We start from the raw sequence: 57,671 nt of genomic DNA on the forward strand, positions 1-57,671 counted from the left end.
ACCAGTCAGTAGATTGGCACTAGACATACTAAAGACAATTCCTAGCATTTTTATATCTATCTTGGTTTCATTTCCGTGGCTATCTTTTAATTGAGCAATCCGCCTTTCTAGTAGTTGAATACCCACTACAGATAAAGGTTCGGGTTTCGCAGGGAGTATGTAGAAATCGCTGGCTGCTAAAGCACTACGGGTTAAAAGATTATAACCGGGGGCGCAATCAAGAAGGATAAAATCGTATTCTTGCCGCACAGGTTTTAAAATGTTGTTTATCAAAACTCTTTCAAAGCGATTCCAAATCGTTTCAAAGTCTTGTTCGCCTAAAGCAGTTGCTTGTTGATGCAGCATTTCCGACACAACAAATTCATCATACAAATCGATATCTCCCGGTAATAAATCTAGTCCAGGAAGATTACAAACCTGGGAATGAATAATATCTTGAATTGTCAGCTTTGCTTCTGGTTCTGGGTTGATAACCTCATCTATGAGATATCTAAATGTTTTACTTTGTTTGCGACGCTTAGCAAAATCTAATGGTGACATCAGACTAAGCGTGGCGCTAATCTGGCTGTCCAAATCAAGAACAAGCACCCGCTTGCCATGATTTTTAGCTAAACACGTAGCTAAGTTGACAGTAAGGGTGGTTTTACCAACGCCACCTTTCATATTTGCAGTTGCAATTACATATCCCATCGATCGAGTCCTTTGTTAACGCATTCCCATCTAGGTAGCGTATACCCCTGTGGATCTATCAAATCTTCCATTAAATTTAATATTTTGACACAAAAATACTAACTGTAGGTTGGGTTATCCTGCGGGATCTTGCTACCTTCGCCAACCCAAACTACGAAACTCCTGACTCCAAGTTAATACTCAATAGTCAGCGTTCCCAATGTCCTTTTCTTTTTTACCAAAACATTGATTCTGTAAGTTCAGAACCCCCTGCTTGACGCCCTAAGAAATAGTGAATCACTGCAAATAAAATAACCATTGGTACTGAAGCAAAGTGAACAATTCTTAACGCTTGCCAACTCCCAAAACAATCTACAATCCAATGAAATTGAGCGGGTTTATACATTCCTATTCCTGTAAATATTGCTAATAGTAAAATTGGAATAATTGCTGTATATGTGAGACGATGCCAAGCATAAATGAGTCGCTTGTAATTTTGAGTTTTTTGTAATGCCTTGAGGTCGTTAGCTCCTACAAATCGATGCCGCCAGCGCCGGGTAATTAAAATATAAATTCCATACCACAATAGATTCAATGAAAAGAGCCACATTGCTGCAAAATGCCAATGTCTACCTCCTGCAAGCCAACCTCCCAAGGTAAATATTGGTGGAATGTGTAAGCCTGCACGTCCACCAAAAACAGGGTTGGCGTTGTAAATTTGTAGTCCACTGGCGAGCATGAGAAACAGACTAATGATGTTACACCAATGAAATATTTTCGCTGCGATCGCTTGGTTAGGTATTTTCCGAGGTTTGGTAGAAATGCTTGAAGTCATAGATTTTAGTTTGAAGTCGGAATTCGGGAGTGGGGAAGAAATCTTTTCCGTCTCTCTTCCCACACTATCTTACTTATTTGTATTTAAGTAATGACCGATCTACGTTCAAAAAATGAGCAATTGTAGCTAAAACTGCGACTATTAGCTTTTGTACAAACACTGGGGGGCCAACGATGATGGTGTCTGCTTTTTCGAGCAGCAAGGCAAATTACAACAGATTTGTAGGGGTTCCTTTTTTATTTACCTTGCCATCGATCGCCAGTCCATACAAAGATCGCAGAAAATGTTCAAATTCACCAGCTGGTCGAACTTCAGAAGTGAAAGTCACCCAATCATTAGATGTATTGCGGAAACTATGATGCCTACCTGGAGGAACTTGCAATACTTCTCCCGGCTGCAATACTTTAATATTTCCTTGTTCGCCAACTTCCATTTCCAGCGAACCGCTCAAAACCTCGAAGATTTCTGTCTTAGTATCGTGATAGTGTAGCGGGCTACCTTGCGATCCGGGTGGCAGTTGAAACAGGAATTTTACATACTCTCCATTGGTATCATAAGTTGAGCGAAGAATCGTCATACGATCGCCCGTTACAGGATTCTTAGTTTCTTCGTTGTTTGAGTCTGCGGTGAAAAATGCGTCAGTAAAGTGAGGGTCTAATTTTGCAGATATCATTTTCAGAAATTTCCTTGGCGTTATTCATACTCTCAAGGTATGCTGTCTGCAAAATCTTGAATTGACATCCTGCGCCAAAGAATTGACCGAAGACGCCGATTTAGAAAACTCCGCCTGAATGCTTTATGAAAGAGGCTACTTTCTCCGTCTCCATTGTTCGAGATATCGTTCAATATGCAGCAACCTACGGCGTAGATGCGAAGAAGTTGTGTGATGCTGCGGGAATTGAACTAGCGCTGATAGATCTGCCAGATCGGCAGATTACTGGAGCGCCCCTAAAAGCTTTGTGGCGTGAAGTAGTTAAAATGACAGGTGATGAAAACTTCGGCTTGCACTTAGGGGAAGCATTTAATGTAGCTGCGATCGGTATTGTCGGCTATGTACTATTAAATTGCAATACATTCAAGCAAGTTCTAGAAAAACTCTCTCGTTACACTAATTTATTCAGCCAAGGAGTTTACATTAATTTTTCAGTTTTACAAGGGCAAGTATTATGTGATTGCGAAATCGTAGACCACTTAAAAAATTATTTATTAGAAGAACCCCGACACCCCATAGAAAGTACCTTTACTGCCTTGATGGCTGCAACAAAAATGCTCGCAGGAAAGCAGCTTTATCTCCAGACAGTTTGGTTTCAACATCCACGCCCAAATGATATTTCTGAATATCAGCGGATCTTTTCCACAGATATACGTTTTTGGGCACCAACAAATCGAATAATTTTTGATGCCAACTGTTTAGATTGGCCAGTTTTATCAGCCAATCCCAGCCTGTTGTCTATTTTTGAACAACATGCAAAAGCCATGTTAGACGAGATGAGCCACGAGAAAAGCTATAGCAACCTTGTTATTCAAGCAATTTCTCAACACTTAAAAGGAGAAGTTCCTGCAATCAAAACCATTGCTCGCAATCTAGCTATCAGCGTCCGTAACTTGCAGCGAGAATTGCAAACAGAAGGTACTTCATATCAACAACTTTTGGATGCGACGCGCAAAGAATTAGCACTAAGACATTTAAAAAAAACAGATACTCCAATAAATGATGTAGCTTTTTTACTGGGCTTTTCTGAACCGAGTGCCTTTAACCGCGCCTTTAAACGATGGACAGGAAAAACCCCAAGGGCATACAGATCTGTTGACTAAGAAATTTATTGCTCTCCCCATCTCCCCATCTCCTCATCACCCCATCTCCTCATCTCCCCATCTCTCCATTCGCAACTCCCCGCTTCACTTCAAATCCCCGCAACCCTTCAGGTTCTTCGTACTCAACAGCAACCTCTTTTACTACAGCAGCAGGTGGCCCGGAGTGACACCAGCGAACCATCTCATCTACAATCTCTCGTGCCCCTTCAAAAACTGCTTCTACTCGACTATCAGGGAGATTCCGCACCCAACCAGTTAATCCTAGCTGGCTAGCTGTATCCACAGTGGCGTAGCGATAGCCTACTCCTTGGACTCGGCCAGAAATGAATACATGGGCGCGGACGATCTTTGGCAGTGCTGTGGAATTCTGCATAGACTGGTCTGTTCTTTACGATTTCCAGTCTACCTAGTTTTGTATACACAACCTGTTTTTAACTTGAATTTGCTCCCATTAATCGCGGTCTTCATCTTCATCGTCGTCTTTACGGCGATGTCTGTACTCGCGGTCTTCATCGTCATCTTTGCGGCGATATCTGTAGCCGTAGTCTTCGTCCTCTTCGTCTTCGCTGCGATATCTATACTCGCGGTCTTCATCGTCGTCTTTGCGGCGATGTCTGTACTCGCGGTCTTCATCGTCGTCTTCGCCGCGATAACTATATTGGGTGCGATCGCGATTATCCCATTCTTCATCGCGTTGTTTCTGTTTGTTACCGACTATATTCTTAAACAAATCGCCTATTCCCATAATTTTTTCCTCCTGAGGAAAGCGAATGCCCTAATCTAGGGTCACTTTTAGTAGTTTGTCTAAGGCTTGTAGCAGATAAATCTTCCAGCGGGCGGAGATAAAAATAAAATTGCCCCTATCTTTGGAAGTGTAATAGGCTAATCTTAAAGGTTTTCTTAGATTCTGATTTCTGGATTCTAAATTCTCAATTTTTATTTACTTATGTCTAATCTGCCACCACTCAATACAGATACAATTTGGGCAATTCTCAAAGATGAACTAGATGATGCTACAGTTAATCACTTGCTATGGCATTATTTGGGCTATCGCTATGATTCATCAACTGGACAATGGGATAATAGCCAAGTTGCTCCAGAATGGCAGGACGAGTACCCACAACCACCAGATTTTATTGAATCTCGCCCCGCAACAGTCAAGTTAACTCGTTCTATTCCTACTGAAAATAAGCGATCGCTCAAAGAAAAACTAGGTTTCAAAGGTTACAACATTGGTGAATTTGGCCCACGGCAAACTCGTAGGGCTACAGCAGCAAATTGGTTGTTAAGTTATCTGCAACAAAATAGCACAACAATCGATTGAAACAAACTTTATAATTCCTAATTGAGAATTCAGCAATGTCTGAATTAGAAGATTTATAACCGTATTTTTTGATTCTGACTTTTGAATTCTGAATTCTCAATTTTACTTAAATTGTTTTTCTTGAAAATTATTTTTATTTTTATTCCATTAATTTTTAATAAATTAATAATATAAAAAGCCAAATTTAAACAAAAACAGCTAAGTTCTTGAAATATATTTCTAAATTATTCCTGAAGATAGAAGCACTATTTATTCAATTCATTCTCTAGAGCGATTCGCAAATTTAATTAATCGTCAGAGAATATTTCTATCAATCCTCGGTCTTACAAACACTTCTATGGCAAAGCCAGTTGAATTTAATTTATTTGCGCCATACAACAAAGGAGCCGCATTAATAGGTTCTTTTTCTGATTGGAAAGAAATTCCAATGGAGAAAGGTGAGGATGGCTATTTCCGCACAAGTGTTGAATTAGAAGATGGCGATTATCAATATAAATTTCGAGTTCAAACAAATTCATGGTTTTTTGAACCAGAACAATGGGTTGAAGTCACAGACCCTTATGCGACTGATATAGATGAAGTGGGTGGAAAAGATAACGGTATTGTCCGTATCAAAGATGGGGAAAGAATTGTTGATACATACGTTTGGCAACATGATGATAAGCCCTTACCTGCTGACCATGAATTGGTAATTTATGAACTGCATGTTGGTGATTTTTCTGGCGGTGAAGACGATCCTTATGCACGAGGAAAATACAAACATATCGTTGAAAAATTAGATTATTTGTGTGAATTAGGAATCAACGCTATTGAGTTGATGCCAATAAAAGAATATCCTGGCGATCATAGCTGGGGTTATAATCCTCGTTATTTCTTTGCAACGGAATCTAGTTATGGTTCTACCGCTGAATTAAAAAATTTCATTGATGAGTGCCATGCTAGAGGCATTCGTGTAATTAATGATGGTATTTATAACCACTCAGAAGCATCTAGCCCGTTAACGCAAATTGACCACGATTATTGGTATCATCACTCTCCCCGCGACCCTGATAATAACTGGGGGCCTGAGTTTAATTATGAACATTACGACGAAAATTTAGATACTTATCCAGCGCGGAAATTTATTGGCGATACAATCCGTTTTTGGATTCAGGAATATCATATTGATGGTATTCGCTATGATGCAGCGCGGCAAATTGCCAACTACGATTTCATGCACTGGATAGTGCAAGAAGCCAAAAATGCTGCTGGGCCGAAGCCTTTTTATAACGTCGCCGAACACATTCCTGAAACTACCAGCATTACCAATGTCGATGGGCCGATGGATGGTTGCTGGCATGACAGTTTTTATCACTGCATTTTAGAACATATCTGCGGCGATACATTTGATTTAGAACGCCTTAAAGATGTTATTGACTGCAAACGTCAAGGCTTTATGGGCGCTACTAATGTAGTAAATTACCTCACCAACCACGACCACAATCATCTCATGGTTGAATTGGGTAACCGTGAGATTTTTGATGAAGAAGCTTTTAGGCGGATTAAATTAGGAGTTGCTATCCTAATGACTGCTATTGGCGTGCCTTTAATTTGGATGGGTGAGGAATTTGGTGAGTACAAACCCAAACAACCGGAATCAGCTAAAATCGATTGGACGCTGTTAGGGAATGATTTAAATCGTGGTTTGTTTGAATATTACAAAGGCTTAACTAATCTGCGTAAAAGTAATCATGCTCTCTACACTGAAAACATTGACTTCATCCACGAAAATCCAGAGGCAAAAGTATTAGCTTATAGCCGTTGGAATGAAGAAGGTTCTCGTGTAGTTGTGGTGGCGAATTTCTCAGAAAATTTCCTAGCTGGCTACCATATTCCTAACTTTCCTGATGCTGGTACATGGCACGAATGGACGGCGAATTATGATGTCGAAGCTGGTGACGATGGCATCATCATTGATTTGGGGCCATACGAAGCTAAAGTGTTTGTGTGGCAGTAATTAAAGATATTAGTTTTCAGGCAACATCCCAATAGCAGAAAACAGGGGCGAAATATCGCCCTTTTTATTGCTTGCAGTTAGGTAAAGATTTCTACAAGGGAAGCGTTAATACAGTATATTGCTACTTTGTGAGGTACAGATCGTTGTAGGGGCACAATATAGTGCATTGGTGTCAACTTAACGTGAAACCCTGGTGAAAACGTGATGAGCGAGTTCTACTCACTTACCATCAAGATCCGCGTTACCCCACCCCGGTTTTGCTGGCGCAAAACCTCCCCTCCCCTTGCTAAGGGGAGGGGTTGGGGGTGGGGTAAAATGCCTGTGGGATAAGCGTTTGAGCTTAAGTTGACACCAATGAATATATTGTGCCCCTACCCATGTACTTCATTTACCTGAAATACGCTGTATAGCAACACCCAAGGTGGTTAGGACATTAATAGATGATAAAACTTAGATACAAAACGAAAAGTCGGAGCGGCGGTTTCCGCCGAAGCGATTATGTTTCTCTTAAAAAACTTGCATAATTCGCCCGAACTGTCATGGTAGTAGGATGACTGACACCTAAAGTCCGTTCGCAAATTTTCAAAGCTTGCTCAAACAGTGGTTTGGCTTTCCTGTAGCGTCTTGTATGACGGTAGAGTGCTGCTAAATTATTCAGACTAATGGCGACATCGGGATGGTTTTCTCCCAAGAGACGTTTAGTCAGTTCCAAAGCTTGCTTATAAAAGGGTTCGGCTTCGCTGTAGCGTCCTGTAGATTCGTAAAGTTGTCCTAAATTGTTCAAGCTAGTAGCAACATCGGCATGTTCTTCTCCCAGCAGCCGTTTTCTCAGTTTTAAAGCTTGCTTCAGCAAGGGTTCGGCTTCGCTATAGCGTCCTGTAAAACAGTACAATGCTCCTAAATTGTTCAGGCTAGTAGCCACATGGGGATGTTCTTCTCCCACTAAGCGTTTCCAGAGTTCTAAAGCTTGCTGATACAAAGATTCGGCTTTGCCATAGCGTCCTATAGATTCGTAGACTACTGCTAAATAGCTCAAATTAGTAGCGACATCGGGATGTTCTTCTCCTAGCAAGCGTTTTCTCACTTTTAAAGCTTGCTCAAATAAAGGTCTGGCTTCGTTATAGCGTCCTGTAGATTCGTAGAGTAATGCTAAATTGTTGAGGCTAGCAGCGACATCAAGATGATTGTCTCCCAAGAGGCGTTTTGTCAGTTCTAAAGCTTGCCGATACAAGGGTTCGGCTTCAGTGTAGCGTCCTGTAGATTCGTAAAGCCCTGCTAAATTGTTGAGGCTAGCAGCGATATAAGAATGTTCTAAACCAAGATGATTTTGAGTTAGTTTTACACTCCGTTGCAACCAAGATTCTGCTTGCTGATAAAGTCCTTGACCTTGATAAAACGAAGCTAATTTAGTAAACAAAGCGATGAGGTTTTGATCGTTGAGATACTGAGATAGGTGGGTTGCAACTTCTGTAATGTGCGGAATATGTGGAGTGAAATTGACAATATCTTCAGGGTTAGGCTGTTGCGGAATTAGCTTTGCTACCTCTAACATCATTGCTGCAAATTTAGTTTTTGCTTCATCCGCTTCTTTTGAATTATCTAATTTTATTCTGAGAAGTTGCCGAATTAAGGGATTTAAAAGATAAATTACTTGACTTTTGTGTTGTAGCAAATGCAATTCCAGTAAATCGGCGATCGCTTTTTGATTGAGTTGTTGTTTTTTCTCGTCTTCTATCGTCTCCACAGATAAAGGAATGTCAGCTAAAGCACACAAACTTAAGAAACAGCCAAAGCTTTGTGCATTCTCATCTAGTTGTTCCCAACTCAATTCAAAAGCTTCAGCTACACCGTATTCGTAATGCATCAATGAGTTAGCATTGGCTACGGCTTCATGTTCCTCTCGCTTTTTCTCTAGGCGCTTTAGCAGTATTTCTAAAGACAAATCCGGTATTTTATTGAGATATCGCCCCACTAACTCTAATGCCAAAGGTGAATATCCCAAAAATTTACAAATTCTTCTAGCAACCCAAGGTTCTTGTTGCAGTCTTTCTTGAACCACTAACGATTTTAATAGTTTTATCGCCGCTAATGGTTTGAGGACATCCAATTCGCTATTATATTTTGCACTCAGGTAAGCTTGTAACTTTTCTAGTTTGCTCTGACTTTTGGAAATAGCTAATTCAGGATAATTCTGGGCAAATTTGTCATATAGCTCGCCCATCCACTTTTTAAAAGTAGAGATATCAACGTTTAATTCGCTGGCAACTTGAGCTTCTGTTTTACCTAAGTTTTCAGTCTTAAAATAGTTTACAAAAGCTACCGTCTGTTCGAGAGATAACCCAGTAGTAGCAGCTTCTTTGGCTAGAAAATTAGCCCATTGCATAATAGTTTGTTAACTTTATTTTTGATTCTACTTTGTCTCGATTTGCAAATCTTCTCTCTTTGAGGGAAATATACATTTGTATAGAAACGTTTTAAAGCAGTGACCGCCTTTAGGCATTGTCAGTTGACCTTCAGAAGGTCAATGTCGAGCCTCAGAAGGTCAAAGCATTTAGAACTTAAAACGCCTGAGATGTCTATGACGACCTACGCCTACGCGCTTCGATCGATTGCTATGAGAATCGAACCGCAAAGGAAGAGAGAAGAAGGAGCGATCGCTATTTGAAGGTAGAATTGATGGGCGATCGCTTTTAAGCTTTAAACTACAACTATTGTGTACCATCAATTTGGTGCGGTTTGGAGGAAAGGGGCGATCGCTAGCGATATGCTTCTCTTAAAAACCTTGCATAATTTCCCCGAACCGTGATTGTATTGGGATGAGCTACACCTAAAGTCTGCTCACAAATTGCCAAAGCTTGCTGATACAGGGGTTCGGCTTTGCTGTAACGCCCTGTATGAAAGTAGAGTTCTGCCACATTGTTAAAGTTCTTGGCCACATCAGGATGTTCGTCTCCCAGCAAGCGTTTGATCAATTCTAAAGCTTGCTGTAACAGTACTTCGGCTTCGCTGTAGCGTCCTGTATGAAAGTAGAGTAACGCAAGATTATTCAGGGTAGTACTGATATCGGGATGTTCTTCTCCCAGCAGGTGTTTTCTCAATTCTAAAGCTTGCTGATACAAGGGTTCGGCTTCCCTGTAGCGTCCTATAGAATTGTACAGTCCTGCGAGACTGTCCAAGCTAGTGGCGACATCGGGATGTTCTTCTCCCAGCAAGCGTTTTCTCAATTCTAAAGCTTGCTGATACAAGGGTTCGGCTTCCCTGTAACGTCCTGTATATTTGTAGAGTTCTGCGAGATTGTTCAGGCTAGTGGCAACATTAGGATGTTCATCTCCTAGCAAGCGTTTGCTCAGTTCTAAAGCTTGCTGATAAAGTGGTTCGGCTTCCCTGTAGCGTCCTGTAGATTTGTAGATTCCTGCAAGATTGTGTAGACTAACGGCGACAAAGGGATGTTCATCTCCCAGCAAGCGTTTGCTCAGTTCTAAAGCTTGCTTATACAAGGGTTCGGCCTCCCTATAGCGTCCTGTATATTCGTAGAGTCCTGCAAGATTGTGCAGACTAGCGGCGACAAGGGGATGTTCATCTCCCAGTAAGCGTTTGCTCAATTCTAAAGCTTGTTGATACAGAGGTTCGGCTTTCCTGTAGTGTCCTGTAGATTTGTAGAGTCCTGCGAGATTGTTCAGGCTAGTGACGATATGAGGATGTTCTAAACCAAGACGATTTTTAGTCACTTCTACACACAGCTGCAACCAAGGTTCTGCTTGCTGATAAAGTCCTTGACCTTTATAAAACCAGCCTAAGCGTGTGAACGGTGTGATTAAATCCTCGTCGCTAAGATACCGAAATAAATAACTTGCAAGTTCTGCAAGGTGCGGAATATATAAAGTGAGGTTGAGAATCTGTTCACGGTTAGACTGTTGAGGAATTCGTTTTGCTACCCCTACCGCTTGCGCTGCAAAGGAAGTTTTTACTTCATCTGCCTCACTTGACTCATCCAGCTTCATTTGGAAAAATTGCCGAATCAATGGATGTAACTTATAAATTCCTTTACTTTGTCGTTGTAGCAAATGCAATTTTAGTAAATCGGCTATGGCTTTTTCCCATGCTTCTTGTTGTTGATCATCTTCTATCGCCTCAACAGGTAAGGGAATGTCAGCCAAAGCAAACAAACTTAATCCACAACCCTTCTTTTGTGCATTTTCATCCAACTGTTCCCAACTCAGTGCAAAAGCTTCAGCCACACCACATTCATAACGCATCAATGGGTTAGCCTTGGCTATTGCTTCGTGTTCCAGTCGCTTTTTCTCTAGCCGCTTCAGCAGTTTTTCCAGAGACAAATCTGGCATTGTATCCAGATATCGCCCCACTAACTCTAACGCCAAAGGCAAATATCCTAAGAATTTACAAATTTTTCTCGCAACCCAAGGTTCGCTTTTCAGCCGTTCTCTATCAACTAGCGATTTTAATAATTTTATCGCCGCCAACGGTTTGAGAACACCCAAAGGTAATTGCAGCAAAGTTCTATCAAACTCCAGGCGCGTTGTCAGCAATACTTTAAACTGGGGTGATTCTGGTGGTAAATAAGGCTTAACCTGTTTTTTGTAGTCGGTGACATCATCAAACACCAGCAGGACTTCACCTTTTTCCCAATTCTGCCAGCAGTATCTCAGCCTATCTGCTAATTCCCAGTCATCCGGTGCAATGAGTTTAAATTTTAATTCAGCAAATCTCAGAATTTGAATTCCGACATCAATTCCCTGTGCAGATAACCAGCAAACCCCACCTTGGTAATTCTGCAAGTGCTGTTTCGCATATTGGGTAGCGAGTTCAGTTTTCCCGACTCCACCCATACCCGCCACAGCTACAATTGCAACTTGCCGAGATGTTTGTAATTTCTGGTGCAGTTCTTCTAGTTCCGTCTCACGTCCCACAAATTTTTTAAATGGGACAGCAGGCGGAATATTGTGATGAATTTCTTTAATAGTTGATTGGGCATCTTGCCCCCCATTATATTTCTTTGTCAGGCAAGCTCGTAACTTTTCCAGCTTACCCCGACTGTTAGAAGTGTCTAATTCAGGATAACTCTTGGCAAACTTGTCATACACCTCAGCCATTCGCTTTTTGAAAGCAGCTGCACCAATGTTTAATTTGCTGGCTAGTTTCGCTTCACTCTTTCCTGAGTTTTCAGTTTTTAAACGCTCTACAAAAGCTGCCGTTTGCTCTGGGGATAAGCTATTAATAGCAGCTTCATTGGCTAAAAAATCAGCCCATTCCATAGACAGCTTGTGAGATTTCTTCTCGATTCTACTTAATTTCTACTTTTTTTCCACTTTGTCTCCATTTCTAGGGAATTTCCTCTTCTTTGGGCAGAAATACGATTTGCATAGAAACATTTAGAAGAGGTTCAGCCATGAAAACTGCTTTAACAAATCCAGTCAACGCTAATCAAACCACCCAAACTTCCCAATTAATCACCGCCTCGCCAACGTTAGTAGAAAATCCATCTACTTGGATGCGAAACGGAGACAGTCCAGGCGAAATTATCCTTGCAGTAGCAATTGTGACTTCAGTGTCCATCGCCGGAATTGCCTCTGTGATTGTTGCGATTACAGGTTTAGTTAAAGTTTTAGTACACCCAACAAGGGAAAAAAACAAGTAATAGCACTGCTAAAGGTAAATTTTTTGCTTCGTTGCTATCCCGCCTTGGAATCAATTCCAAGGCTAATAGTCTAAGTCCGTTCAAACGGACTAAATTTTAGTTAATTTTAGTCTCCGAACTTCAACGTTGAGCCTTTGATCCTCGAAGTTGCACCTTTTATCCTCAACGTTGCACCTTTGATCCTCGAAGTTGCGTCTTTTATCCTCAACGTTGCACCTTTGATCCTCGAAGCTGCGTCTTTTATCTTCAACGTTGCACCTTTGACCATCGAAGTTGCGTCTTTTATCCTCAACGTTGCGCTTTTTATCCTCAGGTTTGGTGTTCGGAACTCGAAACGACTAAGCTATATCTACAGCAGCCTACGCCTAAGCTGTAATAATATGAATTATTTCGCGACTATTGGCGATCGCAGCGCTATATTTGCCTGTATTATGTCATACGCACCATCTCAACACTAGAACCGATTCTTCCTGAATCTGAAAGATGCTGCTGGCGATACTGACAAATAAAAAAATATCCAATCAACTCTTGTAAGATAGGCGTCTCGCCTTTAACCAAAGGCGCACAAAATCGCCATCCCACAAAAGGTAGATAAATTAAGTAATTAAAAAATCTCACTTGATAACCACTATAGCGATCGCACCTCTTAAAATTAATTACCATAGCTAACTGCTGGAGGTACTCTAAATATGAGGCAGCTAAAGTCCGCCGAAGAAATACCTGGTACTTATGGCTTGCCCTTCTTGGGCGAGACGTTGGAAATCTTCCGCGATTTAGAACTCTATATATGGCGACGATTTCATCAGTATGGTTTGGTTTTTAAAACCAGGGTACTCGGACGTAAACGTGCTTATTTAATTGGCCCTGATGCTAATCGTCTGGTGTTGGTAGAACAAGCAGAGAATATGTCATCGCGCCTCGGCTGGTATTTCCTGGAACCGACATTTGGCAACAATATTTTATTACAAGACGGGGAAGAACATCGGGTAACTCGTCGCTTAGTGTATCCAGCCTTTCATGGAAAAGCGATCGCTACATATTTCGACACAATTAAAAATATAGTGGAAGATTTCCTCAAAGATTGGGGAGAGAGCAAAACAATTTCTTTAAATTCTAGTTTCCGTCAGTTAACCTTAAGAGTAGCTACTCGCCTATTTTTAGGAAGTGAAAACGAAAGCGAAGTAGAGCAAACTAGTAAGTGGTTTACACAACTAATCGATAGCAGTTTGGCATTAGTTAAATGGGATGTTCCTTTTACTTTATATGGTCGCGGTCAAAATGCCAGGAGGAAATTAGTAGCTTTTTTGAATCAAGCGATCGCTAAACGTATCGAACAGGGTAATTTAGAACAATCAAAAGATGTTTTAGGATTACTATTAGCCGCTGTTGATGAAGACGGCAATAAATTAAACCAAGCACAAGTAATTAACGAAGCATTATTACTGTTGTTTGCAGGACATGAAACCACAGCTTCCTTGCTCAGTTGGGTAATATTTGAATTAGGTCATCGTCCAGAATGGCGAGAGCGACTGCGTAAAGAACAGTTAGCAGTTGTGGGAAATAATCCTCTAACTCTGTCCCATCTCAAACAATTTCCAGACTTAACCAACGTCCTCAAAGAAGCAGAACGCCTTTACCCTCCAGTCTATGTCTATAATCGTGGCGTCCTCAAAGACATTGAGTATGCAGGCTATCGCATTCCCGCTGGTTGGTTTGTGACAATTTCCCCAATGCTGACTCACCGCCTACCAGAACTGTACACCGATCCCGATCGCTTCGATCCCGACCGCTTTGCACCACCTCGCGAAGAAGATAAAAAGCATCCTTTTGGACTAATCGGTTTTGGTGGTGGTTCCCACAGTTGCTTAGGCATGGAATTTGCCCAAATGGAAATGAAAATTGTGCTTTCTACACTACTTCGCCATTACGATTGGACAGTAAAACCTGATTATTCTACAGTTACTCCATACTGTAAAGCTTCTAAAGTTAAAGACACTTTAGAAGCATATATTACAGTGCTTTGATATTTTGGTATTACTAATTTCTATGAAAGTTATTATACCGTTTCCTAATCTGCAGAGGTACAAATCTCTGCGTACCTCTGCGCTTTACTTTGCGTCCCTTTGCGTTTCAAAATATTGTCTGTATCTCACTTAACTGGGAATTGCTATAGTTGTGTAACCAAAACCATTGTACAGACGTAAAATTTTACATCTCTACTGTCTAGCTGCTATCAAATGCTGATGTACTAAATACTCAAATTGATAAAGATAGGCAGCAATAACTACTTGAATGAAGATTGAAATTGTTTGCAAATGTGGTACTTCATTCTTAAATAAAGTTAATAAATTAAATAAATCAGGAGACGGCAAGAAAAGCCCTAAAATACCAAACGCTATTACCGTTGAGAAAATATTTACTGACCAACCATATAGTCCTTCCCACCAACTGAGCAAGCTGGGAAAAACTCCTGGGGCTGATTCTGTTTCGGGTACTCGACTTTCTGGGAAGAAGTTATCCAAAAACCGATGCAGCCAATGGTGAACAAATGCTACCACTATGATGGGGGACAGTTGGGCTACCAAACTAAATAAATATATTAACTTGAGAAAAATCACCCTGGGTAGCAAATGAATCAGCATGAAAATAATCATTCCCAGATAGGCGATCGCATATTGTAAACCAATTATTAATAAAATAAGAGCGATCGCATTCACCCAAAACCGAGGAGTAGGAATCCAAGAAGGCCAATTTTGCATAATTTTTTTTAGAATGTTTGAAAAGCTGTAACCCTAGCTGAATTTGATAATTTTGATGAAGTTTTGTCAGCAAACATGCACCATACTCAAAATTTGGAATGTGAAATACTTATAGTGGCAAGACTCCTAAAAATCATTTCAATACTAATCTACTGGTAGCAAAATTAAAAGGCAATTATGACTGCCCTAATTCTTAATCTCAGCCCCACAATTGAATTAACAGATGAGCAATTCTTCCAACTGTGTCAAAATAATCGAGATTTGCGACTTGAGCGCACGGCAGAGGGAGAATTAATTATCATGCCACCAACTGGATGGGAAAGCGGAAATCGAAATTCAAAACTAACAGCCCGGTTAGAATTTTGGGCTGAGGCTGATGGTACGGGGCTGGCTTTTGACTCTTCAACGGGTTTCAAACTTCCTAATGGTGCAAATCGGTCTCCTGATGCGTCTTGGATAAGCCGCCAGCGATTAGATGCCTTAAATCCAGACCCCAACAGATTCTTACCAATGGCACCCGATTTTGCGGTGGAATTACGCTCTGCTTCAGACAGCTTAAAAACCGTACAAGAAAAGATGCGGGAATATATTGAGAATGGTGTGCGTTTGGGTTGGCTAATCGATCCCCAAAACCAACAAGTAGAAATTTATCGCCCAGGAAAAGATGTTGAGATTCTCCAATCGTCTACTAGTTTATCAGGAGAGGATGTATTACCTGGTTTTGTGTTGGATCTAGCACAGATTTTGAATTAAATATCCTCTTACGTCAAAATCGCCCCGCCCATCAACCGCTGATACCGATATTTCAACTCTTCTTTCATCAAAGCCCAGCGCTCCAAAGTAACATCCATCTCTATAATTTTCTCGGCTGCTTGACGTGCTAAAAGTAAAACTTCTTCATCTTCAACCAAACTTGCTAAAGTAAAATCCGGCACTCCAGATTGACGAGTTCCCAGTACTTGCCCAGGCCCGCGAAAACGCATGTCCATTTCCGAAATGAAAAAGCCATCCTGGGACTGTTCCAAAACCCTTAATCTTTGTTGTGCATCAGGATTTCTAGAACTGCTCATCAACAAACAGTAGGATTGAGCCGCGCCACGACCAACGCGCCCACGTAATTGGTGCAACTGCGATAATCCAAATCGCTCTGCATTTTCAATGAGCATAACTGTAGCGTTAGGCACGTCTACACCTACTTCCACAACAGTAGTCGAAACTAAAATTTGTGTTTCGTTATCGCGAAATTTAGTAATCGCGTCGTCCTTTTCCGCCGAACTCATGCGACCGTGCAGCAGCCCCACCTGAAAATCTGGAAAAACACTTTCTTGTAACTTTTGATGCTCGTCTACCGCCGATCGCAAATCTAATTTTTCTGATTCTTCCACTAACGGCAAAACTACATAAACTTGTCTGCCTTGGGCAATTTCTCGACGCATCAGGTCGTAAGCATGGTTGCGTTGCTGGCCTGATAGCATAGTTGTTTGTATCTTTTGTCGTCCTGGTGGTAACTCATCAATTTGGCTAACGTCTAAATCGCCGTGTATCGTTAGTGCTAAAGTTCGGGGAATCGGAGTAGCTGTCATAGTTAACACATGGGGTTGTTCGCCTTTTTGCTGTAAACGCGCCCGTTGCTCTACGCCAAAGCGGTGCTGTTCGTCAATGACCACTAACCCCAAACGCTGGAAATTCACAGGGTCTTGAATCAAGGCATGAGTTCCCACTAACAGCGGTAATTCACCCGTTTCTAAGTGAGAATGTATTTGTCTGCGTTTAGCAACTTTAGTAGAACCCGTCAGTAATTCCACTGGTAAATGCAGCAGATTAAACCAGCTAACTAACTTGCGATAATGCTGTTCTGCCAAAACTTCTGTAGGAGCCATCAGCGCCGCTTGGTAGCCGGATTGAATTGCTGCAAGGATAGCCAGCACCGCAACCACAGTTTTACCGGAACCGACATCGCCTTGCACCAAACGATTCATTGGTGCGGGTTTTTGCAAATCATTGAGGATATCATTGATGACTCGTTGCTGCGCTCCAGTGAGTTTAAAAGGTAGAATTTCGTAGAATTTTTCTATCAGTTGACCGCGTGGTGCAAGGATGGCGGCCTTTTGAATTGCCTTTGCTTGTTGTTGACGTTGCAGTAAACCGAGTTGCAGATAGAAGAATTCATCAAAGACTAGGCGACGCCGAGCGACTTGCAGAGTTTCGCCATCCTTGGGAAAGTGGATATTGGCGATCGCATCTTTCAATTCCATCAAAGCATATTTCTGCCGCAAACCACTTGGTAAAGGGTCTTTCAACTGAGCCGCAGCAGGTAAAGCAGCAATTACCGCTTGTCGCACTGCATTCGCCACTACTCCCTCAGTCAATGCATAAATTGGTACTACACGCCCAATATTTAGCGACTCAATGGGATCTCCTGGATTTGCCAAAACCTCTAATTCTGGATTATCCAGCGTCAACCCGTATTTAGTTTCTTTCACCAACCCGCACGCCGCGACAATACTACCTACGGGATAACGGCGTTTTAAACTTTCTTGCCAACCGCGACTACTATAACGCGTACCTGCGTAAAAACGCCCAATTTTAATTTGACCGCTGTTATCTTTGACTAATAGTTCTAAAATTGATAATTTCTGATTCTTCGGGCTAGTAAAGCAGTTGCAACGCTTCACCGTCGCCACTATTGTCACCGTTTCACCCGCCTGTAACTCACGAATATTCACCTGACGCGCATAGTCAATGTGGTCGCGGGGATAATAAAAAAGCAAATCGCGGACGGTATATAAACCAAGACGCGCTAAATTATCAGCTCTTTTAAAGCCTATTTCCGGTAAATCACTCAGCTTTTGCTCGATTTTCGGAGCAAGCCTCCTACTCACCTCAGCAACAATTGGAGATGTCGGATTTTGAGTTTTGGATTGATAACTTCTCCCCTGCTCCCCTGATCCTCTGCTCCTCTGCTCCCCTTTCTCGTCCTCCTGCTGTAGCTGGTGAAGATACCTACGAGTCTCTGCTACCAAGTGTTGCCTTTCTTCCAATACCAAATGTGGATAACTAGCAAATTGCACCGCTAGTCCTTGCCAACGCCGGCGTTCGCTTTGGGGTAAGCCTGCGGGAAATTTTCCCAAAGTCAGGCTGAGAAATTCGCTGAAGCGGTATTGTCTGCCCATCAAATCTGTAAAGCCATGTTCGGCTTCTACTGCCAAAGCTTTATGCAATCGTATCCAATCTGGTTTTTCATTAGTCATTAGTTATTAGTCATTAGTCATTGGTCATTAGTCATTGGTCATTAGTCATTGGTCATTGGTTATTTGCAAAGGACAAAGGACAATTGACAATTGACAAAGAACAAATGACTAATTTTCAAACCAACTAGCACGCCAGGCAGCTTCAGCTTCAGCAACTGCCCTTTCTGTAAGTTTCTTTTGATACTCTCGTTCTAGCTTGCTTAGCTGAACTAAGATACCCCGGATCTGTCTGCGTTCGGATGAGAGTGTAGGGTCAGCAAATTCAATTTCCCCCAATCGCAAATTAATAGCCATAATCTGCGTCAGACTAGAATCTTCTGATTGCTGCTCGTTTTCAACTTCAATTATTAAGTTTAATAAATTAGGCGGTCCTGGCATTACCTCAGCAGATGCTTCTGATGCAGCCGCAGCCGCCGCTGCTAAAATCGGTTCTGGTAATTTTTTAGGTAATATTCCAGTTTTTTGTAATAAAACATTAGCATCATGGGAAACTTTTTTCAGTATCTCTTGGGTAACCTCTTCTAAGTTCTGTTGCCATTTTGCCAGTTCTATAGGACTAGAGGTGTCTGGAGATGAGGGGGATGAAGGGGACAAGGGGGACAAGGGGGACAAGGAAGACAACGAAGAATCTTCTCCCTCCTCTGCCTTGTCTTCCCACTCTGCCTTGTCTCCCTCTGCTTCCTCATCTCCCTCATCTTTGCCAACTTCCTCACTGTTAATAAAAGTAATCAACTGCTCGGCTGCTACTTGACCTAACTTGCGGATGGCTTGTTGCAAATGTTGGCGTTGATTCAATGACAAATGCAGGAAGTTTTCGGGATACCCTTGAGTACAAAGGTGATAAGTAGCTAGAATCAACTGTTTTTGTAAACTTACTCCCAAGGTGGCTAGATAACTAGCATAAGCAGTTTGCAGTTCTAGAGCGATCGCTCTAATCGCTTCTTTGAGTGCTGCAATATCCCGCTCAATTCGCTCGATTGCTCTTGCCATAACTTCTCGTTCTTAACCCATATCAACTATTTCATAGTACAAATGCACTTATTTTTAGGATAACTTTCCCAGGCATTTTAAATTCTGAATTATATGCGAAATTTCACTGTATTAATAAAATACAGGTCAGGCTATTGGCTTGACCTGTCTGGTAAAGGGTCATTGGTCGCTTATCCTTTACAAATCACAAATGACCAATGACCAATGACTAATATTACTTGCCACCCATTTGCGCGGCGACTTCTTCAGCAAAGTTACTTTCTTGCTTTTCAATGCCTTCGCCCAGTACATAGCGGACAAAGCGATTTACTTGGATGTCTTCGCCTACTTGCCCCTTGACTTGCTTCAACAATTCTTCTACAGAAATACTTTGATCGCGAATATAAGGTTGATCTAGCAAAGTCAATTCTTTGAGGCGTTTGTCAATCCGTCCCTGAACAATCTTTTCTTTGATGTTATCTGGCTTGTTTGCCAAATCATCCTTGCCCATTTCAATATCTTTTTCTTTTTGGGCGACTTCGGCAGGAATTTGAGCTAGGCTGACATATTCGACATTGGGGCAGGCTGCAACTTGCATGGCTGCGTTCCGTGCCAAGCTTTGGAACTCTTCTTTAGCAGCAGCTGAATCTGTTTGGGAACCCAGCTCTACCAATACACCAACTCGACCGCCAGTGTGAATGTAGCTGTCCACGATACCTTGCGTGCCTTGTGCTAGTGCAAAAGTGATAAAACGACGCAGTTGGATGTTTTCGCCAAGCGTGGCAATAGTTTGCTTGATGAATTCATCTACAGTGACGCTTTCATTTTCAATATAGGGTTGAGCTAACAAAGACTCAACACTATCGGCGGTCACTGCTTGCTTTGCCAGGTTCTTGACTAAAGCTTTAAAAGCTTCGTTACGAGCCACAAAATCGGTTTGGCAGTTGACTTCTATGAGTACACCCACTCGACCGCCTGGTTGAATGTAGGTGTCTACTAGACCTTCTGCTGCAATGCGATCGCTTTTTTTACCCGCCGAAGTGATGCCTTTTTTCCGTAGCCAGTCTGCGGCTTCTTCTATGTTGCCATCAGTTTCTTTCAGCGCCTTTTTGCAGTCCATCATGCCAGCGCCAGTTTTTTGGCGTAGCTCTTGGACGAGTTTTGCAGATATTTCCGCCATGTTCCCTCAATTCCTAAACTTGACCTCGAATTATAATCGCTGACCTAAATTTAGTGCTGAGTCACCGAAGTTCAAAGCAACTTGAGCCGCTGTGACTTTTGGCTTTTTGAGTGTTGAGTTATCAATTTAAAATTGACAACTCGCAACTTCAAAAATCAAAACTCAGCACTATCCAATTTGCTGGGTATTTCTATCTTACTCAGCAGTTTTGCCCAAGCATGAAGGACTATTCTTCATCTTCATCATCATCGGGAATCAGGCTGTCAGTATAGTCGCTTTCCTCGTATTCTTCGTCATACTCAGCGCCGTCGTAATCCTCGTAATCTTCTTCGACATCGAGTTGACCGTGACGACCTTCATAAATGGCATCCGCCAATTTTCCGACTATCAGCTTAATCGATCTGATGGCATCGTCGTTTGCAGGGATAGGGATGTCAACCACATCTGGGTCGCAGTTTGTATCCAGCATGGACACAATGGGAATGTTGAGTTTTTGGCACTCTTGAACAGCATTATATTCCCGGCGTTGGTCTACAATCACCACGATATCGGGCACTTTTCGCATTGTTTTAATGCCACCCAAATATTTTTGTAGCTTCGCCATTTCCCGACGCAGCATCGACGCTTCTTTTTTGGGCAATAAATCTAATGCGCCACTTTCTTCGCGTCTTTCCAAATCTTTAAGGCGGTCTACTCGTGTTTTAATAGTTGTCCAGTTGGTCAACATTCCGCCTAACCAGCGCTGGTTAATGTAGTGCGAACCGCAACGGCTGGCTTCTTGAGCAATAATTCCAGCAGCTTGCCGCTTTGTGCCGACGAAAAGAAATTTCTTTCCTTGCTCTGCCTGCGATCGCATATAAGTATAAGCATCTTCCATCAACTGGGCAGTCTGCACCAAGTCGATAATATGTACGCCATTACGGGAAGTGTAAATGTAAGGCGACATTTTTGGGTTCCAACGCCGGGTCTGATGCCCAAAGTGAACCCCTGACTCCATCATTTGAGCCAATGAAACAACTGGCATAAATTTTTAACTCCGATTCGGGTTAAACCTCCATCCAAGCGTATTTCCCAATTGAGAAACACCCGAATTCTTAGATGTGCGAGATTAGTCAACCATACTAGGTTAGCATATTCGCTAAATTTAGGGCATTGGGCAAAACCCTTCGGGTAGGGAAAAGGTGAAAGGGAAAAGGGAAAAGGTAGGTTTATTCCCTTTGCCCTTTGCCCCTTGCTTTTTGCCCCATGCCCAATTATGCAAACTCGATAGTATCAACAAACTCTAAAATATTTTCCTTGATATATTCGGCTTCTTCTTCGATGGAATCGGGTGTTTCGCCGTTGAAAAAGCTGTGCTGGCTGCTAACTATATACAAAAATTCGCCACTGATGAAAGTTAGTATCCCTCGATACGCGTCTAATCTGACGGCAGTTCCATTATTTTCTTGCTTGGAAATCGTTGAACCTTTGGGCATATCAACTAATGCATAGTAAGCCCCGGACAAAGTATCTTCTAAATATTCCGTATATTCTACACTAGCATTTGGTACATTTGCTAAGATTGCTTGGGGCACGTACTTGTCTACTAAAATTGATTGTAAATATTTTTGTTGTCCAACAGATTCCAGTTCCTCTAACTGTTCGGCAGGAAAAGGATAGTAGTCAATTCTCAGCAAAGTGCCGATGTCATCAGAAAAGCCCACTACTCCTTCCTGGCTTTGAATTCTACCTCCATTTTCGGGATCGACTGGCACCAGCACTGTGAAATTACCTAAGGGAGATTTATAGGTCTGTTGGGCATATTCATCTATAACTACTGTTTCATCTTCGTCATCTGCATATTCCTCCTCTTCTGCTTCTTCAAAGGCTGCAATTACCTCTTTAACGATTTCCTCTGCTTCTTCATCTTCAAGTTCCAAGGCTGTTTGTAGCTTTTTGAGGTAGCCTTGTTTTTGTTTGGGGATGGCGAGTTCATCGTCTAAAAGTACTATCACCCCAGCGGCGAAACCATCGAGTACTAATTCATCGGAGAGAGAAATTTTAGCGGTATTAAATAAAGCACCAAGCCCCTCGTCTTCTGCAATACCTATGAGTCGATCTACAATTTCAACAATTTCATCTTCCGAGTATTCTTCAAAAACCTCGAATTCCCAAAGGATACCTGCTAAGCTTTCTGCATCGACATCTTCAATGGATAAATCAGCTATAGCTGTTACAGTTGCGATGGCGGCCACGGCTTCCTCTGGACTTAGCGATTCCTCTGAGGTCTCGGATGAGTTAAAAATCTTGTCATATTTGCTCATAATTGTTACCAGGATCGATTGCTTTATAGTAATAACAGTTTGAAAGTGACAATGGTCAGTTTAGCAATGGAGTGAATCTCCAAAAGAAAAACTCCAGTAATACGCGGGTTACAAGAATGTAGAATTTGAGATTTGCGATTAAAAATCTTTACCAAAAGACTTTTCAGTAGAATTTCCACAAAATAGATAGATCGCAATAAAATCCCACTACCAAGGATAAATATTTCATCCTCCCCTATTCCCCACTCCCTTTTTTATTCCTCATCCCGATCCACTATATACAGGAAGCGTTCGGCAATATTGTCGTAAAAATTTGCATCGAACCAGTAACCTTGGTGTCCTTGGCCGCCCCAAGATGCTTCATATTTCATTTCAACATTATCTAGGTTTTCGTAGTAATCTAGGTGACCGCTGATTGGATCTTTGAGATGGTAGTAATTGACCCAACGAACTCGATCGAGTTTGCATTCAACTGGACTTTTGATTGAGTATTGATTTTTTTGTGTAAATTCTGGTTTCACACGGAAGGAGTTGAGGTGTTCTAAAATCCGCTGCCTAATATACTGTCCCTCCTGTGCTACCTCTCGGAAGAAAAAGGCGATTTTATCTAGTGGCGAACCAAAGGTAATTAACCCTTTAATTTTATCTAATAAAAGATTTTGATTCTCATCTGGAGAAAGGCTTGCTTCAACACACAGAAGGTTTAACGTGTCGTAAGCAATACAGCTACCAAGGGAATGTCCAGCTATTATTACTTGGTCGTAATTTGCTTGTTTATCTTTAAGAATTGCTTTCAGCAATGTTAAAGATTCCCTCAGTATTTGCTGACGAATTATTCTATAGGGGGATTTTGGATCAGTGGTACTATAGATAGTTATATCACCAATAAAATTAACCAAAGGTGGAGTGACAAGTTGTTTACTTAACTGCCAAGCTGACTGAAGAAAACGACCTTTGAGAAATGGCCCTGCTAAAAACAGAATTAACCAAACTGCCATTCGTAATACTGGATATAAAAAGTTAAATATCCGCAGTAATATAGTCAGCGATCGCAGGCGATATGTAAAAAAACTTTTCCTATTTCTGTTAGCCAAAAGGCTATCTAATAGATCTTTATTTTCCTTGCGATTATAAAACTTAATTGTGCCATCTAGAGTTTGTTCTGCCCATTGCAAAATCTCAGGTACGGTGATTTTATTTTCTGTATAAGCTGACCAGTAGTACTCGTGAACATCAATTAGCCAATCTTCATTGCTGTCAGTTGGTTTCAGTCTCACAAAGCTTTCTGTCCAAACAGACCCGGTTGAAAGCCTACGTTTAGCAATTAGATGTTCTAGATTGAAATCAAAACTTTGTTTATCGAAATATTTAAGGAAATTATGGGTGAAAAAGTCTACAGTTTCAAAAGGATTTTGTTCGCCAATACCGTGGATGAACAAAAATGCTGTGCGACCTTTGAGCAATCTCACCCTTTTTTGTTTATCTGTCATATGGGTTTTTCAATTTAGTTGTGTAGGATTAGTGGCGGATCAAATCCACCACTAATTGATTCAGAATTCTAAATTCTCTTTTAATTCTTATTTACTTTATTACTTTATTGAAAAATATCGAAGATAATTAGTTATTTTTTAAACAATTAATTTCACTCAATTTATTTATGAAGCTTAACTAACAACTGTCATACCGTATGTGTCCACTTTACTCAAATATAAGTTAGTTTCGGTATTTTAATAATTAAGTATCAAATATTACTATTTTATCTTGTTAACAAGTGATGACATTAAGAGCTAATTTGTCAACTCAAGTAAAGTACTTGTCTAGTAAGGGTTTCAGTAATTTAAGTCAATACAGCGTTTATTCGCTGAAACTTAAACCTAGTAATGAGTTGAGTACCCTTAAAATTTTCTTTACGAATCAGCTCTAATAGCTGCTACATTCTTTTGTTTTTATCCTCTAGCAGATGAATTATATCTGCCGATAGAATTATAAACTAGCTAGCGATAGATACCTACATCGCGGGCCAGATGTCACAATACCGACGTTTGCAGTTACACAAGATATTCAAAACACATACTGTAATTAAGTGAAATTTTGAGTTTTTTATGGTAAAAACACCTCCATCTCAATTCTCGCCAGAACAATACACAGTTGATTCTGCAACGGAAAAAGTAGAAGCTTTAATACAAGCGCCGCCATCAGAGACTGAGATCGATCTAGACTTTCTGTACACTAGGGATATTGAATTTCGTCAGGAGACAATCTACTTTCTTGTGGTCGATCGCTTTCATGATGGCGATCCAGATAATAGCGAAGGTGCAAACTCAGAACTCTACGATCCAACTAGGCAAGATTGGGGTAAGTACTGGGGTGGCGACTTGCAAGGTGTGATTGACAAACTGGATTATCTCAAAAATATGGGAGTTACCGCCCTTTGGTTAACTCCGCTGTTTGAACAGGTAGAAGAGTTATTTGTCGGTAATGCAGCGCTACATGGTTATTGGACAAAAGACTTTAAGCGACTTAATCCTCGGTATATTGCTGATGGCGAAAACCCTTCTTTAAACGCTACTCAAGAAGAAAAAAATACCACCTTCGATCGCTTAATCACCGAACTGCACAAGCGCAATATGAAGCTGATATTAGATATTGTCTGCAACCATAGCAGTCCTGATACCAGCGGTAGCAAAGGTGAATTGTATGATGATGGCGTCAAAATTGCCGACTTCAATGATGATGTCAATCACTGGTATCACCACTATGGCGAAGTGCAAGACTGGGAAGACGATTGGCAAGTGCAAAACTGTGAATTAGCTGGTTTAGCAACTTTTAATGAAAACAATAGCGATTACCGACAGTATATTAAGTCAGCAATCAAACAATGGCTAGACCGGGGTGTAGATGCGCTGCGGGTGGATACCGTCAAGCACATGCCGATTTGGTTTTGGCAAGAATTCACTGGTGACATCACCAATCACAAACCAGATGTGTTTATTTTTGGTGAGTGGATTTATAGTCATCCTGGTGACGATCGCTCTGTGGAATTTGCCAATCACTCAGGCATGTCCATGCTGGACTTTGGGCTATGCGTAGCGATTCGGGCAGCACTGGCGCAAGGTTCTGAAAACGGATTCCATACAATTCAATATATTTTTGACCAAGACCATCGCTACAGTGGGGCTACAGAGTTAGTCACCTTCATCGATAACCACGATATGCCCCGCTTCCAATCGCTGAACCCCGATCCAGCGATGCTAAGGGTGGCGATCGCCTTGATTATGACATGTCGCGGTATACCGTGTATATATTACGGTACAGAACAGTATCTACACGACGACACTGACGGCGGTAACGATCCATATAATCGCCCGATGATGGAAAGTTGGGATAAAGATACAGAGATATATCGTTATATTAGGTTATTGTCTGGTTTACGGCGACTCAATCCCGCAGTATCAATGGGTAGCCATTGGCAAAAATACCTAACAAACGACGTTTATTGTTACGTCCGCCGCTATCGAGATTCAGTGTGTTTTGTAGCTTTAAACCGGGGAGGAGAAGTTACCCTACCAGAAGTAGAAACAGAATTACCTGATGGCGAACATACTTGTGTAATAACTCGCAATAAATATGAAGTCAAAGACGGTAAAATCTACGACTTAGTACTTGAAGAACGGGGAGTAATTGTTTTCAGCCACGTAGGAGAACGGATTAAAGGGCAAACCATAGTCCGCGTCCAACTTAATGGCGTGCAAACTCAGCCTGGTGAAATCATTGTTGTGACTGGAGACTGCCCAGAGTTAGGCAACTGGGATATCAGCAAGGCCTATCCGTTGGAATACATCAATACTAATACTTGGTTTGCGGAGATTCCCTTTAATGAGAGTACGGGCAAACTGATTGCCTATAAATATGCCATGTGGCGGGAAGGGCAATCGCCCCTACGGGAAAATCTCGTTAACCGCCGCTGGGTGATTGCCAAAGAAGGCACCGTTAAATGGCGTGATACCTGGGCTACCGGGCGGGAATCGTAGAATTGGTGATTGGGTAAGCGGGGAGTGTGGGAGGTGTGGGAGGTGTGGGAGGTGTGGGAGGTGTGGGAGGTGTGGGAGGTGTGGGAGGTGTGGGAGGTGTGGGAGGTGTGGGAGGTGTGGGAGGTGTGGGAGGTGTGGGAGGTGTGGGAGGTGTGGGGGGTGTGGGAGGATGGTGAAAAAATCTTTCCCCCCTCTCTCCCCACACTCCCCACACTCCCCACACTCCCCCATCCCCCCACACTCCCCACCTTTCCACTAAATGCGTCTGTGCTTGTTAAACTAAAGAGCAAACCTTACAAAGAGTGCAAAGGCAGTCCTTATGACCTCTGCAACCGATCCATCCACAGCCCTTACTCCTTTTCCAGACCACACCCAGCTTCCTGAGTCTGACGGTAGTTTTGTGAAAAATTGGCAAGAGCATCCCCAAAGTATCTTACTAACTGACTCGATTACACCCGTTCTTAAACAATTACATCCTGATGGCCAATATTGTATCGGTCAGGACTTAGGTATTTACTGGCGGTTGACAGACCCTCTAGAAAAAGGTGCCGAAGCACCAGATTGGTTTTATGTCGCAAATGTACCGCCTTTGCTGGATGGACTAACGCGCAGGTCTTATGTACTCTGGCGAGAATTTATTGCACCGTTGATTGTGTTGGAATTTGTCTCTGGGAATGGCGATGAAGAACGAGACATAACTCCTTGGAAGGGTAAATTTTGGATTTATGAGCAAGTGATTCGTCCTCCCTTCTACGGCATTTATGAAGCGAACAAAGCGAATCTCGAAGTCTATCATTTAATTGAAGGCAAGTATCATTTACTACGAAAAAATGAACGAGGACGCTATTATATTCCCTACTTAGAAGTTGAATTAGGTTTATGGCAGGGAGTTTATCAGAATGTAGAATTACCTTGGCTGCGTTGGTGGGATTTACAAGGTAATTTGTTGCTGACTGGTTCAGAAAGGGGCGAACAAGAAGCCCAAAGAGCCGAACAGGAACGCCAAAGGGCTGAACACGAATCACAAAGAGCAGAACAGGAACGCCAAAGAGCCGAACAAGAAGCCCAAAGAGCCGAACAGGAACGCCAAAGAGCCGAACAAGAAGCCCAAAGAGCCGAACAGGAACGCCAAAGGGCTGAACGTCTAGCTGCTCAATTGCGATCGCTCGGTCTGGAACCAGAAGTATAATATTTTGCTACGAAATTATGAATAGCAAATGACTGGTGTAAAATTACCATCTGTGGCTTAATTTGTTTAGACACAGATTTTACTGCTACCAGGTGCGATCGCGATGACAAATAGACCTCCTTCTGAACCTGAGTCATCTCAAAGAAATGCCCTTGGCTTTGATGAATTTATAGCCATTCTAGTTGCCTTCACCACTATTGGAGCAATTCTTTTTTGGTCGTTGTCGCGCAGAGATTCTAGTTGGAATTTCAACAGTTTGCTCTCACCTTCCCCCACTCCTTCTAGTAGCGTTCAACCAAATCAAGTATTGCCTTCCCCTACTCCTAAAGTAGAACCAAATGCAGCCCCCACCTTCAACTCACCTGCGGCTGTTGAACCTAAAGCACCTTCATTGCCGAATAATAGCGCAACTCCTTCTCCTGAAGTGTCACCATCTGCTGAGGTAAGGCCGACTCAATCTCCACAACCACAGATACCTGTATCCTCTTCATTAGGGTTTGAGTCATCAATTAGATCGGCAGCGTTGCCTTTAGTAACTCCAGCAAAGCCAAAATCAATTATTCCGCCGCCAATTGCATTTAATGATGTCCCTAATAACTTCTGGGGTCGCCGTTTTATAGATGTTCTTTCTTCTCGTGGTATTCTTAAAGGATTTCCTGATTATTCTTTTAGACCAAATCAGCCTGTAAATCGTGCTGAATTTGCTGCCATATTAGAAAAAGCTTTTAATCAAGAATTGTCTAAGAATGCGATCGCATTTCAAGATGTACCGACAACATTCTGGGCAAATTCAGCAATTAACCAAGCCATCAGTAGCGGATTTCTCAAAGGCTACCCGAAAAAAACCTTCAAGCCACAAGAAAATATTTCAAGAGTACAGGTTTTAGTTGCCCTTGCTAGTGGATTGAATTTAAGAACACCTACTTCCGCAAATCAGATTTTAAGTATTTATAAAGATGCTAAAGATATTCCGCCATATGCTAGGGATAAGATAGCTGCTGCTACAGGTAATGGACTTGTGGTTAACTATCCAAACCCAGAAGTCCTTGCTCCTAATAAAGTAGCGACTCGTGGTGAAGTGGCGGCGATGATTCATCAAGCTTTAGTCAAACAAGGCAAATTAAAGGGAATTTCATCTGAAAACATAGTGCGTAGGCGTAGCCAGCCGCAGGCATCGCCAAATATATCTCCACAACCATCAAGCACTCCAAAACAGAACCCAAAAGCTAACTTATCAGCAGGCGGCTCATCCCAATAAACAGAAGTCACGTTGCTTCTCTACGAGACGCTCTTGCTAGCTTGCTTCACCGTAGGGGTACGCTGCGAATTCAAAATTCAAAACTTGTACTGAGCGTAGCCGTTGGCGCAGCCTCTCGTAGAGAAGTATTCAAAATTCAAAATTAACGATCCCCATATATTCAGTTGCTTGTATCCTTTGTCTTTTCGGTCATAATTCAGAATTTTGACAAAATTCGCTCCCCGTTTTTAAGAAATCAAAAAGCTCAGCTTTACCTATACCAATTCCAACAATTTTTGCAACACATTAACGATTTGTAGGGTAGGACAGCAGTGCTACCCTACCCAATGTATTTGTTGCATTCTTTTTTCAAATTGGTATTAAATAAAAACTTCTCCTATGGAAGACGCTACGCCTAGCAAAATCGCGACGAGTGGGTGGAAACTCACAATCAAGCGTGATTTTGAATTAGAGCATTAGCGTAACGTCTTTGGAGGAGAAGCAATAGTTCAGATATTAAGCTTCTGGAACTTGTTTACCAACAACTTGTGATTTAAGAGTAGTGATTTCAGTAGTTAACTCTTTCCTGGTTGAGGCTTTGAGTAAATAGCGGTAAACAAACCAAACAGAGTAACCAATACCAATCAACTCAAAAGTAGGAGCAACCAAGGGAATATCATTTAGAGCATCTAATACTGCCAAGAGTACTTTAACCCCAACAATTGCTCCCACAATTAGGCCAACGCTAACCAGGGGCTGCTTATATTGGTTAAAGAAGTTTCCTACGTATTCAGGTAATGATGCTAAAAAGCTAGAAATTTGCTCCCCATATTTTAACCATTCGTCTTGGGGCTGCGCGGGAGGCTGGAGTTTGGTAATGGTTCCCGTTTGGCTGTTGATTTCTGGCACTGTAGCCTCTCTGGATGTGGTTTCCGTAAATTCTTGTTCTGGCATTTTCACTCCCAATAAATTTGACTGTTGAGTTTTTCTAATTTTGGATAATTACAACCAAAAGCCTGTTGATGAGGTAATGTACGAGTCCATTACTACAATTGGGTCAAGGGCAGAAAACGGTTTTAGTATCCTATAACCATAATTGCCCGTAACATCTACTGCATCAACTACAAGGTAGAAAATCAGTAGAAGCATATAACTCACAAGGCAGCATAATGTATTATAATCAGCCTCCTGAGTTGTATTTTTTGTCATCAACTGAAATCCTCAGGTTGTAGATTATCTGATTTCGTGTCATTTGCCCATAATCGTACTAAATCTAGGTACAAATCATGCAAAAATTAATCCACCTCTCATTTATATAAGCTTAAAAGCCGATTTTATCCGATATTAAAGCTATCTTAAGGCGGGGCATGGGGCATTGGGTATGGGGCATTGGGTACGGGAAAAGGTTAAAGGGAAAAGGGAAAAGGAATAAATTTAATCTTTCCCCTTTTCCCCTTACCCCTTTCTCCTTGTCCTCTTCCTATGCCCAATGCCCCATGTCCTATACCCAATGCCCCATGTCCATAAGCTTATCCTAATTATTTGGTAACTAATGATTTGCTCTTGCTATAAAAGAGGATAATCTAGATGTTAACCACCAGTTGAAGTGTTTGCACAAGCTAGACTGATTTGGTGATGTTTGCGGGAAGGCAAGGAGGTTTGAGAAATGCCGACTCAAAAGCCAACCCCTATTGACAGCAGTTCAGAAAACAAAAAAGTGTCAGCGTCAGAGCCATCAACAGACGAACTCCCGACTATAGAATTTCCCTCGCGAGGGAAACTCAAAGCCAGTTCTTGGCGCATCCATCAAAAAATTGGCTATGGCTACTTTGTAGCTATTGGAATTGGCTTTTTTGGTTCGTTGACTGGGTTGGTAATTGCCAACTATTACCGCGGAAGGGAAGTCAGGCAATTCAATCAAGCCTACGAACAAGGACAACTACTGAGTAATTATAAGGATGCAGTAGTAGGGGCACAATTGCATAGTTCCAACTTAGTTGCTGTGTTGGAAGATTCAGAACGGTTACGAAGCAAAAAAGCTGATTTTCTCAAAAGTTTTGAAACAGCTAAGCAACTAGAGTCAGAAATTAACGGATTTATTGACACTAAACCTAAGAGACTAGCCGCTACAAGTTCTACTTTACAGACTTTATTGCAAGATTATAAAACTAATTTAAAAGCTTATGTTGACCAAATAGAAGCGGTTTTAAACAAAATTGACTCCCAGCCAGTACGGCAAGAGGAAATTTCCTTGGCGCGATCGCAGTTATTAGAGATTATACGTAGCGATACAGCCCTGCGGCTAGATCAGCTTTCGCAAAACTTGACTAATATCCTGCAAACTGCGGAAGATCAGGAGCAAGAAAAGCAAAGATCCGTTGAGGAAGCAAAAGTAGTTGAGCGATTCATTGTAATTGCGAGTATGCTGGTTTCCGTGGCGATCGCAGCTATTGTCGCTTGGCGGACTAGTCGAGCGATCGCCGAACCGGTGATCGTTGTCACCCAAGTGGCTGAACAAGTGGCGAGGAAATCTAATTTTGATTTGCGAGCTCCCATCACCACTGAAGATGAAATTGGCCTGCTCGCCAAATCTCTAAATCGTTTGATTGAGGCAGTTTCTGAGCGAACTAGAGAATTACAACAAGCCAAAGAACTAGCTGAAGCTGCTAGCAAGGCAAAAAGCATATTTCTCGCAAATGTCAGCCACGAGTTACGCACGCCCTTAAATGCTGTGATTGGCTTGAGCCAACTTCTAGAAGATGACGCTACCGATCTTGGTTTATCGCCAGACTTTATCACAGACTTAGAAACAATTAACTCTGCTGGTAAACATCTATTGCACTTGATTAACGAAATCCTCGACTTGTCAAAAATTGAAGCGGGGAAAATGACTCTCTATCCAGAAACATTCGAGATTGCGACGCTGATTCATAACGTCGTCCTCACAGTCAAACCAGCTATAGAAAAAAATGCCAATATTTTAGAAATAGATTTGGATGAGCAACTTGGCACTATGTACGCCGATCAAACTCGGATGCGCCAGGTGTTATTAAATTTACTTAGCAATGCAGGTAAATTTACGACAAACGGCAAGGTAACTCTGACAGTTAGAAGAGAAAAAGACGATTTTAGACTAGAAGCTCCTTTAGGGAGCATTACTTTTACTGTCACTGACACAGGCATAGGTATGTCTCACCGTCAACAGCAGCAGTTATTTCAACCTTTTACACAAGGGGATACATCAACTACCAAAAGATACGGCGGTACAGGACTGGGTTTAGCAATTAGCCGTCACTTTTGCCAGATGATGGGTGGTGAAATTATTGTTCACAGTCAGCCGGGAGTTGGTTCTACTTTTACTATTCGTCTGCCAATGACTGTGCAGGAATAAAACGGGTGGCAGCGAGTTTGGATACGCGTTAGGTTTCTAAACTAATAATCGTTTTAGCTAGCGTATTATGCTGCTAGCGTTGCCTTTGGACAGAAAAATGAAGCAGAGGCAAGCAAAAAGCTATTAAATCAGCAAAATCTCAGTAGCAATGGGAAATACTGTTGCTATTACATTTGCGAGCAAGTCATAAGTGTTACAGAGTAGTACTTATTTGGGAACACTTAAATGCAAACAGGTAAGCATAAAAAAAGTGGTTCTGCAATCAACAGAACCACTAAAGCTTTCGCAAAACTGTAATAACTTAACGAACTACGCCTTGAGCAGAAGCAGCATCAATGGGTTTCATCAAGTACAGCCGTAACAACTGCCAGCCAGTGGAGACGAGAGTTGGCAGTTTTTGGAAGAATTGCAGGAATTTGGGAGTATTGGAGTTAGCGATCGCACTCAGCTTCTCGTTATTTTTTACACAAACATCCAATCGCTCATAAAACTCTGGATTATCGACATCCAGCATCAGCGGGAATACTCTACCTGCGGTTTCGTTGGTCTTCTTAATTACATGGATATCGTATTCTCGCGCATCCAGCCCAAGGGTGGCATAAAAGTCTTTACGTTGGATGTCATTGAGATACATTGTTGCAAACACTGACAACAAGAAGAACCGACTCCAGAGCCGTGCCTTCCAATCATTGAGCATTTGCGGTTGGGATTTCATTATGGCATCAAAGAAATCACCGTGACGGTTTTCATCTTGACACCAGTTTTCAAAGAACCGGAAAATTGGATAAATCCGGTCTTCGGGATGTGTTTCTAAATGACGATAAATGGTGATATAGCGCCAATAACCAATCTTTTCAGAAAGATAAGTAGCGTAGAAGATAAATTTTGGCTTAAAGAAGGTATAATCGCGGCTCTTAGTCAAAAACCCTAAATCTAGGGACAGATTAAAGTCCGACATGGCTTTATTCAAAAAGCCAGCGTGACGTGCTTCATCCCGTGACATCAGGTTAAAGCACTCTGCCAAGACGGGGCTTTTGTCTTTCAAGCGACGGCCGAGTTCTTTATACAGCAAAAATCCGGAAAACTCTGCCGTACAGGAACGTTCTAGAAATTCAACAAACAACCGACGAGTGTCTCCATCAATATGATCCCAGGATTGTTCAAACTCGGCATCCCGAACAAAGTGATGGCGGTTGTAGTCAGCGCGAAATTCTTCGAGAATGGCTCTTAGTTCGTCTTCGTTGACGGAAATATCCATCCGCGCCATTTCATCAAAATCGGTAGTATAAAACCGAGGTGTTAACAGGGTTTCTTTCGCGGGAACTTTAATTCCTGGCCGTATTTCTTCAAAGCCTGGTTTTTTGAGGGAATCTACCATGTCTCGATTGCAATGAGTGTCTTTATTATCTTGAGTACACCAGAAAGCCAAGGATAATGCTCTGGCAACGCTCAACAGCCGACAAATAATTCATTTGTATAAAGTTCAGTCTACCAAGGCGCGGGCGACAAACAAGTAAGCAAAACATTAAGAGTTGCAACAATAATTCCGCTTTTGCGGAATCGACAATGGGCAATTGGTAGTCAAATTAACATCGGCAACCTGAGATATTCCACCTAGTCTCCAGATTAGAAATTGCCATTCATATCGCACACAACCTCTTTTTGGCTGTGCAAAGTCAAGCAATTTAAAACCTATGGAGGTGGATTTTCTACGTATAGTCCAGCTAGTGCTTTGGCGTTCGGCTCCTAGACTGCAAACAACTGGCGCGATGGGAGTTGGTTGGTACGATCGCAGTCATTTTCTGTCGTTCTGACTACAATAAATAAAGCGGCCTTATCAATAAGTTGCTCATCTTGAAATTAATAATCCATGACTGGCACGACTAGTAAATACTCCTAATGACTTTACTCCGTAGCTCGCACCATTATTAATAATTGTAGACAAGGCACTTTTCATAACATAAAAATCGGGGTTTTAGCGGATACTCAGCAGTGCCAAACTAGAAAAATTCTCATCAAATGACTGGTGCAAGATATTAACTTAGCTATCCATACTGTTCTCCAATAAAACAGTATGAGACACCCATTTTAGACAACAAGAGCAAATCCAAAGGGTTAACAACAAGATGAATCCTGAAAATAATCAGCATAAAGACCGACTTCTTGTTTCTTACATCTTGTGTGGAGTCGGATTTTTTGGCTTAGGGGGACTACACCGCTTATACAATGGCAAGATCGGGACGGGATTGTTATGGCTGTGTACTTTTGGTTTATTTTACATTGGGCAGGCTGTGGATTTGCTTCTCGTCCCTAGTATGGTTGACGAATACGAGACTAATCTAAGACTAAAAGCAGGTGTATCCCCATTTGGTGTACCTTTAAATCAGCCTACAGCGATCGCCACTCAAGTTCACCCCCCAACTGGTAATCAACTGATGATTAAACTCATTGAAGTGGCGGAAAGTAGAGGTGGTAGTCTTACTGTCACCCAAGGGGTAAAAGGCACGGGAGCTAGCTTCGCTGAAGTAGAAAAAGTTCTCAAAGAAATGTATAAATCAGGTTATGTAAAAATTGATAACGACCCCATTACTGGAGCCGTTACCTATCATTTTCATGAACTTTAATTGTTCTTTGTCATTAGTCATTTGTCTGAAATGCTAATGACCAATGATCAATGACTAATGACTAATTTATACCTAGCCACTTTTGACCATCTAAGCGCTGCACTAGGCCAAATACCAAGAGGTCTAGTGTAGTTTTGCGCTCATCAATTAAGAATGACTCAAGAGTACTGGGTTGTTTGCCTTCATTACAAGAAAAACCCTTTTTCCCTTGAATATCTTCTTCAGGAAAATACAAATTAAAATTGTACAGACCGTTTTGCCAACTGCCGATAACTTGCCAGGATTCTTCAGCGGATTCAAAGCCTTTGATTGGAACTTTTTGCTTAGCAAAAGCCACTTTTAAATCTTGGACACCTTGCTGAGAGATCGCTTTTTGTAAAGCTGGCAAGTAGTCTTGCTCAATAAACTCTACAAATGGTTTATCTTCAACAGATGGGGCTTTTTCCTTCTTAGCTTTTGCGGCGGCAGGTTTTTCTTCTCCTGCGGCAGCGGCGGGTTTTTCTCGCTTAGCTGAGGCCGCAGCAGGTTTAGCAGCATTGGGGTTATCTTCGGGGTTTGCGGCTTTAGGATCTGGCGCGTTGGCAGTAGGGATGTCTGTCGCTTCGGGTGAGTTTGTACTAGGAGCATGTTCTTCAGCGACACTAGGAGCCTGCTTGTCAACAGTGCTGGGAGCTACTTCTCCGGCTTCATTGTGGTTAGGTTCTTCTGCCATTACTCAGGTCAATCCTTTACTCTTGCTTGATTGAGCGATCGCTCACCTTGAGATATCGGGTATTTTCATTTTGACATACTAGTGCAACTGTGAAGAATCGGGAGATGGGGAGGTGTGGCAGAGGAAGCACGGGAAAAGGTTAAAGGTTAAAGGGAAAAGGAATAAATTTAATCTTTCACCTTTTCCCCGGTTGGTGAGCTTGTCGAACCATACCCCTTTCCCCATACCCTTAAATTCCTTTAAACCCCATATTAGTTTCTACCTGTTGTTGTGTTTGCATGGAATTGACTTTCGCAAAGGCAAGTTTGCTATGAGTCTTATGCCTAATGCCCAGCTGGCTCAAGGCTATGCCTAATAAAATCAAGCTACCGCCAATATATTGAGCTAAGGTGGGTACTTCACCTAAAACTAGATAGGCTGCTAGGATGCCTGCAATTGGGCTAAATGAGCCAATTAAGGTAGCCATAGATACAGTGGAAGTTTTTAGTCCTTTAATCCAGAATGACTGACCGACTACTACAATCAATCCACCATATACAAACATCCACTGCCAAAGAAATGGCGAAAGTACATCAGCAAAATGATTTCTGCCATAAAGTATTAAAGCAAGAAAGAAAAAGATTACAGTTCCTAGTGCAGTCCGAAAGATACTATAGATTCCCAAAGGAACCTGTGTAAGGTATTTCTTGCCAATAATCGTAGAAGCGGATACAGCTACCGATCCTGCTACTGCCAAAAGTTCTCCTATGCCTAAACTCAAACCTCCCATATTCATCATCGCTTCTTGTGGGGGTTGGAGAATAATAGTTAGGATAACGCCAACAAAGGCGGCGATCGCTCCTGCAATTTCCCAAAGATGTACTCGTTCGCTCAATAACCAAATCGATAAAACCAGAGTTAACGGTGGTTCTAACCGTCCAACTAAGGTAATGTTATTTACCCCTGTCAGTGCCAGTGCTTGAAAAATTAAGCCAGGGGCAAGCGCTCCTGATAAGGTGGCTACTGCTGTGAGACTGACCCAATCTTTCTTAGAAAGCTGGTTCAAAGTCGTTTTGTTCCACTGTCGCCCATAAATTAGAATTAGAAGTATCAAGGCACACAGGTTGCCTACAAACAAAACATTACACAAAGAAATCGGATTGCGACTCCCCATAAAATGTTGGGCACCAATTTCTGTAAGCTTGCGGGTGACTGCGCTAGATGCTCCAAAAATTAGCATTGCTAGCCAGAGATATGTTTGTCCGGAAATTGTTTTAGGGATGAGGCGAGGTGGTCTTTTGGGTCTAGTCACAATAACATCACCGCGATCGAAGCATTGTTAATTATATTAATTTGCATTATTCAGGTTAAAAATGAGGTTTTGCTGAAAAAATACTTAAATTAACCTCTTATTTATAACCACCATTGTTACCTGAAAAAATGCTGAGAATTGACTAAATTTTCTTCAGTAAGAAATTCAGGAAATTACTGTCTTAGTTTCAGTTCTGCTTCAGTGCCAACTGCGATGCTGTGGTTGTTCGGAATAAATGAGACTTCAGGAGTAACAAATGAAACTTGCACCACTACTCACCAGTGTCGCTTTGGTTGGTTTTTTCACAGTTTGGGATGCGCCACTCAAGGCGATTAATCCTTCATTAGTTCAAGCATCAGCAGCCGAAGAATTCTCTGTCTCACAAAAAATAGACTTGCTCACTAAAAGTAAAGGCCAAATTGGTAGTGGCGACCAACTGCGTCGTTTCTTCTTCGGAGATCTGGAGCCAATTGGTATCCAACCAGGTGGAGCAGGTCATGTAGTTAATCTTTATAACAAAGCTAATGATATTACCTTCTCTTACTGTTCAACTTATGATGTAATTGTCGCCATTAAAAAAGGTAAAGTGGCAAAGTTCGATGCTAATGAAGTGAAGTAAGTTAAGAAGCGATCGCCTGCAAAAATTAAATTATTTATTAACAAGAACCCCGACTTTTTTGAAAAGTCGGGGTTCTGTAATTTTCAATTCTAGCCTTGGTATTCTTCTAGTGTAGTGCTAATAACATCATTTACATCGCATTTCGGGTAAATGAAGTACGCGGGTAGGGGCACAATATATTGTGCCCCTACGATTATCTGTACCTCATCAAGTTGCAATCTGCTGTAGTTTTAGCTCTGGGATTGTTGTATAAATTTACATTTGATTTAAGTAAAATTTTATAATTTATTTGTATACAAATAACATAAATTTTTAGTAAAATCTTTTTTATCTTAACCTAAATTAGTGAGTTACTACTTACAGTTATTTTTTAGATAAATGCCTCAGATTCTGAATTCTGAATTTTTCTTTTTAAAATTATTTTTCTAAGTCATGCAATATGCATCCATGAGCAAAACCAGTGATGATGAAGCATTTTTACATAATCAAACTTGGCAGCGCGAGCGACAAATCATAGCACGTTTGTCTTCTTTAAACTATCGAACTGGCGAACTGGGAAGCTATTTGCATAACATTGCCTGTGGAGTTAGCGAATTAATTAGAGTAGATTGGACAGTTGTCACTTTTTGTCAAGAGGGTTTTGAAACTGTTCTAGCGAGTAGTTTGGAAATGGCGGAGGATGCGCCGCGTGTTTATGCTTTGCATGGTCGGCTAATCGCGACAGTTTTGCAAATTGGGCGTACATTAGCAGTTAAAGATGCTGTGGCTAATCCAGAGTATGGCAAACCTGCGCCTGGTTATCGAGCATATTTGGGAATACCGTTACAAACTTCTGAAGGGCAAATATTTGGTACTATTTGTTCTTTTCATCGTCAGCCAAGGGAGTTTTCTGGTGATGAAATCCAAATTGTAGAATTATTTGCAGAACGAGCAGCTACAGCGATCGACCACTATCATCTCTATCAGCAACAGTGCCAATTTAATCATATTTTGGAGGCTGAAGTAGAAAAACGCACAGCAGAATTACGAGCAGCCCAAGCCAAACTAGTAGAACAAGAACGACTGGCAGCTATTGGTGAATTTGCTGCTATTATTGTCCATGAAATTCGTAATCCCTTGACTACAATGCTCATGGGATTAAAGTATTTCCGAAAAACTATTCTTACTGAGCCTGCTCAAGAAAGATTAGCATTAGCACTGAGCGAAGCTAGTCGTCTAGAACGTCTATTGAGCGAAATTTTACTTTATGCTAAACCCCAAGTTTTGCAACTTTATGAATTGGACGTAAATGGATTCATTGATGAGTTACTTTTATCCATACATGAAATGCCAGAAGCTGTGGAACGACAAATTGAATTTATTCCAGCATCGTCTACGATAAAAATTTTGGGAGATAAAGACAAACTTAAACAAGTATTTATTAACATTGTTCGTAATGCTTGTGAAGCAGTAGCATCGAGAGATATTATTAAGTGGACAGTAGATCTATCCCAGGCAGATAAAGTCTGTATTAATGTCCAAAATAGTGGCGAACCAATTCCAGCAGAAGTTATCGCTAAGCTTGCTACGCCATTTTTCTCTACAAAACCTTGTGGCACTGGACTAGGGCTTGCTATTACCAAACGCATAGTCAATGCTCATAATGGGGAGCTATTAATCTCTTCTGAACTGTTAACAGGAACTACTGTGACTGTTGAATTACCTGTAGTTAATATTCAGTAGTGGCGGGGCAAGACTAAAATGTTGCAATAAATTTTATTGTGGGATGGGTGTCCTCACTCGTCTGGGCGGGCTTTCCGGCCCACCCCACAATAGCTAAATTTTATGCACCATTTTAAGCTTGCCACGCCATTACAATAAGAACAAAAGAAAAACAAGACAAGAAAGTAATTTTCTCTCTATCTTCCTTGTCTTTCTTCACCTGCTTAAACTCAATCAATCGCTAACTAACACAATTCTCGGTAAAGATAGGGCTTGATTTTCACCCAAGTCACCAGCATTAATTTTATCTGCTCCTATTTGTTGCAATGTCTTCAACAATGCTACGCTTTGACTCAATAGCTCATCTATATCAATACCGCCGTAACTAGATGGGTAACGCCGCAGGCGATTGCTGCCTTCTCCCAGCAGAATTACCGCACCTCGCCAGTTACGATTTTCTAGATGATATAGTGCTACAGCAATTTGCAGAATGCCTTGATAAAAGTTTTTTTCTGGTTCGCTGGCTTCAATCCATAGGGCCTCTAAAGTGTCATGGCAGGCGTAAAACTGACCAGAATTGAATTGTTCTATGCCTTGCCAAAACTCTTGGGGCATGGTTTCGCTCATCCCATGCTGTCTCGCACTTCTTTAATTGTTTCCAAAGAAATTTCTTGTTTGTCTCCAGCAAACTCATTTTCAGGCGTGAGGAATAACATGCAGTGACATTCTTTGCGTTCTCTCATTGGTACGCAGGGACAGTTCCAATATGTGGCGTGAACTTCAGCTTCTTTATCTTCGTAGTGGCGACAGGGACATAAAGGCGCACCCAGCTCGTCTTTATGTTTGGCTAGTCCTTCAATCACTACTGCGGTGACTGAAGGTTCAGAACAGAAGTATGTTCCAGTACGCTTGGCGTATTGTTCAGAAAAATGCCGCATTGCCTCAAGGCTTTTATCGCTGGATTTTGTGTTAACTTCTGATGAGATCATGTGGATCGGGCACTCATAATTTAAATATTTCTTTGCATTGTACCTCAGCCGCAGTAGGGGATTACTGGGTGTATTTCCCCAACATTAGCCGCTGAGATTGTTTTACCTTTGCTCAAACGCTTATATGTGTGGCGTCTTGGGATCGCAGAGAATCTAAGAAATCACAGAAGCCTAACTTCTAAGCTTATCAAAATACAGCGTTGCATCTTCCGGCAGAACTAAAAGTTTTTTTTACGAAAGTGTTAATTAATATGAAGCTAATGTTTTTTGCAGTTGGGGTTGTAGTGGGCGATCGCTTTGCAAAACTATACCAGGATGCTCCCAATTGATAACTTCTGGTTCTGGTAGCGAGGAGATATTTTGCCACAAAACCCAACGACTACCTTGAGGCAAAGTAGCAAGGCTGTGGGAGTTTTGAGTCAGCCAAATTAAAGGATGGCTTTTGGTAACTGCTGTGCTGGTATCTTCTTGGGTAGTTGTTGCTGCTAGGGTTTCTAAAACAAAACGCTCACCTTTAATTAAACCTGTGGATGCTGTCCACAGTTGCACCTGTAGTTGCTGCTTTTGTGCATAAAAATACAATGAGGCTGCGGCGATTACTGCTTGCTCAAAGTTTTCTTCTTGCCAATTGCTAGCACTGTCAAGGGCAATAACTATCTCTTGTCCTCCAGTAACCATTTCTAACTCTCGTACCCGTAATTCTCCGTAACGAGCGCTAGTCCGCCAGTGAATTAGACGGGTGGGATCTCCGATGCGGTAAGGACGTAGCGATCGCACTAGTCCGGTTGTCGCTGTCTGCAAAGGTTTACCAATAGAATCGCTTCTTTTGCTTTCTTCTTGCCCCATTTCATCCACTAGGGGGCAAGTAGCCAAGGGTAATACTGTCGGATAAACAATCGCTATAGCAGCGCAATCGCGCCGACGACGACACCAAAACAACCCCAAAGGCGCACCAGAACCGAGTTCGACTGTGTGCCAGCGGTAGACGCCCCGGCGCTCGGTAGGGTGATAATATACCCAACGGTAACTGCCTAGACTAGGAATTGTGTCGATCGCCTTTTGTACTGGTTTGCCCAAGACGAAAGGCAGCGTATCCTCGACTTGCAACAAGCTGACAGCGTGCTGTGTCTGATTGCAGATTTCTAACTCCACCCTCAACTCATCACCTGCTGACACAGGCGCAACGGGACGGCGGGTGATGGATAGGTTTGCGAGCGATCGTGGTGGTAATATCGCTGCTACTGCCAAAAGGGCAAAACTGATGCCGCTAATGGCGTACAGCCAACCAGCCATCGTATTGATACCTGCGCCAAAAAAACAAATAGCCGTAGCCGCTAGTACCCAACCGCCGTATGCAGGGGCACTGGCGCGGGTTTCTAAAAAGTTGGTGATGGGTTTGATGATTCTCATAGTTTCTTTTTTAACCCAACACCACCCGAAATTCACAGTCTTTTAGAAGCTTGTGAATCGTTTAGCGATGTCTACGACGAGCTACACCAACACCCAAATTTTTGAAAGCTGTAAAGCCCAGAACAAAGCTAGATTATAAATAGACGAAATAGACGTAGAAGATTTATTGATTTAGTTAGAGTAGAAAAAACATGGTAGCAATAGTTAATATTGGAACCTTAATTGTGACGACACCTCAAGTTGCTGGAGGTCGTCCTTGCATTGCTGGTACGCGTATGACTGTTCAAAATATTGTGATGGATTCTCAAGCAGGCTTATCTCCTCAAGATATTGTGACAGAGTATCCACACTTATCCCTAGCCCAAGTTCATGCTGCGCTTGCCTATTACTATGCTAATCAGGAGGCAATGGATAGAGAAATTGCTTTATATCAAGCTGAATGTAATGCTCTGGAAACGAAGTGGATGTCAGGTAATTGTGCATGAGCCAAATTCGCTTCTATTTAGATGAAGATGCTGGCAAGAAATCTTTAGTTAATGGCTTACGCAACGCTGGGATTGATTTGATGACAACGGCTGAGGCAGATAGATTAGCATCATCAGATGATAGCCAATTAATCTGGGCAATGGAACAGAAGCGCGTTATTTATAGTTTCAATGTTGGTGATTTTTGTCGATTGCATAAACTTTATCTCGAACAGCAACAAAAGCATTCAGGTATTGTACTTGCTGCCAAGCAGAGCTATTCAATTGGAGAACAGTTGCGAGGATTGTTGAAATTAGTAGAAAGTATGGAAGCCGAAGATATGACGAATCAATTAGTGTTTTTGAGAAAATATATTGAAACTGAAACTGCCTGGTAACTTTAAGGCGATCGCTTTCTCTAAAAATCCCTGCTGACTGGCAATGTCTATGCGTTAATCTCTCGACGAAATGCTCTAATAGCTTCTCCAGCATCAGTTTCAGCCATCAAAATATAGCGTTTGAGTAAATCTAAATTGAGGTCATTGAGTCCGGGTAGCTGGCTCTTATCGACGCGTTCATAGCTGCCATCATGGAGATGATAGAGTGTTAACAGCCCATCTTCCCAAAACCAGACTTCCAGTACTCCCAAAGCTTTATAGCGCTCTAACTTACTGATACTACCACTGGTAAAAACAACTTCGATGGACAAATCTGGAATCGGTTTAGCGCTTCCAATGCAGTAGGACTCGTCTGCTTGAACCGAGACAACCCCTTCTCTTTCCTGAGTCATCGACCGGGTTGGCTGAAAGAAAATGCCTTTTTCGACGAGAAAAGTTGTCACTAAATAACCGATGATACTGGCAAAAATTTCATGTTCGCGTCCTGGCATGAGAATCTCGATTGTATCGTCATAGTAAAACAGCCGCACACCAGGAGAACCGTTAAAACCCTTTTGGATGAACTTGAACTGTTCCCACGTTCCATAATGAACAATGCGTTGGTCGGTAGTTCGGTCGATTAGTGGGGGCATCGCGTTCACCTTTCTCCATCCCTACGGGAATTGTGACATAATCTTTGCCAACATGATTATTATAGGCTTTGAAAATAATTGATTTTATATATTATTAAATAATGGAACAGATATGGAAGATTCACTAATGCAATTAGTTAGTCGAGAGCATATTGCGATCGCTCCTGATGTGCGGAGTGGAAAACCCTGCATTATCGGTACTCGCATTGCTGTAGAAGATGTGGCGGTGATGCATCTAAAGCTAGGGTACTCTTTGGTAGAGATTGCTGGTAAATATGACCTATCACTGGCATCTGTTTATGCAGCGATGGCTTATTACTTCGATCGCCGAGACGAGATCGATAGCCGCACAGCCCAAGAGGATGAGTTGGTTGAGGTACTGAAGCAAAATTATCCCTCACGTCTGCAAGAGAAACTTAGACAATTGAGGAATGAGTGAACGAATTCGCTTTCATCTGGATGAGAACGTCGATCCGGCGATCGCGCTTGGCTTGCGTCGTTATGGAATTGATGTCACAACAACCAATGATGTGGAATTACGCACTCAAAGTGATGAAATCCAGTTAGCGTTTATTCAGGAAACACAGCGAATACTGTTTACTCAAGATGCAGATTTTTTGATTATTGCAAGCTCTAGATTCGACCATCCTGGTATTAGCTACTGTAAAAAAGGAACTCGTTCAATTGGTGAAATCATTGAAACTTTGGTTTTAATTTATGAGGCGATCGCACCTGAGAGATGGTGGGATGTGTGGAGTTTTTGTGAAATGAAAGCAGCATCAAGAGGTAGGTTGAAGTGTTAAGTAATGTTGAGCGTAGCTTGCCGCTCTAGGCTTTGCTTTCTGACTTTAACTATTGTTGGGCTGTTGGCACTGGCAATGTATAATGTAAATATTATATGTAAAAATTAGATATCTATTATGAATTCAAGTATTGAATATAATAACCAAAAGTTAAAGAGAAACCAAGTATTTCTACTTGATAAAGCGCAAATAGCCCTTGATGCTTTACAGCCACAAGATAAGGAAAATATTATTGATGCCATCAATTGTCTAGAAGAGTTTCCTTTTTGTTCATCGCTTCAAGCTCATAAGCTGAGAGATATTCCAAATTATTTTATGGCACGAGCAGGCATATATAGAATTATTTTTAGGTTTCAATCTGGAGAAGTAACTATTGTTGACATAGTTAATCACGACCGCCTAGAGATATTATATGGTTCCTTAAAAGAGTCCGAAAAATGAAAGGTCTAGATTCTTTTACCCTAGACCTTAAACAGTGTCTACAGGAACTTGAGGAATTGGAAAAATTACTTAACACTAATGAGCAATTAAAAGAAAATCAAGATATACTTCCCTTCTTTAAACAGAGACTACATTTATCTGCATTTATTGGTTCTTATGTTCCTCAGATTGTTAGGTTCAACGAAATTAAACATGAGTTCACCTTTTATGGTGATTTTCGCGCTGATTTAGTTGTCGGTGATTCTGTAAACAATACTTACTGTTTCATTGAATTTGAAGATGCTACTCAAGACAGTATATTTATAGATAAAGGAAGAAGTACATCAGATTGGTCGCCGAGGTTTGAACATGGATTTAGTCAAATAATTGATTGGTTTTGGAAGATTGATGATTTTAAAAATACTTCCTTAGCCCGTTCTATTTTTGGCAGTGAGAATATAGAATTTTACGGCATTTTAGTTATAGGCAGAGATACTTTTATCTCACCTATTGATAAAGCTAGATTGACGTGGCGTTTAAATAAGGTTTTAGTAGACTCACGCAAAGTTATTTGTATTACATTCGATCAATTGGCTAGAGATATTAGAGATAGACTTTCACTGTATCCATTGATTTATGAAGTAGAATCCGAGACTCAAGAAGTTACTTCAACAGATGAGAGCGATCGCTCATAATTGTAGTCTGATATTGATATAATCCACAAATAAAAAAGCCCGCTGATGCAGGCTTTCTAAATCTATCAAGTTAACTAAACTTACCGTTTCGCTAACTTCTTCGCCATCTTCCGCAGACGAATCGATTTGGGTGTAACTTCGACCAATTCATCAGGGCCAATGTATTCCAAAGCACGCTCTAGACTCATTTCTATTGGTGCTTGCAACTGCACGAGTTCATCGCCACCGGATGCGCGGTGGTTGGTTAACTGCTTGGTTTTGCAGACATTCAATTCCAAGTCTTGGGGACGATTGTGTTCGCCGACAATCATACCTCTGTAAACTTTGGTGCCAGGAGTAATAAAGAACGAGCCTCTATCTTCGGCGTTCTTCATGGCGTAGAAGGTTGCAACGCCTTCTTCAAAGGAAATTAAAACGCCTTTGTTGCGGGCTTCAATATCACCACTGAGTTGACGGTAGTCGAGGAAGCTGTGATTCATGATGCCTTCACCACGAGTCATCCGCATGAATTCACCGCGGAAACCAATCAAACCACGGGCGGGAATGACGAACTCTAACTGAGTGCGATCGCCACTACCCGGTTGCATATCTTGCATTTCGCCTTTGCGTTGTCCCAGGCGTTCGATACAGCTACCCACTGCATCAGTAGGTACGTCTAACACCAACAGTTCGTAAGGTTCGCAAGGTTGTCCGTTGACTTCGCGGTAAATAACCTGTGGCTGAGATACTTGAAACTCGAAGCCTTCGCGGCGCATGGTTTCGATTAAGATACCCAAGTGCAATTCGCCACGACCAGAAACCAGGAATTTATCGGGAGAATCGGTTTCTTCTACCCGCAATGCGACGTTGGTTTCAAGTTCGCGGAAAAGGCGATCGCGCACTTGTCTTGATGTCACCAATTTGCCTTCTTGACCTGCAAATGGTGAATCATTCACCCAGAAGGTCATTTGCAAAGTTGGCTCGTCGACTTTAATTAGTGGTAAAGCTTGGGGTTCGTTGGGGTCTGTAATTGTTTCGCCAATGTTGGCATCTGCAAAACCAGCAACAGCGACAATGTAACCTGCGGATGCTTCTTCCATCTCCACCCGCTTCAGCCCTTCAAAACCTAACAATTTGCTGATTTTGGACTTGACAATTGTGCCATTTTCTGTCACCAAGGCCGCTTGTTGTCCTGCGCGAATCACACCGTTGTGAATTCTGCCAATGACAATTCGTCCCAGGTATTCAGAATAATCTAGGGTTGTGACTTGCAATTGCAGCGGCTTATTCACGTCGCCTACTGGTGGTGGAACGTGTTGCAGAATCGCATTAAACAGTGGTTGCATATCTACCGATTCTGCTTCCATGCTTTCTTTGGCATAACCTCCCATACCGGAGGCAAACAGATAGGTAAAATCACACTGGTCTTCATCTGCGCCTAATTCTAAGAACAGATCCAATACTTTATCAACAGCGACGTGTGGATCGGCTTTGGCACGGTCGATTTTGTTGATCACAACGATGGGGCGTAGCCCTTTTTCCAAGGCTTTTTTGAGTACAAAGCGCGTTTGAGGCATGGGGCCTTCATTGGCATCGACAATCAGAAGACATCCGTCAACCATGCCGAGTACGCGTTCTACTTCGCCACCGAAGTCAGCGTGTCCGGGTGTATCAACAATATTAATCAGCGTTTCTTTGTAACGAACCGCTGTGTTTTTGGACAAGATTGTAATTCCCCGTTCCCGTTCTAGGGCGTTGGAGTCCATGACGCAATCCGGAACGTCTTCACCTTCACGGAAAATGCCGGACTGTTTGAGGAGTGCATCAACCAGGGTGGTTTTGCCGTGGTCAACGTGGGCGATAATTGCGACGTTGCGAATTGGGAGCGTCATAGAAGCTTTGGGTGAACTTTAGAGGGGGTTTATAGATTTACATTTGAGTGCTAGGCTTTTCTAACAGAATTGGGGGCGATCGGCAAATTCTGTAAAGAACCTTTAATAATTCTAGCGTAATCGTCACAATTGCGGAGACTTTTATCAAGACTACAATGGCGAGTGTGGGGTAATTGCGGCGTTCAGGGGATGAAAAAAAGCTGATGTTACCTGTAGTGTTGACTGTTGACTCAAAAGTTAGGAATTCTTTGCCACTCCCTATGTTTTCCAAGAGGAGATATCACTGATGAGAATTGGGGTTGATTCAAGAAGCAGAAGGATTAGTTTATGGGACTATTGTTAACAAAAGACCATTAATTGTACTGTTGATTACATATCGAGTTAGTTTGCAAGGGTGTATCGCCCCTCATTTATTATCCATGTAGAAACGTTTCAGTACAAAGTTTCTACTGAATTTAAGGTATATTTTAAAATTAATAAAATGACAGCGATAAGATAATTATTATGATCTGCTGCCTGAATCCTAATTGCGAAAATCCTCAAAATCCTGATGGGACAAATTTCTGTCTCAGTTGTGGGGCAAAGTTGATACCTCTGCTCAGAAATCGTTATCGGATTGTTGGATTATTAGGGAGAGGGGGCTTTGCACGCACATATGTAGCAGAAGATATAGACAAGCTTAACGAACAATGTGTTGTTAAGCAGTTAGTTTTAAGTCAATTTTATGGCTCTCAAGGTACCGGCGCACACAAAAAAGCAACTGAGTTGTTTGAACGAGAAGCCAAACGCCTCAAAGAATTAGGGGAACATCTGCAAATTCCCAATTTGTATGCATATTTTAAGGAAGGCGAATATCTATATTTAGTGCAGCAGTTTATTGAAGGACAAAATCTGTTGCAGGAATTAAAACAGCACGGAGTCTTTGATGAAGCCAAAATTCGAGATTTTTTGCACGATCTATTATCTGTGTTGGTAGCCGTACACGAGCAAGAGATTATTCACCGAGATCTGAAGCCAGAAAATATTGTTCGTCGTCAAAATGATAATAAATTAGTGCTAATTGATTTTGGGGTGTCAAAGCAAAAAAGGGAAGCTACAAACACTGCAATAGGAACAATTATTGGTTCGTTGGGCTATGCACCCATTGAGCAAATGCAATTTGGTAAAGTCTTTCCTTCTAGCGATCTCTACAGTTTAGGAATAACTTGCTTTCATCTGCTAACTAATATTTCTCCATCAAGTTTGTGGATGAAACAAGGCTATGGGTGGACTTCTAGTTGGCGACAGCATTTAAAGCAACCTGTAAGTCATGAATTAGAGTTAATTATTGATAAATTAATACAAGAGAATCACGAACAGCGTTATCAGTCTGCACAGGCTGTATTACAAGATTTAAAGAAGTTACCACGATTAAGAAATACATTACCCCCTACAGTTCTTTCACCTTCTGGACTATTAGAAACTCAACCACAATTGGAACGACAACCAACTAATTCTGGATATTTACGACTATTTTCTAATAATCAATTATTGTCAGGAGCGATAATTACTGGAAGCGGTAGTTCGTTATTGGCGATCGCTCTAATCAGTTTTCTCGGAACCACTTGGATTAGCTCAGGATTGTGGCTGATAATTTTAGCAGGATTAGTATTTATTCAATCTCGTTCCCTTGTGGAAAAAGCTTCTTTAATTATCATTGCTATCATAGCGAATTTACTGATTGTTTTGAGTTTCAAAAATTTGCTAACTCCAAATCTTATACAATTTGGAATAAATGGACTGCTACTTGTAATTTTGCTAGTTGTGCTTGCGGGTTTTTTGACAGTTATTATTGTAGGTATGTGGGAAATAATCAACAAAGTTATTTCTAAATATTTTTAATATCATCTGCTTTTGGATAAACTTTGTATAATTTGGTAAATTATTTATGACAAATAAAAAAGAAAACTTGAAGCTACTTCTTTCTTTGGGTCTGGCTGGAGTAATGGTAGCAATTCTTTTTTGGTTGATTAGCAAACTTTCTTCTACTCTTATATCACCAAATACTGGGCAACCTTCATCTATAGAATTATCAAATCAACCTTCATTAATAAATTTGGGTAAGAGGATTCTAGTAAAAGTACAAACATACCCAGAAAAAAGAGATGGAGTTAAAGCTTTTGGTGAGAAAAATTTCAACATTGCTGTAGAAAAATTTACCGCATCGTTGAAAAATAACCCCAACGATCCAGAAAGTTTAATTTATTTAAACAATGCTAAAATCGCGCGAGATAATTCAGAAAGCCTAAAAGTTGCTGTTATCGCGCCAGTTAACTTCGATCAGAATTTAGCAGAAGAACTTTTGCGCGGTGTAGCTCAAGCTCAAAATGAAGTTAACGAACGAGGCGGAATTAATGGTAAAAAATTGCAAATTGCGATCGCAAGTGCTGAGAATCGGCAAGATTCCGAAAAGCTAGATAAGGAATTAGTTGAAGATCGAAGCATTTTAGCCGCAGTGGGTGTGAGACCTGATGCTGCAATTTATAATGACAAAAAGTTGGTGTTAGTTTTTCCGGTCGAGCGTCCAAATCAAGCAGATAATCCAGAAAACATAGAACAAAATTTAGTAAATAATCAACAAAATATTCCTAGAAATAATTACTTATTTCATATAAATCCTTTATATGATAATTTGATCGATACTCATGCTCGTTACATTGCCCGACAAGGAAGAAATATTGCTATTTGTGGCGATATTCGCACCTCAGGAAATAATTCTAATTTTTCATCTAGTAAGGTACTTGTAGAAAAGTACACTCAAGCGATCGAACAATATGGCAGTCAAGTTATTAGTACGCCTTGCAATTTAGCAGATAAAAATTTTGACCCTAAATCTTTTGTAGATCGAGCTATAGAAACAGAAAACGCCAGTGGTTTTTTACTAATACCTTCACTCAGAAGTATAAGTTACGCTACTAAAGTTGCACAAGAGATTAAAGGCAGAAAACCACTGTTTGGTTCGGAAACTATGTATAGTGGAAAAACTTTAGAAAATGCCAAAGATGTCGAAGGAATGGTAGTACCTGTGTATTGGCATCGCGACCTTAACAAAAATAACCCATTTGCGGAAAATGCCTTTGGACTTTGGAAAGCACGGGTAAATCAGAGAACAGCGGGAGCTTATGATGCAATGCAAGTAATTATCGCTGGTTTGGAAAAAGATAACACTCGCGAAGGCTTGCAAAAGGTACTGTCTAATCCTGATTTTTCAACTTCTGGAGCTACAGGAAATATTATGTTTTTACCTTCGGGTAAGCGTCAAGGAGAAGCTTTCTTAGTCAGAATTGAACGTTGCGAGCGTTGTTCTTCTGGAACTAATTATGATTTTGTTTTGTTGAATAAGAAGTAAATAGGGAATAGTGAAAGATGGAAGGTATAAGAGGACAAGGAGAATAAATCTTCAGCCAACGGTCAAGAAAACGATTTTTCAAATATCTTCTGAAACTAAAGCTAGATTTGTTCTATTTGCATCTCACAGTCTTCCCCTACACTGATGATGCTATTTTCTGGACAAGCAATCCAATTACCTATAAATAGAGGTTCGGATGCAATAATGACAGATTTGGGGAAAGCCGGGTCGTTTCGTATCCAGTAAAGAGATGGCACTGGTGAACTGGTAGCAAAGCGAGAGGCTATCAGGCGATTTCCGTCACTAAAAATGACATTGAGTGAGGCTTGTACTTGATACCGTTTTGCCATCTCTAAGAGCGTTAATAATGTGCTGCGTAAAGCATATTCTGGAGGCCGATGTTTATTAATTTGACTGTGTGAAAGTAACAATGAAAAAATGTGTTCTGAGTCAGTACTACCATTAATTATTTCGTAAAAATCCTCAGTTAAAATACTGGGGATTTTTCTGTGTAATGTTTTGCGAAAGTTCTCAATTCCTCCATTGTGGATGAATAGTAATTGTTGATAATTAAATGGCTGACAATTCACAAAATCTACCCCTTGGACTGATGTTGCACTGCCAACAGAAGCAAGGATACACTTTGATTCAATATAACGGCTGAGATTGGGTAGGTTAACGTCATTCCAAATCGGTAGTATATTTTTGTAGGTAAAAGGTTCGATATCTTTTTGGCTATGATACCAACCCACACCAAAGCCATTTGCATTTACTACCCCAGAGGTCATTTCGCGGGGTTGATAACTCTGGACTATCAATGAATGTTCTGGTTTATACAGAATATCTTTCAGGTAAATAGACGAACCGAGGTAGGCTAGTAAACGGCACATGATTAAAATATTTGCTCCCAATAGTTTTATAGGATAAACTTTTTTACTAAAAATTAGCTGTTTTTTGGCTAAATTGGGGCTATCATCGTTAGCAAATGTTACTTGAGCGTAATTTTTAATTTCATGAGTTAAATTGAAAAAATAGACTGAATAAAAATAATAATTACTAAGAATTAATAACTGATGAATAACTCAATGATGGTAATTTTCCCATATAAACGTAACCAAACATGGGTATTTGATGACGAGCGTATGGAACTAATCCAAGAACCATTTGTCAGTGGCGTACCTGAAATGCTCGATATTTTGGTTGCAGGGATTGATAATGTTGATGAAGGCTTTAAACTTTTATTTTCTGCAAATCCGTTTCCTGGTTATCAAGCTGAACTAACCTGGTTGAGGTCGGAGTATAACGGCCATTGGTATTACTGGAATAAAAATAATTTGGAAGGTTGGCTATGTCCAGCTTTGTTAAAATACTTCAGCGAACCACCAAATAAAATATATTGCAAAGCTGAAAGCCTCTATTTTTAGGGAATGTTTCAAAAATTCTAAGTTTTTTAATAGAAAAAAATATGATGGATATTCCAAAGCCTATTACAAAAATTATTGGACAACAGGCTTATCCGCTTTTATTTGCAACTATCAGTGGTTCTCATTTATATGGCTTTCCGTCACCCGATTCTGATTATGACTTGCGTGGCGTACATATTTTGCCAGTTCAAGAAGTGGTGGGATTAGATACTGGAAATGAAACTATTGAATTTTCAGGAGTTCGCGAATCTTGGGAAATTGATTTAGTCACTCATGATGTCAAAAAATTCTTTTTGATGTTACTTAAAAAAAATGGTTATGTGTTAGAACAACTGTACTCACCTTTAATATTGACAACTTCACCCGAACATGAAGAATTGAAATTTATTGCTAAAAATTGCATTACACGGCATCATATTTACCATTATCTTGGTTTTGCTGCAACACAATGGAAGCTTTTTGAAAAAGAACATATGCATAAAGTCAAGCCATTACTTTATGTTTATCGAATTTTATTGACTGGAATTTATTTGATGCAAACAGGCGAAGTTGAAGCTAATTTAATTAACCTCAATCAGGTTTTCAATTTGCCGTACATTCATGATTTAATTGCTCAAAAACTAGCAGACTCAGAAAAATCTGTTTTGTCAGATGTTAATGTAGCTTTTCATCAAAGAGAATATGATTCTTTGCGTAATAAGTTACAAGAGGCATATGAATCCAGCCTATTACCTGAAGCACCTTCAGCTCGTGCAGCTTTGCATAATTTGTTAATACGCCTAAGAATGAAGAGTTATGAATTTTGATTTCTTAACTCCTCGCTCATTTAATTTTTTTTAGCGTTCGAGTCGCAGAACTAATCTTTTTGTGTCTTGATAGGTCGGAAAATTATAAACTCTGCAACTTTTTATAATTCTGATATAACTTCTATTTTACCTTTGTGTTTCTCAATAATCTGATAGCAGACACTTAGACCTAATCCAGTACCTTTACCAACTGCTTTGGTTGTGAAAAAAGAATTCAGGATTCAGAATTTAGAATGAATTACAGCGGATTTCAATAATCTTGAAGTATCCTCGTTCTGACTTTCCGCACTTATCCTTGACTAATTGATTCTGATTGCTGAATCCTGAATCCTGAATTCTGAATTCTGATTTTGATTTTTTACAACTTCAAATTCCAAGCAGCAAAAGCTAAAGCACCCCAACCAGCAAGAAAGGCTACGCCACCTAATGGTGTAATTGCTCCTAATGATTTCACACCAGTTAAGCTCAGAGCGTACAAACTTCCTGAGAAAATAGCAATACCAATGATAAATAACCATCCACTGGCTACGAGGGTAGGCTGGGGAAATTCGGTGCGACTAATTAGTAATGCTACTAAAAAAAGCGCGAGAGCATGATACATTTGGTAACGAGCGCCAGTTTCAAAAATTTCTAGCGATCGCTCACTAATTTTATCTCGCAATGCATGGGAAGCAAAAGCACCAGCAGCGACTGACAAACCGCCTAAAACAGCAGCTACACTCAGAAAAATTTGCGTCATTACACTTAACTGTAAGATGGGCATTGGGCATTGGGCATTGGGTATGGCGTATTAGTTTTAGACTAATGACTAATGACCAATGACTAATGACTAATCACAATTAGACATCAAAATGATATGATACGGCCCCTTCTTCATTGACTTTAAAATTTGCATTAAATTCTTTAGCTTTTTGATCTAAATATTGTCTGGCGTCTGCTGGCGGTAGTTGTGATTGCATAGCAAAGCCTAAAACAGTCACACGTCCATGATTTTCTTGTAGCATCTCATAAAAAAGAGATTGCAAGCGATCGCTACGTTGTTGATTAAGTGCCTTTTTCTCTTGCCGACTTTGACGATATAATCCTAAAGCTAACCATGCGCCCAGTGTGAAGCTAGGGACACCAAAAATTAGACCGCCAGCAACAGTATTATCATCTTGATAAGTAGCATTTGGCGCAGAAAAATCATACGCATCTTTCACTGGTATGACCACCCTACGTGTAGCAAATTTGTCAATTGCTGCTGATGCTGATAGCGTTAAAAACATGAATCCGAGTGTCAGTAGCCAACCAGCAGCCAATTTTTCAGCAGTTTTCATAGTTCTACTTCAGATTTGAACTTTGCTAGAGATTCTAACCTGACTTTCTCTGAGGTTCCAGTATCTCAATCTACTCCCTAAGACAGTTTTTTAGCGATCGCTTCGTTGGTGATATTTAATTTATGTTCGCAATCAGAGCGACAGCTAAAATCAAAAGCAAAACTCGCTACCAAATCCGACATCTTCCAATCAATAATTAATATGGCGGTGCGTTAGGCTGAAGCCATAACGCACCCTACTTACTATTGCTTGTTTGCTATGATACTTACTTCATCCACGCGTCGCTTCGAGTAGGCGAGAAAAATAGAAGCGAGTTTTAGTCATCGCTTGACGTTGCACTGAAAAACCATTATTTTCCAAAATTTTCACCACATCAGCCTCGCGATGCAAATATGCACGAGTGGCTTTACTCGGCCCAGGAAAGAAACTGCCAATCTTTTTGAGTATAGTCAAAGCACAAGTCTTCGGGGCAAAACTGAGAATTATCCGCGACTGTGCTAAAGAACAGAGGTGAGAAATCATTTCATCTGCTTTTTCCTGGGGGTAGTGGATAAGTACATCCAAACAAATAACAGTATGGTAACTACCACTGAGCGATTCCAAATCCTGCACGGCAAAAGTAGGATTTTCAGCGTTTCCCAAGGTTTGCTTTGCTCTATCCTTGCCTTCTTCCACCATTTTTTCAGAAATGTCGCTTGCATAGACCTTAGCACCATCTACCGCTAACGGGATGCTAAGACTACCCACACCACAGCCAGCATCGCAAATTGATAGTTCTGGTAAATTGTTATCAGCTTTTAGCCATTCGAGAACTGTATCTACGGTTTGCTGGTGTCCATTGCGGATGTCCAACTGGACTTTGTTAACTTCGCCATCGCCGTAGATCCGCCTCCAACGGTCAAACCCTGTGGAATTGAAATACTCGCGAACAATTGTTTTATCGTCGGCTGCGTTCATAAACTCTGATTTTTAGGGGTTCCCAATGCTTAAAATTATCATTGATAGGAACCCACAGGAGCGCTTTTCCAGATTTTTCTAGATCTAGCCAGCCTATAAGCAAATATTCTTATAGAAACTGGAGACGCGGGGAAGCCAGGACACAGAGAGCTTTGAATTATTAATTATCAGTAATTAATCGAGCGTGATATTACAAGATTGCACGATTCATTATATTAGTTTATTTTGCTCTCAATTAACAAATTTAATTTTGTAATTTGAGCAATTATTGGCATTGTTTTTACATTAAACTTGTTCTGAAGCTCAGATTTTGAATTATTCTCCATAAAAACCTCTTTTTATCTAAAATATTACTATTTGTAAATCATAATTGCTATTTATGCTTATTGAAATATGTCTAATATTCGCAATTTCAAAATCCATAGATATTTCTGTCTAAGGAACTTAAAAAACCCTTCTGAAGATAGAATTACGATCGCAATGCAACATTTATGCTGTTAAAGATTTAATTACCAGCGATCGATAAAGCTTAAACCTACAAAAATTTTCAATTAATTCTCATTTCTAAATAGTACACCTACAATTTAGGTTTATTTATTACAAATGCCAGAAAGCTCGCTACTAAACAGTCCTATCATTGCATTTACTATTCTCCTGATAGTAATCTTTACTATACCCCCGATATTTGAGCGTCTGCGGCTCCCTGGCTTAGTGGGATTGTTGCTTGCAGGCATAATACTAGGACAAAATGGGCTAAAGTTATTAAATTCGGAGTCTGAAACTATTAAGCTGCTTTCAGATATCGGTAAACTTTATTTAATGTTTGTAGCAGGTTTAGAAATTGACTTAGAGCAGTTCAAAAAAACTAGAAACCGCTCAATTGGGTTTGGAACGCTCACATTCTTAGTTCCATTAATTGCTGGGATTATTGTTGGACGCTTATTCAATTTTAGTTGGAATTCTTCGGTATTAATTGGTTCTTTATTAGCTTCACATACTCTCTTGGCATATCCAATTGTGAGCCGTCTGGGCGTGGTAACAAATGAAGCTGTAACTGTGACAATTGGTGCCACAATTTTTACTGACACAGGCGCTTTGCTGGTATTAGCAATTTGTGTAGGAATTCATGGGGGAGAATTTTCCGCCTTGAGTTTGGCAATGTTGTTAGGTGGGTTAGCAATTTACTCTGTCGTTGTTCTGTTTGGCTTTGATTGGGCAGGAAAAGAATTTTTTCGCCGTTCGGGAGACGAACAAAGTAACCAGTTTCTGTTTATATTACTAGCATTATTTTTGGCATCTGTGGGAGCGCAGGTAATTGGAGTTGAAAAAATTGTTGGCGCTTTTTTAGCGGGTTTAGCTGTCAATGATGTTCTGGGACGTAGCCCAGTCAAAGAAAAAATTGAATTTATCGGCAGTGTTTTGTTTATCCCTTGTTTCTTTGTAGACATGGGATTATTGATTAATATTCCGGCATTTATTAAAACTCTCAGTTCAGTTTGGCTGACTGTGGCAATTGTAGCGGCTTTGATTGGCAGCAAATTTATCGCAGCGTTCTTAGCTAAACTGTTGTATCGCTACAACACGGCGGAATTGCTAACAATGTGGTCATTGTCACTGCCACAAGTAGCAGCTACACTAGCAGCAACTTTGGTAGCTTATCAAAGTATAAATCCTGCGGGCGAACGGCTAATTAATGAAGGTGTGTTAAACAGCGTCATTGTCTTGATGCTGGTGACTGCAATATTAGGCCCGGTAATCACAGCCAGATTTGCTTCTTCGTTACAGCTGCGAGAAACAGATTTTGAAACAGATAGTCTGGCTACTTGGTGGGAAGGTAGCGAAGAGGAATTAGCAGAAAAAAAACATGATTCGTTCACTGTTATAGTGCCAATATATAACCCTCAAACCCAGCGCTATCTGATAGAAATGGCAGCACTGCTAGCTAGTCATGAATCTGGAAAAATTGTGCCACTAACTATTACGAAAGCGCATATCCAAATGGACGATCCGCAATTAGTTACAGGACTCGAACAAAGTAGGCAAAGATTGAATTTAGCTAAAGAGATCAGTCAAGAATTTGATGTGGAAGTGTCACCTACAAATCGGATTGATGATGATATAGCTTTAGCAATTAGCCGCACTAGTCGAGAACAAAACGCTAATTTGGTGGTGATGGGTTGGTCGCGGACAACAGGTTTACGCGCCCGTTTATTTGGTAATGTGATTGATAGCGTCTTCTGGTCTTCTCATTGTCCAGTGGCAGTTACACGCCTTTTAAGCAGTCCCAAGACAATCCAAAAAATTCTTGTACCAGTTGGAGATTTAACTCGCCAAACCATAGGCGCTTTACGGTTTGCCCAGATTTTAGCTGATGTAAATCAGGCAGAAGTTGTATTGTTGCACGTTTGCGATCGCAACGCACGCCCAAATTTAGTAGAAAAATTTGTCTCTCAATTGTCTGATATCGCCTCCAAAAGCCAGCTACAGGTGAAAACGAATATTCAAACCATCAAAGGTGATGATGTTGCTAGAACGGTAATTCG

Annotated in this window: 54 protein-coding genes and 1 pseudogene (2 of these 55 running past the window's edge); 26 read left to right on the top strand and 29 right to left on the bottom strand. The window is 41.1% G+C overall.

From position 1 onward, the window contains the following. The 3 genes from NSTC745_RS32640 to NSTC745_RS32650 all read right to left on the bottom strand — a co-directional run. Nucleotides 1-690, bottom strand: the 5' portion of a protein-coding gene (locus NSTC745_RS32640; protein ID WP_096537882.1) for a ParA family protein. The gene continues 195 nt to the left of window position 1, outside the view; only the first 690 of its 885 coding nucleotides appear in the window; it begins with the start codon at nucleotides 688-690; its stop codon lies beyond the left edge, outside the window. A 214-nt stretch (nucleotides 691-904) separates the two neighbouring features. Next, the gene (locus NSTC745_RS32645; RefSeq protein WP_445634731.1) at nucleotides 905-1,504 is read right to left on the bottom strand and encodes a cytochrome b/b6 domain-containing protein; all 600 of its coding nucleotides are present in this window, start codon (nucleotides 1,502-1,504) and stop codon (nucleotides 905-907) included. 208 nt (nucleotides 1,505-1,712) lie between these two features. Continuing rightward, the gene (locus NSTC745_RS32650; protein ID WP_445634732.1) at nucleotides 1,713-2,177 is read right to left on the bottom strand and encodes a cupin domain-containing protein; all 465 of its coding nucleotides are present in this window, start codon (nucleotides 2,175-2,177) and stop codon (nucleotides 1,713-1,715) included. Nucleotides 2,178-2,302: 125 nt separating this feature from the next. Here NSTC745_RS32650 and NSTC745_RS32655 point away from each other — a divergent pair, with 125 nt between their 5' ends. After that, complete coding sequence (locus tag NSTC745_RS32655) at nucleotides 2,303-3,319, top strand: AraC family transcriptional regulator (protein WP_445634733.1); 1,017 nt, start codon at nucleotides 2,303-2,305, stop codon at nucleotides 3,317-3,319. Nucleotides 3,320-3,368: 49 nt separating this feature from the next. Here NSTC745_RS32655 and NSTC745_RS32660 read toward each other — a convergent pair whose 3' ends face one another. Then, the gene (locus NSTC745_RS32660; protein WP_445634734.1) at nucleotides 3,369-3,692 is read right to left on the bottom strand and encodes an acylphosphatase; all 324 of its coding nucleotides are present in this window, start codon (nucleotides 3,690-3,692) and stop codon (nucleotides 3,369-3,371) included. A 78-nt stretch (nucleotides 3,693-3,770) separates the two neighbouring features. Then, nucleotides 3,771-4,064 carry a polyribonucleotide nucleotidyltransferase gene (locus NSTC745_RS32665; RefSeq protein WP_445634735.1) on the bottom strand — a complete coding sequence of 98 codons (294 nt, stop codon included), beginning with the start codon at nucleotides 4,062-4,064 and terminating at the stop codon, nucleotides 3,771-3,773. Nucleotides 4,065-4,265: 201 nt separating this feature from the next. Between NSTC745_RS32665 and NSTC745_RS32670 the strand changes: the two genes are divergently transcribed. Together NSTC745_RS32670 and NSTC745_RS32675 are read left to right on the top strand one after the other, a co-directional pair. Further along, nucleotides 4,266-4,643, top strand: coding sequence for a DUF1823 family protein (locus NSTC745_RS32670; RefSeq protein WP_445634736.1), 378 nt, complete (start codon nucleotides 4,266-4,268; stop codon nucleotides 4,641-4,643). Between the two features lie 313 nt (nucleotides 4,644-4,956). Continuing rightward, nucleotides 4,957-6,639 carry an alpha-amylase family glycosyl hydrolase gene (locus NSTC745_RS32675; protein WP_445638736.1) on the top strand — a complete coding sequence of 561 codons (1,683 nt, stop codon included), beginning with the start codon at nucleotides 4,957-4,959 and terminating at the stop codon, nucleotides 6,637-6,639. Between the two features lie 496 nt (nucleotides 6,640-7,135). Here the strand turns inward: NSTC745_RS32675 and NSTC745_RS32680 are convergent, their stop codons facing one another. After that, a complete protein-coding gene (locus NSTC745_RS32680; protein WP_445634737.1) occupies nucleotides 7,136-9,022 on the bottom strand; it encodes a tetratricopeptide repeat protein in 1,887 nt (628 codons plus the stop codon). Between the two features lie 373 nt (nucleotides 9,023-9,395). Next, the gene (locus tag NSTC745_RS32685) at nucleotides 9,396-11,912 is read right to left on the bottom strand and encodes a tetratricopeptide repeat protein (protein ID WP_445634738.1); all 2,517 of its coding nucleotides are present in this window, start codon (nucleotides 11,910-11,912) and stop codon (nucleotides 9,396-9,398) included. Nucleotides 11,913-12,046: 134 nt separating this feature from the next. Between NSTC745_RS32685 and NSTC745_RS32690 the strand changes: the two genes are divergently transcribed. After that, complete coding sequence (locus NSTC745_RS32690) at nucleotides 12,047-12,295, top strand: hypothetical protein (protein WP_445634739.1); 249 nt, start codon at nucleotides 12,047-12,049, stop codon at nucleotides 12,293-12,295. A gap of 134 nt (nucleotides 12,296-12,429) precedes the next feature. Continuing rightward, nucleotides 12,430-12,753: a hypothetical protein gene (locus NSTC745_RS32695; protein ID WP_445634740.1), complete on the top strand. Its 324-nt coding sequence runs from the start codon at nucleotides 12,430-12,432 to the stop codon at nucleotides 12,751-12,753. Here the strand turns inward: NSTC745_RS32695 and NSTC745_RS32700 are convergent. Next, nucleotides 12,725-12,958 (bottom strand): hypothetical protein, encoded by a 234-nt coding sequence (locus NSTC745_RS32700; RefSeq protein WP_445634741.1) that lies wholly within the window; start codon nucleotides 12,956-12,958, stop codon nucleotides 12,725-12,727. The genes NSTC745_RS32695 and NSTC745_RS32700 overlap by 29 nt on opposite strands. A gap of 26 nt (nucleotides 12,959-12,984) precedes the next feature. Between NSTC745_RS32700 and NSTC745_RS32705 the strand changes: the two genes are divergently transcribed. After that, on the top strand, nucleotides 12,985-14,319 hold the full coding sequence (locus NSTC745_RS32705; RefSeq protein ID WP_445634742.1) for a cytochrome P450: 1,335 nt from the start codon (nucleotides 12,985-12,987) through the stop codon (nucleotides 14,317-14,319). 192 nt (nucleotides 14,320-14,511) lie between these two features. Here the strand turns inward: NSTC745_RS32705 and NSTC745_RS32710 are convergent, their stop codons facing one another. Next, on the bottom strand, nucleotides 14,512-15,054 hold the full coding sequence (locus NSTC745_RS32710) for a hypothetical protein (RefSeq protein WP_445634743.1): 543 nt from the start codon (nucleotides 15,052-15,054) through the stop codon (nucleotides 14,512-14,514). A gap of 177 nt (nucleotides 15,055-15,231) precedes the next feature. Between NSTC745_RS32710 and NSTC745_RS32715 the strand changes: the two genes are divergently transcribed. After that, entirely contained in the window at nucleotides 15,232-15,807 is a 576-nt protein-coding gene (locus tag NSTC745_RS32715; RefSeq protein ID WP_445634744.1) for a Uma2 family endonuclease, read from the top strand. Between the two features lie 8 nt (nucleotides 15,808-15,815). On the opposite strand, the gene recG is transcribed toward NSTC745_RS32715, so the two are convergent. From recG to NSTC745_RS32745, 6 genes are all read right to left on the bottom strand, one after another. After that, complete coding sequence (recG, locus tag NSTC745_RS32720; RefSeq protein WP_445634745.1) at nucleotides 15,816-18,305, bottom strand: ATP-dependent DNA helicase RecG; 2,490 nt, start codon at nucleotides 18,303-18,305, stop codon at nucleotides 15,816-15,818. A gap of 108 nt (nucleotides 18,306-18,413) precedes the next feature. After that, the gene (locus NSTC745_RS32725) at nucleotides 18,414-19,295 is read right to left on the bottom strand and encodes a hypothetical protein (protein ID WP_445634746.1); all 882 of its coding nucleotides are present in this window, start codon (nucleotides 19,293-19,295) and stop codon (nucleotides 18,414-18,416) included. Nucleotides 19,296-19,509: 214 nt separating this feature from the next. Further along, the gene (gene tsf, locus NSTC745_RS32730; protein ID WP_445634747.1) at nucleotides 19,510-20,454 is read right to left on the bottom strand and encodes a translation elongation factor Ts; all 945 of its coding nucleotides are present in this window, start codon (nucleotides 20,452-20,454) and stop codon (nucleotides 19,510-19,512) included. A 226-nt stretch (nucleotides 20,455-20,680) separates the two neighbouring features. Further along, nucleotides 20,681-21,478, bottom strand: coding sequence for a 30S ribosomal protein S2 (rpsB, locus tag NSTC745_RS32735; RefSeq protein ID WP_445634748.1), 798 nt, complete (start codon nucleotides 21,476-21,478; stop codon nucleotides 20,681-20,683). 229 nt (nucleotides 21,479-21,707) lie between these two features. Further along, a complete protein-coding gene (locus NSTC745_RS32740) occupies nucleotides 21,708-22,757 on the bottom strand; it encodes a hypothetical protein (RefSeq protein ID WP_445634749.1) in 1,050 nt (349 codons plus the stop codon). Nucleotides 22,758-23,011: 254 nt separating this feature from the next. Next, the gene (locus tag NSTC745_RS32745; RefSeq protein WP_445634750.1) at nucleotides 23,012-24,247 is read right to left on the bottom strand and encodes a hypothetical protein; all 1,236 of its coding nucleotides are present in this window, start codon (nucleotides 24,245-24,247) and stop codon (nucleotides 23,012-23,014) included. Between the two features lie 612 nt (nucleotides 24,248-24,859). Here NSTC745_RS32745 and NSTC745_RS32750 point away from each other — a divergent pair. The 4 genes from NSTC745_RS32750 (at nucleotide 24,860) to NSTC745_RS32765 (ending at nucleotide 29,235) form a co-directional block, all read left to right on the top strand. Then, on the top strand, nucleotides 24,860-26,788 hold the full coding sequence (locus tag NSTC745_RS32750; RefSeq protein ID WP_445634751.1) for an alpha-amylase family glycosyl hydrolase: 1,929 nt from the start codon (nucleotides 24,860-24,862) through the stop codon (nucleotides 26,786-26,788). Nucleotides 26,789-26,814: 26 nt separating this feature from the next. Continuing rightward, nucleotides 26,815-26,964, top strand: coding sequence for a hypothetical protein (locus tag NSTC745_RS32755; RefSeq protein WP_445634752.1), 150 nt, complete (start codon nucleotides 26,815-26,817; stop codon nucleotides 26,962-26,964). Nucleotides 26,965-27,107: 143 nt separating this feature from the next. After that, on the top strand, nucleotides 27,108-27,977 hold the full coding sequence (locus NSTC745_RS32760) for a Uma2 family endonuclease (RefSeq protein WP_445634753.1): 870 nt from the start codon (nucleotides 27,108-27,110) through the stop codon (nucleotides 27,975-27,977). A gap of 103 nt (nucleotides 27,978-28,080) precedes the next feature. Continuing rightward, a complete protein-coding gene (locus NSTC745_RS32765) occupies nucleotides 28,081-29,235 on the top strand; it encodes an S-layer homology domain-containing protein (RefSeq protein ID WP_445634754.1) in 1,155 nt (384 codons plus the stop codon). 495 nt (nucleotides 29,236-29,730) lie between these two features. Here the strand turns inward: NSTC745_RS32765 and NSTC745_RS32770 are convergent, their stop codons facing one another. Then, nucleotides 29,731-30,168: a CAAD domain-containing protein gene (locus NSTC745_RS32770; protein ID WP_445634755.1), complete on the bottom strand. Its 438-nt coding sequence runs from the start codon at nucleotides 30,166-30,168 to the stop codon at nucleotides 29,731-29,733. Nucleotides 30,169-30,880: 712 nt separating this feature from the next. Between NSTC745_RS32770 and NSTC745_RS32775 the strand changes: the two genes are divergently transcribed. Then, the gene (locus tag NSTC745_RS32775) at nucleotides 30,881-32,605 is read left to right on the top strand and encodes an ATP-binding protein (RefSeq protein WP_445634756.1); all 1,725 of its coding nucleotides are present in this window, start codon (nucleotides 30,881-30,883) and stop codon (nucleotides 32,603-32,605) included. A gap of 301 nt (nucleotides 32,606-32,906) precedes the next feature. Here the strand turns inward: NSTC745_RS32775 and acsF are convergent, their stop codons facing one another. Beyond that, nucleotides 32,907-33,983, bottom strand: a complete 1,077-nt coding sequence (gene acsF / locus NSTC745_RS32780) for a magnesium-protoporphyrin IX monomethyl ester (oxidative) cyclase (RefSeq protein WP_445634757.1) — start codon at nucleotides 33,981-33,983, stop codon at nucleotides 32,907-32,909. Between the two features lie 748 nt (nucleotides 33,984-34,731). Here acsF and NSTC745_RS32785 point away from each other — a divergent pair. Continuing rightward, on the top strand, nucleotides 34,732-35,229 hold the full coding sequence (locus NSTC745_RS32785; RefSeq protein WP_445634758.1) for a TM2 domain-containing protein: 498 nt from the start codon (nucleotides 34,732-34,734) through the stop codon (nucleotides 35,227-35,229). 61 nt (nucleotides 35,230-35,290) lie between these two features. Here the strand turns inward: NSTC745_RS32785 and NSTC745_RS32790 are convergent, their stop codons facing one another. Then, nucleotides 35,291-35,941 carry a DUF2996 domain-containing protein gene (locus NSTC745_RS32790; RefSeq protein WP_445634759.1) on the bottom strand — a complete coding sequence of 217 codons (651 nt, stop codon included), beginning with the start codon at nucleotides 35,939-35,941 and terminating at the stop codon, nucleotides 35,291-35,293. 229 nt (nucleotides 35,942-36,170) lie between these two features. Beyond that, nucleotides 36,171-37,232, bottom strand: coding sequence for a DMT family transporter (locus tag NSTC745_RS32795; protein WP_445634760.1), 1,062 nt, complete (start codon nucleotides 37,230-37,232; stop codon nucleotides 36,171-36,173). Nucleotides 37,233-37,488: 256 nt separating this feature from the next. On the opposite strand from NSTC745_RS32795, the gene NSTC745_RS32800 reads away from it, so the two are divergent. Next, a complete protein-coding gene (locus NSTC745_RS32800) occupies nucleotides 37,489-37,851 on the top strand; it encodes a hypothetical protein (RefSeq protein WP_445634761.1) in 363 nt (120 codons plus the stop codon). A gap of 447 nt (nucleotides 37,852-38,298) precedes the next feature. Next, nucleotides 38,299-39,573 carry an ATP-binding protein gene (locus NSTC745_RS32805; RefSeq protein ID WP_445634762.1) on the top strand — a complete coding sequence of 425 codons (1,275 nt, stop codon included), beginning with the start codon at nucleotides 38,299-38,301 and terminating at the stop codon, nucleotides 39,571-39,573. 213 nt (nucleotides 39,574-39,786) lie between these two features. Here NSTC745_RS32805 and NSTC745_RS32810 read toward each other — a convergent pair whose 3' ends face one another. The 3 genes from NSTC745_RS32810 to NSTC745_RS32820 form a co-directional block, all read right to left on the bottom strand. Beyond that, nucleotides 39,787-40,179 (bottom strand): DUF309 domain-containing protein, encoded by a 393-nt coding sequence (locus NSTC745_RS32810; protein ID WP_445634763.1) that lies wholly within the window; start codon nucleotides 40,177-40,179, stop codon nucleotides 39,787-39,789. Further along, nucleotides 40,176-40,541: a ferredoxin thioredoxin reductase catalytic beta subunit gene (locus tag NSTC745_RS32815; protein ID WP_096537849.1), complete on the bottom strand. Its 366-nt coding sequence runs from the start codon at nucleotides 40,539-40,541 to the stop codon at nucleotides 40,176-40,178. Before NSTC745_RS32815 ends, NSTC745_RS32810 begins: the two co-directional genes overlap by 4 nt. Nucleotides 40,542-40,787: 246 nt before the next feature. Continuing rightward, complete coding sequence (locus NSTC745_RS32820; RefSeq protein WP_445634764.1) at nucleotides 40,788-41,951, bottom strand: DUF58 domain-containing protein; 1,164 nt, start codon at nucleotides 41,949-41,951, stop codon at nucleotides 40,788-40,790. Nucleotides 41,952-42,142: 191 nt separating this feature from the next. On the opposite strand from NSTC745_RS32820, the gene NSTC745_RS32825 reads away from it, so the two are divergent. Next, nucleotides 42,143-42,436, top strand: coding sequence for a DUF433 domain-containing protein (locus NSTC745_RS32825; RefSeq protein ID WP_445634765.1), 294 nt, complete (start codon nucleotides 42,143-42,145; stop codon nucleotides 42,434-42,436). After that, the gene (locus NSTC745_RS32830) at nucleotides 42,433-42,813 is read left to right on the top strand and encodes a DUF5615 family PIN-like protein (RefSeq protein WP_445634766.1); all 381 of its coding nucleotides are present in this window, start codon (nucleotides 42,433-42,435) and stop codon (nucleotides 42,811-42,813) included. The genes NSTC745_RS32825 and NSTC745_RS32830 overlap by 4 nt, the downstream gene beginning before the upstream one ends. Before the next feature lie 47 nt (nucleotides 42,814-42,860). On the opposite strand, the gene NSTC745_RS32835 is transcribed toward NSTC745_RS32830, so the two are convergent. Beyond that, nucleotides 42,861-43,445, bottom strand: a complete 585-nt coding sequence (locus NSTC745_RS32835) for a Uma2 family endonuclease (RefSeq protein ID WP_445634767.1) — start codon at nucleotides 43,443-43,445, stop codon at nucleotides 42,861-42,863. A 127-nt stretch (nucleotides 43,446-43,572) separates the two neighbouring features. On the opposite strand from NSTC745_RS32835, the gene NSTC745_RS32840 reads away from it, so the two are divergent. The 4 genes from NSTC745_RS32840 (at nucleotide 43,573) to NSTC745_RS32855 (ending at nucleotide 45,363) form a co-directional block, all read left to right on the top strand. Then, on the top strand, nucleotides 43,573-43,884 hold the full coding sequence (locus tag NSTC745_RS32840) for a DUF433 domain-containing protein (RefSeq protein ID WP_445634768.1): 312 nt from the start codon (nucleotides 43,573-43,575) through the stop codon (nucleotides 43,882-43,884). Beyond that, complete coding sequence (locus NSTC745_RS32845) at nucleotides 43,877-44,248, top strand: DUF5615 family PIN-like protein (RefSeq protein ID WP_445634769.1); 372 nt, start codon at nucleotides 43,877-43,879, stop codon at nucleotides 44,246-44,248. Before NSTC745_RS32840 ends, NSTC745_RS32845 begins: the two co-directional genes overlap by 8 nt. Nucleotides 44,249-44,365: 117 nt before the next feature. Beyond that, on the top strand, nucleotides 44,366-44,689 hold the full coding sequence (locus tag NSTC745_RS32850) for a type II toxin-antitoxin system RelE family toxin (RefSeq protein WP_445634770.1): 324 nt from the start codon (nucleotides 44,366-44,368) through the stop codon (nucleotides 44,687-44,689). Further along, complete coding sequence (locus NSTC745_RS32855) at nucleotides 44,686-45,363, top strand: Shedu immune nuclease family protein (protein ID WP_445634771.1); 678 nt, start codon at nucleotides 44,686-44,688, stop codon at nucleotides 45,361-45,363. Before NSTC745_RS32850 ends, NSTC745_RS32855 begins: the two co-directional genes overlap by 4 nt. An 80-nt stretch (nucleotides 45,364-45,443) precedes the next feature. On the opposite strand, the gene typA is transcribed toward NSTC745_RS32855, so the two are convergent. Next, entirely contained in the window at nucleotides 45,444-47,234 is a 1,791-nt protein-coding gene (gene typA / locus NSTC745_RS32860) for a translational GTPase TypA (RefSeq protein WP_096537843.1), read from the bottom strand. A gap of 504 nt (nucleotides 47,235-47,738) precedes the next feature. Between typA and NSTC745_RS32865 the strand changes: the two genes are divergently transcribed. Together NSTC745_RS32865 and NSTC745_RS32870 are read left to right on the top strand one after the other, a co-directional pair. Then, nucleotides 47,739-49,115 (top strand): protein kinase domain-containing protein, encoded by a 1,377-nt coding sequence (locus NSTC745_RS32865; protein WP_445634772.1) that lies wholly within the window; start codon nucleotides 47,739-47,741, stop codon nucleotides 49,113-49,115. Nucleotides 49,116-49,161: 46 nt separating this feature from the next. After that, complete coding sequence (locus NSTC745_RS32870) at nucleotides 49,162-50,622, top strand: ABC transporter substrate-binding protein (protein ID WP_445634773.1); 1,461 nt, start codon at nucleotides 49,162-49,164, stop codon at nucleotides 50,620-50,622. 101 nt (nucleotides 50,623-50,723) lie between these two features. Here NSTC745_RS32870 and egtC read toward each other — a convergent pair whose 3' ends face one another. Further along, a complete protein-coding gene (gene egtC / locus NSTC745_RS32875; protein WP_445634774.1) occupies nucleotides 50,724-51,512 on the bottom strand; it encodes an ergothioneine biosynthesis protein EgtC in 789 nt (262 codons plus the stop codon). A gap of 183 nt (nucleotides 51,513-51,695) precedes the next feature. Here egtC and NSTC745_RS32880 point away from each other — a divergent pair, with 183 nt between their 5' ends. Both NSTC745_RS32880 and NSTC745_RS32885 read left to right on the top strand, forming a co-directional pair. Further along, on the top strand, nucleotides 51,696-52,046 hold the full coding sequence (locus NSTC745_RS32880; protein ID WP_445634775.1) for a DUF6717 family protein: 351 nt from the start codon (nucleotides 51,696-51,698) through the stop codon (nucleotides 52,044-52,046). Nucleotides 52,047-52,087: 41 nt separating this feature from the next. After that, nucleotides 52,088-52,852 (top strand): nucleotidyltransferase domain-containing protein, encoded by a 765-nt coding sequence (locus tag NSTC745_RS32885; RefSeq protein WP_445634776.1) that lies wholly within the window; start codon nucleotides 52,088-52,090, stop codon nucleotides 52,850-52,852. A gap of 101 nt (nucleotides 52,853-52,953) precedes the next feature. Here NSTC745_RS32885 and NSTC745_RS32890 read toward each other — a convergent pair. The 4 genes and pseudogenes from NSTC745_RS32890 to bchM all read right to left on the bottom strand — a co-directional run. Further along, nucleotides 52,954-53,073 (bottom strand): annotated as a pseudogene (locus tag NSTC745_RS32890) (ATP-binding protein); the annotation flags it as partial. A gap of 137 nt (nucleotides 53,074-53,210) precedes the next feature. Beyond that, the gene (locus NSTC745_RS32895; protein ID WP_445634777.1) at nucleotides 53,211-53,591 is read right to left on the bottom strand and encodes a DUF423 domain-containing protein; all 381 of its coding nucleotides are present in this window, start codon (nucleotides 53,589-53,591) and stop codon (nucleotides 53,211-53,213) included. Between the two features lie 100 nt (nucleotides 53,592-53,691). Beyond that, complete coding sequence (locus NSTC745_RS32900) at nucleotides 53,692-54,171, bottom strand: hypothetical protein (protein ID WP_445634778.1); 480 nt, start codon at nucleotides 54,169-54,171, stop codon at nucleotides 53,692-53,694. Nucleotides 54,172-54,441: 270 nt separating this feature from the next. Beyond that, complete coding sequence (gene bchM / locus NSTC745_RS32905; RefSeq protein ID WP_445634779.1) at nucleotides 54,442-55,128, bottom strand: magnesium protoporphyrin IX methyltransferase; 687 nt, start codon at nucleotides 55,126-55,128, stop codon at nucleotides 54,442-54,444. 603 nt (nucleotides 55,129-55,731) lie between these two features. Here bchM and NSTC745_RS32910 point away from each other — a divergent pair. Further along, nucleotides 55,732-57,671, top strand: the 5' portion of a protein-coding gene (locus NSTC745_RS32910) for a cation:proton antiporter domain-containing protein (RefSeq protein ID WP_445634780.1). The gene runs 142 nt beyond the window's last position; only the first 1,940 of its 2,082 coding nucleotides appear in the window; it begins with the start codon at nucleotides 55,732-55,734; its stop codon lies beyond the right edge, outside the window.

Source organism: Nostoc sp. DSM 114161 (assembly GCF_052692665.1).

Excerpts from the sequence above, each read along its gene's own strand:
- NSTC745_RS32745 (WP_445634750.1), bottom strand. The coding sequence starts at position 24,247 with ATGACAGATAAACAAAAAAGGGTGAGATTGCTCAAAGGTCGCACAGCA.
- NSTC745_RS32830 (WP_445634766.1), top strand. The coding sequence starts at position 42,433 with ATGAGCCAAATTCGCTTCTATTTAGATGAAGATGCTGGCAAGAAATCT.
- NSTC745_RS32665 (WP_445634735.1), bottom strand. The coding sequence starts at position 4,064 with ATGGGAATAGGCGATTTGTTTAAGAATATAGTCGGTAACAAACAGAAA.
- NSTC745_RS32645 (WP_445634731.1), bottom strand. The coding sequence starts at position 1,504 with ATGACTTCAAGCATTTCTACCAAACCTCGGAAAATACCTAACCAAGCG.
- NSTC745_RS32660 (WP_445634734.1), bottom strand. The coding sequence starts at position 3,692 with ATGCAGAATTCCACAGCACTGCCAAAGATCGTCCGCGCCCATGTATTC.
- NSTC745_RS32900 (WP_445634778.1), bottom strand. The coding sequence starts at position 54,171 with ATGAAAACTGCTGAAAAATTGGCTGCTGGTTGGCTACTGACACTCGGA.
- NSTC745_RS32760 (WP_445634753.1), top strand. The coding sequence starts at position 27,108 with ATGACCTCTGCAACCGATCCATCCACAGCCCTTACTCCTTTTCCAGAC.
- NSTC745_RS32725 (WP_445634746.1), bottom strand. The coding sequence starts at position 19,295 with ATGGCAAGAGCAATCGAGCGAATTGAGCGGGATATTGCAGCACTCAAA.
- NSTC745_RS32840 (WP_445634768.1), top strand. The coding sequence starts at position 43,573 with ATGCAATTAGTTAGTCGAGAGCATATTGCGATCGCTCCTGATGTGCGG.
- NSTC745_RS32805 (WP_445634762.1), top strand. The coding sequence starts at position 38,299 with ATGAGCAAAACCAGTGATGATGAAGCATTTTTACATAATCAAACTTGG.
- NSTC745_RS32650 (WP_445634732.1), bottom strand. The coding sequence starts at position 2,177 with ATGATATCTGCAAAATTAGACCCTCACTTTACTGACGCATTTTTCACC.
- typA (WP_096537843.1), bottom strand. The coding sequence starts at position 47,234 with ATGACGCTCCCAATTCGCAACGTCGCAATTATCGCCCACGTTGACCAC.
- NSTC745_RS32865 (WP_445634772.1), top strand. The coding sequence starts at position 47,739 with ATGATCTGCTGCCTGAATCCTAATTGCGAAAATCCTCAAAATCCTGAT.
- NSTC745_RS32765 (WP_445634754.1), top strand. The coding sequence starts at position 28,081 with ATGACAAATAGACCTCCTTCTGAACCTGAGTCATCTCAAAGAAATGCC.
- acsF (WP_445634757.1), bottom strand. The coding sequence starts at position 33,983 with ATGGTAGATTCCCTCAAAAAACCAGGCTTTGAAGAAATACGGCCAGGA.
- NSTC745_RS32750 (WP_445634751.1), top strand. The coding sequence starts at position 24,860 with ATGGTAAAAACACCTCCATCTCAATTCTCGCCAGAACAATACACAGTT.
- NSTC745_RS32740 (WP_445634749.1), bottom strand. The coding sequence starts at position 22,757 with ATGAGCAAATATGACAAGATTTTTAACTCATCCGAGACCTCAGAGGAA.
- NSTC745_RS32820 (WP_445634764.1), bottom strand. The coding sequence starts at position 41,951 with ATGAGAATCATCAAACCCATCACCAACTTTTTAGAAACCCGCGCCAGT.
- NSTC745_RS32815 (WP_096537849.1), bottom strand. The coding sequence starts at position 40,541 with ATGATCTCATCAGAAGTTAACACAAAATCCAGCGATAAAAGCCTTGAG.
- NSTC745_RS32895 (WP_445634777.1), bottom strand. The coding sequence starts at position 53,591 with ATGACGCAAATTTTTCTGAGTGTAGCTGCTGTTTTAGGCGGTTTGTCA.
- NSTC745_RS32870 (WP_445634773.1), top strand. The coding sequence starts at position 49,162 with ATGACAAATAAAAAAGAAAACTTGAAGCTACTTCTTTCTTTGGGTCTG.
- NSTC745_RS32715 (WP_445634744.1), top strand. The coding sequence starts at position 15,232 with ATGACTGCCCTAATTCTTAATCTCAGCCCCACAATTGAATTAACAGAT.
- NSTC745_RS32680 (WP_445634737.1), bottom strand. The coding sequence starts at position 9,022 with ATGCAATGGGCTAATTTTCTAGCCAAAGAAGCTGCTACTACTGGGTTA.
- NSTC745_RS32700 (WP_445634741.1), bottom strand. The coding sequence starts at position 12,958 with ATGGTAATTAATTTTAAGAGGTGCGATCGCTATAGTGGTTATCAAGTG.
- NSTC745_RS32655 (WP_445634733.1), top strand. The coding sequence starts at position 2,303 with ATGAAAGAGGCTACTTTCTCCGTCTCCATTGTTCGAGATATCGTTCAA.
- NSTC745_RS32850 (WP_445634770.1), top strand. The coding sequence starts at position 44,366 with ATGAATTCAAGTATTGAATATAATAACCAAAAGTTAAAGAGAAACCAA.
- NSTC745_RS32670 (WP_445634736.1), top strand. The coding sequence starts at position 4,266 with ATGTCTAATCTGCCACCACTCAATACAGATACAATTTGGGCAATTCTC.
- NSTC745_RS32845 (WP_445634769.1), top strand. The coding sequence starts at position 43,877 with ATGAGTGAACGAATTCGCTTTCATCTGGATGAGAACGTCGATCCGGCG.
- NSTC745_RS32770 (WP_445634755.1), bottom strand. The coding sequence starts at position 30,168 with ATGCCAGAACAAGAATTTACGGAAACCACATCCAGAGAGGCTACAGTG.
- NSTC745_RS32790 (WP_445634759.1), bottom strand. The coding sequence starts at position 35,941 with ATGGCAGAAGAACCTAACCACAATGAAGCCGGAGAAGTAGCTCCCAGC.
- bchM (WP_445634779.1), bottom strand. The coding sequence starts at position 55,128 with ATGAACGCAGCCGACGATAAAACAATTGTTCGCGAGTATTTCAATTCC.
- NSTC745_RS32885 (WP_445634776.1), top strand. The coding sequence starts at position 52,088 with ATGATGGATATTCCAAAGCCTATTACAAAAATTATTGGACAACAGGCT.
- NSTC745_RS32855 (WP_445634771.1), top strand. The coding sequence starts at position 44,686 with ATGAAAGGTCTAGATTCTTTTACCCTAGACCTTAAACAGTGTCTACAG.
- egtC (WP_445634774.1), bottom strand. The coding sequence starts at position 51,512 with ATGTGCCGTTTACTAGCCTACCTCGGTTCGTCTATTTACCTGAAAGAT.
- recG (WP_445634745.1), bottom strand. The coding sequence starts at position 18,305 with ATGACTAATGAAAAACCAGATTGGATACGATTGCATAAAGCTTTGGCA.
- NSTC745_RS32710 (WP_445634743.1), bottom strand. The coding sequence starts at position 15,054 with ATGCAAAATTGGCCTTCTTGGATTCCTACTCCTCGGTTTTGGGTGAAT.
- NSTC745_RS32825 (WP_445634765.1), top strand. The coding sequence starts at position 42,143 with ATGGTAGCAATAGTTAATATTGGAACCTTAATTGTGACGACACCTCAA.
- NSTC745_RS32690 (WP_445634739.1), top strand. The coding sequence starts at position 12,047 with ATGAAAACTGCTTTAACAAATCCAGTCAACGCTAATCAAACCACCCAA.
- NSTC745_RS32705 (WP_445634742.1), top strand. The coding sequence starts at position 12,985 with ATGAGGCAGCTAAAGTCCGCCGAAGAAATACCTGGTACTTATGGCTTG.
- NSTC745_RS32800 (WP_445634761.1), top strand. The coding sequence starts at position 37,489 with ATGAAACTTGCACCACTACTCACCAGTGTCGCTTTGGTTGGTTTTTTC.
- NSTC745_RS32810 (WP_445634763.1), bottom strand. The coding sequence starts at position 40,179 with ATGAGCGAAACCATGCCCCAAGAGTTTTGGCAAGGCATAGAACAATTC.
- NSTC745_RS32775 (WP_445634756.1), top strand. The coding sequence starts at position 30,881 with ATGCCGACTCAAAAGCCAACCCCTATTGACAGCAGTTCAGAAAACAAA.
- rpsB (WP_445634748.1), bottom strand. The coding sequence starts at position 21,478 with ATGCCAGTTGTTTCATTGGCTCAAATGATGGAGTCAGGGGTTCACTTT.
- NSTC745_RS32685 (WP_445634738.1), bottom strand. The coding sequence starts at position 11,912 with ATGGAATGGGCTGATTTTTTAGCCAATGAAGCTGCTATTAATAGCTTA.
- NSTC745_RS32785 (WP_445634758.1), top strand. The coding sequence starts at position 34,732 with ATGAATCCTGAAAATAATCAGCATAAAGACCGACTTCTTGTTTCTTAC.
- NSTC745_RS32880 (WP_445634775.1), top strand. The coding sequence starts at position 51,696 with ATGAATAACTCAATGATGGTAATTTTCCCATATAAACGTAACCAAACA.
- tsf (WP_445634747.1), bottom strand. The coding sequence starts at position 20,454 with ATGGCGGAAATATCTGCAAAACTCGTCCAAGAGCTACGCCAAAAAACT.
- NSTC745_RS32835 (WP_445634767.1), bottom strand. The coding sequence starts at position 43,445 with ATGCCCCCACTAATCGACCGAACTACCGACCAACGCATTGTTCATTAT.